Here is a 57,671-nt window from a genome sequence, read left to right on the forward strand (position 1 = left end):
CTCAAGTTGGTGAGACTTACGCTATGATCAAAGCGCTGAACAAGCTTACAGGGCTAGGTATGCCTGAAACTCAGTATGTTGTTTAAGAACTGAACAACATGGGGCTACCATGTCTTCTCATCGAATTAAGCAACAAAGCCTGTTGTTTTGTTCGAGTCATAAGTAAGAGTCCTGTTTATAGTTATGTACACAAACTTTGTGTGGGCAAATCTGACACAGAAGAGCACTCTCGAAAATCGAACAAGGAAATTTATGAGCGTTCGAGCACAAGTTTGTTAATGTCAAACTCGTTTTTTGTTAATTGGCGCATCATTTTGATCATTTCATCAGTAGGGTTAGTTTTTATCGCGCCATTTTCTAATCAAGAAAACCCTAATAAACTGAGCAATTGCTTATTAAACAAGGCATCATACGTTTTCATTTACCAACAACGTTCTTGACTCCGCTTGCACATCAGACCAGCTCGTTAGCGAATTTATTCCTGTTTTCATCGATTTACATGTAACAAATATGTGCCTAACCCTGTTAAATACCAGCAACATTGTTGGTTAATTTCTCCACACCCACACGAAACAATCACCAAAACTATCAATTTAACGCTCGTTCGCGCTTTTGTGAGCAATATATCGAACGTAAATGATAAAAAAAAACATACTAGTTGTAAGTTTATTAAAGTTGCATAAGGTAAAGGTCATGACGGCTTATCAACGAATGGAAACCGACGTTGTCATCATTGGCGGCGGCGCGACCGGCACAGGCATCATGCGAGACTGCGCATTGCGAGGCATCGCGTGCATTCTGTTAGAGAAAGATGACATCGCCTCCGGCACCACGGGTCGTAACCACGGCTTGCTGCACTCTGGTGCGCGCTATGCCGTCACTGATGCAGAATCGGCCAAAGAATGCATTCAAGAAAACCAAACGCTCAAACGCATCGCTCGCCATTGTGTGGAAGCGACTGACGGCCTATTCATTACCCTGCCTGAAGACGAACTCAGCTTTCAAGACACCTTTATTCAGGCTTGCGGCAATGCCGGTATCGAAGCGACCCGTTTAACGCCAAAAGAAGCACTCGCGCTCGAACCGAACGTGAACCCGGCGCTGATCGGTGCGGTGAAAGTGCCCGACGGCACGCTGGATCCGTTCCGTTTATGTGCCTCGAACGTCCTTGATGCCAAAGAGCACGGCGCGCGCATGTTCAACCGCACCATCGTCACCAGTTTGATTCGCCAAGGCGATACCATACTCGGTGTACGCTGTTTGCAATTGGGCACCAACCAACAGTTTGAAATCTTTGCCAAAGAAGTGATCAACGCCGCGGGCATTTGGGGACAACATATCTGCGAATATGCCGACCTCAACATCAAGATGTTCCCTGCCAAAGGCTCGCTGTTGATCCTCGATTACCGCATCAATAACTTGGTGATCAACCGTTGCCGTAAACCTTCCGATGCCGACATTCTGGTGCCCGGCGACACCATTTCACTTATCGGCACCACGTCCGAACACATTGATTACGACCAGATCGACAACTTGCACGTCACCGAACGTGACGTGGATGTGCTGTTGGCAGAAGGCGCGAAACTTGCGCCGATCATGGCCAATACGCGCGTACTGCGTGCCTACGCGGGGGTACGTCCTTTGGTTTCGGTAGATGACGATGGCAGTGGCCGGAATATCAGCCGCGGCATCGTTTTGCTCGATCACCAAGAGCGCGACGGCCTCAAAGGCCTCACCACCATTACCGGCGGCAAACTGATGACCTACCGCTTAATGGCGGAATGGGCGACCGACTTAGTGGCGAAGAAACTGGGCAACACTCAGGCGTGCGAAACCCACACGCGCCCACTGCCGGGGTCAAACGAAACGCCAAAAGCCATCAAGAAAACCGCCAGCATCGCCAAACCGGTGTATGAATCCGCCATTTATCGCCATGGTGAACGCGCCACGCAATTCTTGTCTGACGATGCCAAGAGCCAAGCGATTATTTGTGAATGTGAAATGGTCACTGCGGGCGAAATTGAATACGCGATTAAACAGCTCGACGTCAACAACTTGGTCGATCTGCGCCGCCGCACTCGCTTAGGCATGGGCCCTTGTCAGGGCGAACTGTGCATCTACCGTGCGGCCAGCCTGTTTTCCGAATATGGTCAGGTCGATGGCTGTCAATCGAGTGAATTGTTGGTCGATTTTCTAGAAGAGCGCTGGAAAGGCATCAAACCCATTTTCTGGGGTGATGCGCTGCGCGAAGCGGAATTCAGCTATTGGATTTACGAAGGATTACTCGGTGCCAGCGACCTGCCCCAGCCCGCTCAATCAGAACACCCTCAAGCAGAACAACAAAAACAGGAGGCGGAATTATGATGCATTATGATGTGGCCGTGATCGGCGGGGGCATTGCGGGTTATACCGCTGCAATTCGCAGCCTGCAAGCTGGCAAAAAAACCGTGCTCATCAATCAGGGTCAAAGCGCGTTACATTTCTCTTCCGGCTCCATTGATGTGCTGGCGAAATTACCAGATGGCAGCGCGGTCACCCACCCGTTTGATGCCCTCGACGCATTACAGCAACAAGCGCCGTCCCATCCGTACAACACGGTGGGTCGTAGCACGCTGCAAAAAGGGCTGGAATGGTTTCGTCAAACGCTCGCCACCGCGAACGTGCCGCTATCGCATCAAGATGATTTGGCCAATCACGGGCGCATCACGCCGCTTGGCACACTCAAAGCGACTTGGCTATCGCAGCCATTTGTTTACCAACACCGCCAAGAAGTTTCGTTTGAGCGTATTGTGGTGGTTTCGATCGATGGCTATCGCGATTTTCAGCCACAAATGCTGAAAGATAACCTTCACCAGCATCCCGATTTTCAAGGTGTGCCGATTCACACGGTCACCCTGTCGATTCCGGGGTTTGACGGATACCGCCGCAACCCAAATGAGCTGCGCTCAATCGACATTGCACGTTTGCTAAAACACGATGCCGCGTGGACCGCGCTATGCGATGGTTTGATGCGTGCAGCCAATCGCAACGACTTGGTGATCATGCCCGCGATCATGGGCAACGGCGATGGCCTAACGCTGCTAACGAAGCTACGCGACACCACGCAACTGCAATTTCACGAAGTGCCGACCATGCCACCATCGCTGCTGGGTATTCGCATTGAAGAGGCGCTCAGTCGCACCTTCCTGCTGCTGGGTGGCATTCACCTCAAAGGCGACAAAGTGGTCAACGGCACGTTTGACGGCGAGCGTCTGGTTAGCCTGCAAACGCAAAACCTGCGCGACATGGCCATCAGCGCCGACAACTACATCATGGCAACCGGCAGCTATTTCAGCCAAGGGTTGCATGCCGAGCAACACGCCATCCAAGAACCGATCTTTGGCTTGCAAGTGACGCATAAACCAGCACGCGTTGATTGGCGCAATCCGGCCTTCTTTGCCGACCGTTCACACCCTTTTATGGCATTCGGTGTCGAAACCAACGCGCAATTGAACCCACAGCGCAGCGGCGTCACCATTAAAAACTTGTACTGCTGCGGCTCCATGTTGTCGGGATACGATCCCGTGTTTGAAGGGTGCGGTGGCGGCGTCGCGATTGGCACCGCCTACCACGCCATCATGCAATGCCTAGAACCTCAATTGTCAGCGTCTCACCCTAACCCATTCGATCAGGAGGTGCTCGCATGAACGCGCCATTTTCAAAAGCTGCTCCTCTGAATACCAGCTTTGACCAATGTATTAAATGCACCGTCTGCACGGTGTACTGCCCCGTGGCAAAAGCCAACCCAGATTACCCAGGCCCGAAACAGTGCGGGCCGGATGGCGAGCGCCTGCGCATTAAAAACCCGGAATATTACGACGAAGCGCTTAAATACTGCACCAACTGCAAACGCTGCGAAACCGCGTGTCCTTCTGGGGTGAAAATCGGCGACATCATCGCCGTCGCGCGGGGTAAACATGGCAAGAAACCGCTCAATCCGAAACTGATGCGTGACTACGTGCTGAGCCACACCGACCTGTTCGGCTCACTGGCCACGCCATTTGCACCAGTGGTGAACTTCGCCACATCGATGCCATTGGTGAAAAAAATCATGCACAAAACCATCGGCGTGCATGACCACAAAGCGTTGCCGAAATACTCGCACGGCACGTTCCGTCGCTGGTTTAAACAAAATTGCACCAGCCAGCCGCTGTATCAGCGCCAAGTCACCTACTTTCATGGCTGCTACGTCAACTACAACCACCCACAATTGGGCAAAGATCTGGTGAAGGTGTTGAATGCGATGAATATTGGCGTGCGCTTGCTGAACAACGAGAAATGCTGCGGCGTGCCTTTGATTGCCAACGGTTTTCATGACAAAGCGCGTAAAAACGCATTGCTGAACGTGAAGAACATGGAAACTGCGGTCAATGAATATCACACCAAAGTGATTTCAACCTCCTCAACTTGCTCGTTCACGCTGCAACAGGAATACCCGCATGTGCTCGGCGTCGACAACAGCCAAGTGTCCAACGACATTGAATACGTCACGCGCTTCCTGCTGAAAGAGTTTATGAATGGCAATGCGCCGAAAATGAAACCGGTCAACCTCAAAGTGGTTTATCACACGCCTTGTCACTTGGAACGCAGTGGCAACGTGATGTTTACCATTGAGTTACTGCGCATGATTCCGGGCCTAGAACTGATTGTCCTCGATAGCGAATGCTGCGGTTTGGCGGGCACCTATGGCTTTAAAGAAGAGAACTATGACGTGTCGATGAAAATCGGCTCGCACCTGTTTGACTCGATCAAAGCCTCCGATGCAGATTTTGCGATCACCGACTGCGAAACCTGTAAATGGCAAATCGAAGAGAACACCGCGCTGGAAACCATTCACCCGGTCAGCTTGCTGGCGCAAGCACTGGCTTAGTCTTCCAACCCCAAAAAGGCGTCTTCAAAGAAAGTCGTTTCAACGCTCAACGTACAAAAAAGCGGGCATTGCCCGCTTTTCTTCTGTCACTTTCGCTTTTCGTTTGCTGCTGTCTATCGCACCACAGCATGGCGAAGGCTGTCGACCTAACGAATGGTCACGTCAGATAAGCGATACCAGCCCGACGCCTGCAACCCTTCATTGGCCAGATTCACTTCTGCCTCAGCATGGCGATCGACCAAAGCCAACTCAAGGTAGTAATGGCCGGTGGGGATCGTTTCAGGCAAAGTGAAACTGCTGGAGGTCGCGTGTTCACCCGGCAGCCAACGCATGACATCTGCGGTTGAGACGTTGAAAAACGCGGTTTCTTCGTCCTCATTCACCAATCGATACGCCAGATAATGGTGCTGATACGGTGGCGCGTTCCCTTCGTTCACAAGCAAGGCCTGAACCGTCATGGTCGCGCCCGGCGTCAATTCAGCAGGGTGCACCAGTGTGTCTACACGCAGACGATAGCCAATTTGAGCCAACGCATCGTCCAACAAATCACGATACTGAGTCGGCACCACGTGCGATTTCAGGTTCAATGTCGAAGCGTGCTGCGCAATCGCCCAATCCAAGCTTTCTGGTATGGCTACCAATCTGCAAAATCAGCTTGGAAAGGTTCAAGTCACCTAGAGTTGGAAAATTCGGACATTGCCCAGAGTTGGTTAAAAGTCGTTTTAATGGCGATGGCTATCACTTTTTTAAATCCACATGTATATCTGGATACGGTGGTGATACTCGGGGGCGTGACTGCTCAAATGGAACCTGATGAAAAACTATTGTTTGTTATAGGGGCACTGATCGCATCAGGGGGCTGGTTTTATGGATTAGTGTATTTGGCTAACAAGTTGATCCCACTTTTTAGTAAGCCAAGAACATGGCGAATTTTAGATTCTGCGATTTCATGCATCATGTGTGGTATTGCATTGAAGCTGGCAGCACCTTTGTTTAGCCAATACATATAGAGCGTCGCGATGAAGCTGCATTTCTATTAACTAAATTGCTCCTGTTAGATTGGACACTGAGTTTCCATACCAGAAGTTATTCGTCCTTTGCTAATTTAAGTAAATACTCTAAACCATTTCTGTCCAAAAGTTTGCTACAGCGCATGTGATTGTAGTTAAATGCGCTGGCTATGGAGTTCTGAGTAGGGTGATTTATTGCTTTTCAACGTAAATCGCTTGACCACTAACAGTTTGTTCAGATATTGGGATCAAGTACTGATAGTCGGTACCTTGTCCACCTAACATTACAGAGTTATTGCTACCTGTTGCTCCTAGTAAAACCCCATTTGCTCCAAGTTTTGCGGCCTGTTTTTTCAACTCCTCAATTGCATAGTCAATTGACCCTTGATTTGTTAAACCTGCATCACTTGAAGCATTAACTAAAGCAATTGTGTCATATGACTCTGGCGGTTCGATATAGAGGCGTACGTTTTCTGGGGCGATGGGTTCTCTCGCCTCTCCAACTAAAATTGAAGACCCTGAAGCACATCCTGTGAGTGCGAGGATGAACGCAAGTAAAAGTGATTTATAGATTCTCATTTTTAACTATTGATAAACGACTATTGAAGCGAACCATTATACAGTTTATGGTACAGTTTATGGTCAGAATCATGAGAAAAAGTAGCGATGGCCTCTTGCGTTGATAAGGATCACCTAATCGACTTAAACACGGAAAGGGGCATAAATTTGTTAGCTCGAATCGCACAGAGACACAACTGCGTCGTTCTTCGCATTACCTCTGACATGCAAAGTGGCATAGAGAAAGTGGCAAATTTTATTGTCTTCCGGCAATAAGAAACTAGTTCGTGATCTGTTTCGAGTGTACCGAATCGGTACAGTTGAATTAAATCAATAAGTTAAAGATAAATTTGAAGCTCATATTTACGGTTTAGTGATGAAAAAATTACACACTCAAAGCGGCCTTAGTTCAGAATTGGTGGGCAAGACACTTTCACCAGCAGCATAGGATTAAAGACCTAGATGAGTGTGTCCGATTTGGTACAGTTGAATTAAATCAAAAGCTTAATAGGAAAATTGCAGAGCTTGCCGAGGGACCACCGAAAAGAAAGGAAAGTGAACACTGCGAGAACGATCAGAAAAGTGAACACTGAGAGAATGTTCAGAAAGTACGGCCAAACCTAAAGACACCAAGGGATTAACACCGCTCAATAGCCAGCGAAAGAAGCCAAAAAGCGCGAAACAATCAAACTATTCGCGTTCTACGAGTTTAAGTGCCGTTATGCATGATGTTCAATCAAATAGAGGGCGCATTTAGCCGACACATCCACCAGCGGTTCGGGGAGCGCTTGCATTAGCAATTACATATATGCGCGCAACGGGGCGCAAGAGATCGCTAAAGATATTTTCAATAAATACTCTTAGGGCATATGGAGTAAAAGTTAAACTTGAAACTCCATAATACGTTATCGTTGACTTTCATTCCTCGGCTACAGGTAGGTTAATAAAATGGGGATGCGCCTTATATGGGATATGGTCTTATTGATGTTGGTCGTACAACGGCAAACACGGCAGTACTAGGTCTTTCAGACCTGAACAAGCAGGAACAGCAGCGTAAATCAACAAATAAACAACTAAAAGCGCAGTACAAAAACGGCATTGTTTCCGGCGCTGGTGCTGGTGCCGCTGTAGGGGCTTTGGCTTCTGGTCCTGCTGCACCAATTGGAGCAGCCGTTGGTGCCGTTATTGGCGGCCTAGCTGCTTCATTGTTTTAAGGGTTTAAATTGATGATGGATGTAATCGGTAGCTTTAACTGGCTTGGAAGTCAGGATGACTTTTCATTTTAGTATTACCCTAAGTATTACCACCATAAAACCCAAAAACTTAAACCAATAAATAACAACAAGTTAAGGGCACAACTCAGATGCCGCCAGCCCACCAAACGTTTGGAAAAGGCCACCTTCGGGTGGCCTTTTTTGTATCAACTAAAATAGTCTCTTTTTTCAAACATTCATGCTTTCTGAAATCTTACTACATAGATTACCGCATACCTTTGGCCCATGTAGGTTTACAAACTCGTTGAGTATTAATCAGTAAACAAGAAGTTCATAAGTACTAATCAAAAAGGCAGAGAGCATGGTACTAAAAGCCCTGCAACTTAAAAGTTTTCTGCTTACCTATCCTTTCTAAGAGATAACTAGATCTAAGTCTAAAGCCTATACTCATCTCCCTCGATGAATTGATTGATGCATTCATTGTTAGTCCCTACTCGCTTGTTTCATTACAGCTCTATCGATGTAATGACTACAAATAGTAGTTACAAAAAATAATGTAACTCTAATTACAAAATTAACCTTAGATATTGAATAGAAACACAACATATATAGATTTTTAAATTTCAAAATGAAAGTATTGTTGTGAAAAATTAAGTTGCTGGAATTATTACCGTCATATTAGTGAGCATTGTAATGAATTTTGAAGAAAGTAAATTGAATGACGAACACGTTAATCAATACACACCGAAAATCAATGGTGTGTTAACAAAGAAAGGAAAACCACTTAGTAGCCTGAAGGTTAGCCTTAGTATTGGTTTAAGCACCTCAGGGAAATCAATAGACTTATCAACATTCACAGACAGTACTGGTCGCTTTGAATTTTCTCCAGTCTATGAAAATAAAAACATCATAAGCACTCCTCTTATTGAGCACTATGTAACTATTGTTTTAGTCGCAGAACTCAGTAATGATGAAAGTACTATTATTTGGGAAGGAAGCTTTGATGGTTATAAAATAGAGGATTACGTAAAAAATAACATGGCTAACCTTTCTTGTGACACTGAGAACCCTCTTAAGTACTTTGCTTTTTCAATTGATGATGAAGAAAACGATGACTACTACGTGAACAGTCAATGTAACTTATTTGGTTATATAGACTCTGACTTGTATGGAAATTAAATAATGCACTCATGATGCAACTCCAGTTCCTATGTCTCCTCTTTGGCCATTTACTCACGGTGGTATTGAGTATCGGCTAGATGGAAGTTCTGGCATCTACTTCTGCGCTCATGGACTAGGAAAAAAATCTGTTCCGGGTTATGTCAATACCGCTACAAGTAATGAGTGGTCGGCACTACAACCCAAATCTCAAGCTTACCTAGAACGCAACGTATTTCTTGACTTCAACAATAGATATAATGCTCGGATGACTGATGGTTGGGTAAGTAAAATAGTCTCTTCAACTTTGACTTTACTAAGAATTTCAGGTCTGGGTCATATAATACAACAGATGCGACCGTAGGCCTTACTGCTTGGGATCAACTAGCTAAAGCTATGGCGTACATTTCAAAACTAAAAAACGAGTATACAGAACACGTCCGCGGTATTTTAGGTCACATGAATGTAATGTCAGGTAGCGCAGCGATCGACCTATCGAGTATTACTTATAGAGTGATAAAACTTTGTTTTTCGAGACTAGTAAGAAGGTTAGACAGTCATGTTAGAAATGCTCTAAATATAGTAGCGTGACAGTAAAAGACACTAACAATTATTCTAAAAACCGCTCTATTATCCTCAACTAGATTGAGTTCAGAAAAAGCGAAGCTATTTAGGCTTCGCTTTTTATTAGGGCTTAGAGTTGTTAACAATATTAAAATCTATATTCCACACCTAGTGATGCTTGGTTAAAGTCTGTTTCCGTGTTTGCACCGTTCGCGACATTCTCCGCATTGAGTTCTACGTCGTACCACATATATTCTGCGTTAACTAAGAAGTTATCAGTAACTTTAAAACCAACACCGGCACCAGCGAATACACCTTCATCATCTTTGTTGCCTTGGAAGCCCGCAACGTCGTAATCCGTCGAGTACCACATTTGACCGCCTTTTGCGTAAAGGTCGACACGATCAGCAATAGGGGCTGTAACTTTTAGTGCTGCGGTGTAACCGTCCGTTTCGGCATTTGCTAGGTTATTACCATAGCTACCGAAATCAATGTAACCACCTTCCAACGCTAAGTAAGGATTAAAACGGTAACCAACTAAACCTTGAATAACATCGCTGTCATCATCAAAGTCATCTTGTCCATCAACTTTTAAGTAACCGTAGTTGGCGCCAACATATACACCATGATCGTTGGAGTCCGCAGCATGTGATAAAGTACTAAACGTTGCTAAAGAAAAAAGGCTAATCAAAGTAACAACATTGCTTTTCATTTCGTTCTCCTAATATAAGTTCCATTGAAGGTTCGAATAGTAAAGAGCAAATGCAATGCCAACTTTAAATTAATGAAAAATATATTTAATTTTATAGAATACTGACAATCCTCTAAAGAACGCCGAACAAAAACAGAAAAAACGATCTGTCTGTTTACTTTATATAAACAATACTAAATTGAGGTTAATCGATGATGTGAAAAAGATTCTTGTTAATTTGTAGATTTTTCAAAGAAATTAAATAAACATCTAAAATACTCTTGTAGATTAATCAGTCAAAAAACGCTTAGCTAGTTTTTATAAGAAAGGAAGCTAATCACACATACGTTGCATCTTACTTTGCTTCAAGCCGTGAATACTCTACTCTTTGCCTAAGCAGAGTTTAATGGAACTGAAGTATGTTAAAAGGCAGTGAATACCCTTCTATTCGAGCATTAAGGACGTTTGTCGCGGTCTCTAATTACCTCAGTTTCTCTAAAGCAGCGGATGCCCTATGTATTACGCAAAGCGCAGTAAGCAAACAAATCGCATCGCTGGAGCAATTGGTGGGTTTACCTTTAATACAAAGAAGGGCGAGTGGTATTGAGTTAACCGAAGAAGGCAAGCGTTATCTGCCGCAAGTCACAGAAGCTTTGGAGCTTATTCAGCATGCAACTGCCAACTTAATCCAGTCAGATTCAAAGCAAGAATTACTCACCGTGGACGTAACCCCTTCTTTTGCCAGCCTTTGGTTGATACCTAATATTGATGACTTCCACCAGCAACATCCTAACATCCGAGTAAGAGTCTGTACCGGGGATGGGAACGTCAAAGATTCGAGCAACGAAAGTGACTTACATATTCGCTGCCTTCCATTATCCACACATTATGAATACAGCCACTTACTGTGCGAAGAAACATTGTTATTAGTCGGTTGCACAAATGCTCCTGCAATTGAGAGTGTGCACGCTGTTAGTAATTATCCGTTTATACCTCAAATCACTCGCCCTCAGCTATGGGAGCAATTTAAAACTGTCTACACTGTAGAATCTCCCGTTACCTATCAACCTGTAGGCGTCGAACATTTTTACCTAGCTTGCGAAGCTGTCAGAATGGGAAAAGGGCTCGCCTTGCTTCCTGATTTTATGGCGCAGTATTCGATTTTAAGAGGGGACATTCAGCATGTTCTCAACCTCTCTTTACAGAGCGGTTATGGTTATTACGTGATGATTCCAAATTATCGACTTTCAGCTAAAAAAGTAGTGGCATTTCACGAATGGCTGAAGAGCAAGCTAAGTTAATGTTGTTTCTTTAAACTCGTTTAGGTAAACCAAAACAACTCAAAGACTTCGGTATCTGTCTGCTCAAATTTATGGCATTCTCATCCATACTATTTAAAAAGGATAAATGGATAGTAGGATATGGACAGCAACACGCCAAGACTCTCTTTACGCACCATTGAGCCGACCGATTACCCAGAGCTCGCGGAATTAATGGACCTTGTTTTTCCTGATGTTGGTGGCTCATGGCCACGCCTGACCATCATGGATCTCATTCATCAGTTTCCTGATGGCCAAATCTGTATTGAAGATAACGGCAAAATAGTCGGTGCAGCATTAACCATTAAAGTGGACTACAACCGCTTTTCTCTTCCTCATCTATATACCGACATCATTACCGAAAACAACGTCATACAGAATCAAGTAACCGGTGATGCAATGTATGGTCTCGATGTATTTGTCCACCCGGACTATCGAGGGCTACGTTTAGGTCGACGTTTGTATGATGCGCGTAAAGAGCTTTGCCGTAGTAAGAACTTCAAAGCAATTTTAGCCGGTGGTCGCATTCCTAATTACCACCAATACGCAGATGAACTGAGCGTTGCAGAGTACATCGACAAAGTAAAACGCCGTGAGCTTCATGACCCTATTTTGTCTTTTCAGCTTGCTAACGACTTCGATGTAAAACGAATCATGCGCGGCTACTTACCAGAGGATAGCGCTTCTAAAGGTTACGCGACACTGCTGGAGTGGGATAACTTTTTCTACGAAGAGGATATTCAATCCGTACACGATGTAGAAAAAACACTGATTCGGATTGGTGTCGTCCAGTGGCAAATGCGCGCGATGAATGACCTGGAGGATTTGCTCGATCAGGCTGAGTTCTTCATCTCTTCTCTTGCGAACTATAAAGCCGATTTCGCCCTATTCCCTGAATTCTTTAACGCGCCGCTGATGGGATTGCAAAACGACCAAAATTCCGTCGAAGCAATTCGCTTTTTGGCTAGCTTTACAGAAGAGATCAAAAACCGCTTCTCGCAGATGGCCGTCACCTACAACATCAACATTATTGCAGGCAGTATGCCCGTCATCGAGGATGGCAAGTTGTATAATGTGGCCTACTTGCTGCAACGAGATGGTGAAATAAACGCTCAATATAAGATCCACATCACGCCCCATGAGCAAAAAGACTGGGTGATCGACGGTGGTGACAATGTTCAAGTGTTCGAAACCGATGCGGGCAAAGTCGGCATACTGATTTGTTATGACAGCGAATTCCCTGAATTGGGAAGAATGCTCGCCGAGCAAGGCGCACAAATTGTGTTCGTTCCTTTCTGGACAGACACAAAAAATGGCTACCAACGAGTACGAATCTGTTCCCAATCACGAGCCATCGAAAACGAATGCTACGTTGCAATTGGGGGCAGTGTCGGCAACTTACCTCGTGTTGATAATGTCGATATCCAGTACGCACAATCTGCCGTATTCTCACCGTCGGATATCTATTTCCCACACGATGCGACCTTAACAGAAGCAAGCGCCAACACCGAAATGATAATCTTCGCTGATGTTGATTTGACTAAGTTGAAACAGCTTAATACCGAAGGCTCTGTCACCAACTTACGTCATCGCCGCCTTGATTTGTATGGCGCATTCACCAAAGCCAAAGAGTCATAAGGATCTCCCTAGTTCGCCGCTACCAAAGAGCGTGGCGGCGAGTAAAGCCAGCTGCAGGTTGATTCTGCGCAATTATCAGAGGCATGTCAGTTTTTCTCAACGGTGAGAAACAAGAATTGACCCAATAGGACATTCGGAGTATCACTCCAACTTCGTTCCGCTTTTATTAGGGGAAAGCTTTTGGAACATATTAACGAACTTCTCGTGTCAATGAAGCCTTTGCTTGAGCAATACGGCTACGTTGCGCTGATTGTCAGTATATTTCTAGAAGGGATAGGTATCCCGATGCCTGGTCAATCACTGATGATCGCGGCATCTTTGCTCTCGTCAGAACAAGTCATGAACCTAAGTATGGTAATGATGGTATCGTGGCTGAGCTGCTTTTTGGGTAATACCTGTGGTTACCTAATCGGCTATTACTTTGAAGGCTGGTTGGATAAAAAAGGCTACATTTCCGGCCCGAAGATGCAAACGCTTCAATTGACTATCCAGAAATACGGCCCTACGTGCTTGGTCGTCAGCCGCTTTATTGAAGGAATGAAGCAATTTATGCCTCTTGCATGCGGTATCGCGAAAATGCCACGTAGAGAGTTTTTGCTCGGTAACGCCCTCGCGGCGACGGTTTGGGTATTGGTATTCAGCTTGTTAACTCACTTTGCATTTGAGCATTTAAGCGTGTTGAGCAACCTGTACACCGAATACAAATATCTGGTATGGGCATTTGCTGCTGTCTTATTTACGTGGATGGTTTTAGGTATTGTTAAACGCAAAAAAGCCAAATCAATGCAATAACGACAGTCTCTTCATTAGCGCATAACTAAAGCTCGTGGTATCAGTGAGATACGCAACACGAGCTTTTATCTTTTTCTTTACGTGTAAAATTTAAACAGCCATTTAGACGTCTAGACGTTGACAATGTATAAATGTGATATTAGTCTGCTCTTCTCTCTTATCATTAACATTGTCGTTTACATGTCCGGTTCCCAACAAACTACTAAAACAGTTGCACCGTCTGCGGTCGCACTGATCCCATTAATTGTATTTCTTGCGCTATTTATTGGCGTAGGCACTTACTTATCTTTGCAAGGCGTGGAATTTGCCTTCTACCAGCTGCCTGCACCCATCGCGGTATTACCAGCCATCATCATTGCGTTTCTTTTAAGTAAAGAGAAACTTAACCGCTCAATCGAACACTTCATGCGTGGTGTTGGCCACCCAGACATCATCGCAATGTGTATGATCTATCTGCTTGCAGGTGCCTTTGCTGCGGTAGCAAAAGCCTCTGGCGGTGTTGATGCAACAGTAAACCTTGGTTTATCCGCTATTCCAACCACCATGATTTTACCGGGCATTTTTCTGATTTCTGCTTTTATCGCAACAGCAATGGGCACTTCGATGGGTACCATCGCAGCCGTTGCCCCCGTAGCGTTGGGTATTGCTGAATCAGCAGGAATGAGCTTACCGTTAACCGCAGGCGTTGTGCTGAGCGGCGCTATGTTTGGTGATAACCTTTCTATCATCTCTGACACCACCATCGCGGCGACACGCTCTCAAGGTTGTGAGATGAAAGACAAGTTTAAAGAGAACATTCGTATTGCTTTACCTGCGGCGTTGATCGCGATTGCAGTGTTCGCTTTCAACAGTACAGCGACTCAAGTGCCTGCAACTGGCGATATTGAGTGGCTAAAAGTCTTGCCGTACATCACTATTTTGATCCTAGCGGTATCTGGTGTGAATGTGTTTGTGGTTCTGTCGATTGGCATTCTTTTGGCTGGCGGCGTGAGCTTGGCATCGATTGACAATTACGGACTGACTAATCTAGCCCAAGACGTTTACAAAGGCTTTGGTAACATGCAGGAGATCTTCTTGTTATCCATGCTGATTGGTGGTTTGAGTGAACTGATGCGTCGCCAAGGTGGTCTTGCTTTTCTAACAAATTTCGTTAGTAGCCTTATCCACGCGTTTGGCTCTAGTCACTCTAAGCATGCGAACAGTCGTGCAAGCGAGCTAGGTATTGCAGGTTTGGTTTCAATGGTCAATGGCTGTACGGCAAACAACACCGTAGCCATCATTGTATCGGGCAGCGTTGCTCGCCAACTGGCGGAAGAGAATAATGTCTCTCCTCGCCGCTCAGCAAGCTTATTAGACATTTTCTCATGCGTGGTACAAGGCGTGTTGCCTTACGGTGCTCAAGTACTGCTGCTAGGTTCCGTGTTCAACCTCTCGCCACTTGAAGTAGTTGCCAATTCTTACTACTGTTTTGCATTAGCGATAGCGGCTGTTGTCGCGGTGTTTATCAAACATCCCGCTCGTCAACCTGTAGCGCAAACTGAGAACTAACGACAAATACCGAAAAGGCTCCGATGGAGCCTTTTTACTTTCCTTTCTTCTTTTTTTCTTTTTTTCTTTTCCGCGAGCAGATTTACTTCAAAGCTGAACGCAAACTTTGCGCACTGTGTAAAGGAATAGCAAAGCGATGCGCCACATCGCGTAGAGCTTCCACCTGAGCCGCGTTACTGATTGCTAATTCGCCTGCCACATCGACGTGGTTATTCTCAAACCCCACTCTCACATCGAATCCAAGTAACATCGCACTCGCTAAACAGTCTTGCTCTCGCGCGCCAAAAGCACAAATGGCACATCGAATTTCTTCCTCGACAAAACGCGCCAAATTCAAACCTCGTAAATCCCATGGCGAAGACTGTTGAGTTTGGTGATAACGCCCTAACACCACTAATGCATGCTGATACGTTTTAGGTAACACGCCCGCATCGCGTAGTTGGAAATAACGTTCAATGTCGGTTGTATCGTAGAGAATAATTTGGCTCACGATGCTGTTCTCTGCCAACCAATGGAAAAAGACATGCCCTTCTTTCTCACTTGCGCGATCGGGGATTAACTCCCTCAATGCGAAAGAAGCCGCTTCAGGTTTCACAGCTTTGACTAACGCCCTCTGTTGTGGCGGAGAATATAAACCCACAGCTTCTGTGGTGAGCTGAACCATCATGGTTTCTCCCACCGCTTCTTTCACGGCATGGTAAATTGCCATGTTGTCGTCGATGTCTAATGAATGACATCCGTTGGCGTCTCTAGCATGCAAATGGATCATGGCAGCCCCTGCCGTTTGACAAGCGATAGCCTCTGCAACCAGTTCGTCTTTTGTCATAGGTAAGTTGGCGTGATCGTGCTTAGTTTTTCTAGCACCGTTTGGGGCCACGATAATGGCGATAGGTTCTCGCAAATATTGGTTTGCTACTTCCATGTCTCCGCCACCTCTTTTAACGTTAATGAGAGTTTACCGACTAGTTCATCAATATGATGAGACTGAATAATGAATGGCGGTGCGAGCAAAATATGGTGCCCATTAACGCCATCAATCGTTCCGCCCATTGGGTAGCACATTAAGCCATTTTCCATTGCTCGCTGTTTGATGCGTTTGTCTGCCAATGTGGCTTTACTCAGAGGCGCCTTGCTTTCTTTATCCGCCACCAGCTCAATGCCAAAAAACAAGCCTTTACCACGAATGTCGCCAATGTACGGTAAATGGGCCAATGCAGAAGTAAGCTCATTACGCAGCAAAGCACTTTGCTGATTCACCGCCGTTAATAAATCATCTTGGAAGATGGTTTCAATTGTTGCCACGGCAGCAGCGCACGCCACAGGGTGCGCCATAAAGGTATGACCGTGTTGGAAAAAACCGCTTCCATCAGCAATAGCTTGATAGACTCGATCATTCGCAACCACCGCGCCAATAGGTTGATAACCCGCACCAAGCCCTTTAGCCATACACACCAGATCGGGTTCTGCCTCTTCTTGCTCAAACGCAAAAAAACTGCCACTGCGTCCAACGCCACACATGACTTCATCCAAGATCAATAACACATCGTATTGGTCGCATATTTCGCGAATACGCTTGAAGTAACCTTGTGTGGCAGGCACAGCTCCAGCGGTGGCTCCCACAATGGGCTCAGCGACAAAAGCCATGACATTATCAGCCCCCAACTCAAGAATTTTTGCCTCTAGCTCATTCGCCGCTCGCAATGAGTAATCCAATTCCGACTCATGACTCTGCTGATAATGATAAGCATAGCAAGGGGCGATATGATGGCTCGGGTGTAAGATGGGTTTGAACGGTTCACGTCGCCATTCATTACCTCCGACAGCCAGAGCCCCCAAGGTATTACCGTGATAACTTTGCTGACGCGCGATGAATTGCTTTTTCTCTGGCTTACCTGATTCCACGAAATACTGCCGCGCCATTTTTAGTGCCGACTCCACCGCTTCTGATCCGCCACTGACTAAATACACATGGTTGAACTGCTCAGGCATATGCTGACAAATCAATTCCGCTAGTCGCTCACTGCTGTCACTAGTAAAAAATCCAGTATGAGCAAACGGCACTCGCTCGAGCTGTTCCAACATAGCTTTTTTAACGGCTTGATGACTGTGGCCAAGGTTTGATACCGCAGCGCCGCCACAAGCATCGAGATACTGTTTCCCTTGTTTATCGAATAGATAAACACCTTCACCTTTATCGATGATTGGCAACGTGGCATGGCAATGACGGTGAAATACGTAAGACATTTGAGTCCCTTCCAATGTGTAAGATTTGCACACATCATCAGGAACAACCCCAAATGCGACAAGGGAATAAATTTCACCCACCATGAGCTTTTGGAATACCACAACCCAAAAACACTAAAACCCTTGATATTTAAACAATAAAATAAAAATAGGCCAGCTTTTTTAAAGGCTGGCCTATGGGTAACCCAAAGCTAAAAACAGAATCGTTTTACGCGTTTAGTGCCTGTTCTAAATCGGCTAGAATATCGTCAATATGTTCAATACCCACCGATAAACGAATCATCTCTGGAGACACACCAGCTTGTTTTTGTTCTGCTTCGCTCAATTGACGATGAGTCGTCGATGCAGGATGGCAAGCCAATGATTTTGCATCGCCAATGTTCACCAAACGCTTAAAGATTTTCAAAGCATCATAAAAACGCACACCAGCGTCATAACCATCTTTTAAACCAAACGACAAAATCGCAGAAGGCTTACCTTTCATGTATTTTTCGGCGAGATGGAAGTGTTCAGAACTTGGCAATCCGGCATAACTTACCCAACTGACTTTGTCATTCTGTTCCAAGAATTCAGCCACTTTGAGTGTGTTCTCGGTATGGCGCTCCATACGCAGCGGTAACGTTTCTAACCCTTGCATAAGCATAAATGCATTCATCGGTGATAATGCTGCTCCGGTATTACGCAGTGGTACGGTACGCGCACGCCCGATAAATGCCGCCTCACCAAACGCTTCGGTATACACCACGCCGTGGTAAGAAGGTTCTGGTTGGTTGAAAACAGGAAAGCGGTCTTTGTGCTGTGCCCAAGGGAATTTACCGGAATCCACAATCACGCCACCTAATGTGGTGCCATGCCCACCAACGTATTTAGTGAGAGAGTGAACTACGATATCCGCACCAAATTCGATGGGTTTGCAAAGCACTGGCGTCGCAACGGTGTTATCCACAATCACAGGTACGCCTTGTGCATGAGCAAGCTCCGCCACACGTTCTAAATCGATGATATTACCCGCAGGGTTACCAATGCTCTCGCAGTACACCGCTTTGGTATTTTCATCAATTAATTCGGCCAAACTTTCTGGCTTGTCATCTTTAGCAAACTTCACCTGAATACCTTGATTTGGGAGCATGTGCGCAAACAAGGTATAAGTACCGCCATAAAGTTGCGGCGTAGAAACGATGTTATCGCCCGCTTGCGCTAACGTCAGAATCGCATAGTTAATCGCTGCACTCCCCGCACTCACGACCAATCCAGCAATGCCGCCTTCTAACGCTGCCATGCGTTTTTCCAGCACGTCATTAGTCGGATTCATGATGCGAGTGTAGATATTCCCCGGCACTTCCAAGTTAAACAGATCAGCACCATGCTGCGCGTTATCAAACTCGTACGCGACCGTTTGATAAATCGGTGTCGCGACAGATTTGGTGGTCGGGTCAGTTTCGTAACCAAAATGGATAGATAGCGTTTCGTCTTTCATGTTCTTCCCTGTCTTTCATCACTCAAATAGCGGCAAGAAAAGCACTTACCTTGCTTAAAACTTATATTGCCCAATTTTTCAACAAATAACGTAGGGATGAATCACAGAGATAAAACGCTAATTCAACTGTCCAAGTAACCAGTGACGAAACGTTTCTGTCGCATTCGTACGTGTGTTCATGATCAAGTAATACCCTGCATTGGCAGGAATCGGTTTGAATGGAGAAACCAAACGCTCTGTCGTCAATTCATCCTCAATCAGTGCCATTCGTGCCATCGCAATCCCAACGCCTGCTTCGGCTGCAGACATCGCCATATCCGTTCGATTAAAAAAGTGTCCGATATCGGTTTTAAAATCCAACCCCATCGCTGACGCCCAATATAGCCACTCATAGTCACGCGTCGCTTTTTCCCATGGCATCGCATCGTGTAGTAGCGTCGCCTCTTGCCATTGCTTCACTGGCATTGAGTTTTTTTGCTCACCAAACAACGTTTTTAGCCAGCCATGATCCTCAAGGTATTTTGGACTCATCACCGGTAGCAGATGCTCATCCAAAATCAGCTCCGCGTTAGCATTTCTATAAGGATGAAGACCATAGTCAATTGCGACGTCATAGTCTTTTATCTCACTATTTACCAGCGCACCTTCCGCAAAGATTTGTACTTGGATATCCGGATTATCGTGATGGAAGCTTTCGAGCTTTGGGACTAACCATTTGAAAGCAAAAGAAGGCGTCAACTTCAAACGAATTTCATTGGTTTGCTTTTCTACTTTGAGCTCATCAAGCAATTTGCTCAGTTCCGAAAAGTGAAACTGCGTCGCTTGGTGTAACTGAGTGCCTTTTACGGTTAAACGAATACCGCGAGAGTGGCGTTCAAATAAAGTAAAACCTAATAACGCTTCCAAATGAATAATTTGTTGGCTTATGGCACCAGTGGTGAGGTGTAAATGTCTTGCGGCACCAGTAAAGCTGCTGTACTCCGCGACTTGGCTAAATAGGCACAAACCACTTATCAGATTACTTTTCATCCTTGAGCCTATAGTTTTTCTAAACACAGTGTGTAATTTATATCGATTGTTAACAAAAGGTAAAGAAAAGAAACTGAGCACTCTGATAAATGTGTGGAGTGCATCAATGGAAGTCATCGTATTAGGCAGCGGCGTTATCGGCTTAACCTCTGCTTGGTATTTATCTCAAGCAGGCTATCAAGTTACCGTCATTGACCGCCAAGCAAGCAGTGCCATGGAAACGAGCTTCGCCAATGCCGGGCAGATCTCATATGGCTATTCTTCGCCTTGGGCTGCGCCTGGTGTTCCTGTTAAAGCCATTAAGTGGTTAATGGAGGAGCATGCTCCACTTAAAATCAAACCCACTCTGAATGCCGACATGATCCGCTGGGCGAGTAAAATGGTCGCGAACTGCACCCTACCTCGCTATCAAGTTAACAAGGCTCGCATGCTTTCGATCGCTAACCACAGCCGTATTTGCTTAGAACAGTTACGCCAAGAACACGCCATTGAGTATCAAGGACGTCAGTTTGGGACCTTGCAAGTATTCCGAACACATCAACAGCTGCAAGCCATTGAAAAGGACATGCAGCTCCTTGAACAAAGCGGAACCCGATTTAAGCTAATGGACGTCGAACAATGTATTGAACAAGAGCCAGGGCTTGCACTTGTGAAAGACAAACTGGTTGGTGGCTTGCATCTACCTGATGACGAAACGGGCGATTGCCATCAATTTTGCCAACAACTAACGGAGCTTGCTAAGGCACACGATGTCCGATTTGAGTTCGATACTGAAGTAAGCAATTGGGTTACAGTAGGCAAAAAGATCATAGGTGTCCAAACGAACCGAGGACAATTTAAAGCAGACCAATATGTAGTGGCCTCTGGCAGCTACTCTACAGCGCTACTCAAGCAACTCGATATTGATATTCCGGTCTACCCTGTCAAAGGCTATTCACTCACCATCCCGATGGAAGATGAACACTTCTCTCCTCGATCTACTGTGATGGATGAAACCTATAAAGTCGCTATGACTCGATTTGATGACAGAATTCGCGTAGCTGGCACCGCAGAATTAGCAGGGTTTGATGCTTCCCTTCCACAAAAGCGCAAAAACACCATCGAAATGGTCATCCGTGATCTTTTTCCTCGTTGTGGTGACTTCAGCCAAGCTGAGTTTTGGAGCGGCTTTAGGCCAATGACGCCTGATGGCACACCAATTATCGGCGCGACTAAATACGATAACCTTTTTACTAACACCGGACACGGAACTCTGGGCTGGACGATGGCTTGTGGTTCAGGTCAATTGCTAGCAAGCGTAATGAAAGGCGAAAAAGCAAAAGTGATGGATAATGCGGAGCTTAACCTTTGTCGTTACGCCTGAGGACATGACTGAACAAAAAAACAGGCAGACACTTACTCCACAAAATGCATAACCACTGGCATTTTTAACTCATCAAAATCGCAGCACATTTAAATGACAATGTGCTGCATAATTAATCATCAGGCAAATCTTCTACCTAAAAGGAGCAAATAAGCAACAAGAACCAAATTTTAACAACTACTCTCCATTCTGTGTTCATCATCACGCTACAAAGGATTTGTAGCTAAAAAAGTTAACAATTGCATTACATAAAGGGTAATGTATTGTGTGAAAAACAACCACAAACACAACTAACAGGGAAAATACTCATGCAGTCATTAGTTGATTTTCTGAATGGAATTATTTGGAGCCCGGTACTGATCTATTTGTGCCTTGGCGCAGGTTTGTTCTATTCAATCATGACGCGTTTTGTACAAATTCGTCACTTCTTTGAGATGTGGCGCTTATTACTTTCAGGGAAGAGTTCAACAAAAGGGATATCATCATTTCAGGCACTTGCTGTTTCACTATCTGGCCGTGTAGGTACAGGTAACATTGCTGGTGTTGCCGCTGCTATCGGTTTCGGTGGCCCAGGCGCCGTATTCTGGATGTGGGTCGTAGCCTTCTTTGGCGCTGCAACCGCATACGCAGAATCAACACTTGCACAAATTTATAAAGAAGAAGACGAAGGCGAGTTCCGTGGTGGCCCTGCTTACTATATTGAGAAAGCAATGGGACAAAAATGGTACGCTTGGATCTTTGCTATCGCGACCATCTTTGCTTGTGGTGTTCTACTTCCTGGCGTTCAATCGAACAGTATCGGTAACGCAGTAGAAGCCGCATTTGGCTCAGGTGACATGATTGAAACCGCTATTGGTACCTTCAGTTTTGCTAAAATTTTCACTGGTACGGTTGTTTGTGTCATTTTGGCTTTCATCATTTTTGGTGGCGTAAAGCGTATCGCGAACTTTACCCAAGTCGTTGTGCCATTTATGGCGTTAGCTTACATCATTACTGCGTTTGTCATCATCCTTCTAAACATTGGTGAGGTTCCACGCATTTTCGGCATGATCATTGGTGACGCGTTCACACCAATGGCAGGCGTTGGTGCAGCAATCGGCTGGGGTGTAAAACGTGGTGTCTACTCCAACGAAGCAGGTCAAGGTACTGGTCCTCACGCAGCAGCAGCAGCGAGTGTTGATCACCCAGCTCAGCAAGGTCTTGTTCAATCTTTCTCTATTTACATCGATACACTACTTGTGTGTTCAGCAACCGCGTTCATGATTCTTATCACTGGCGCGTACAACGTAAATGGTGCGATTGAAGGTACATTCCTGGTTCAAAACCTACCAGCGGATATTGGTGCAAATGGTCCTGTGTTTACACAGATGGCGATCGAAAGCGCACTACCTGGCGTGGGTAAACCATTCATCGCAATCGCTCTATTCTTCTTCGCGTTTACGACCATTCTGGCTTACTACTACATTGCAGAAACGAACATTGCTTACATTCGTCGTACGTTCAAAGTAAATGGACTGATGTTTATTCTGAAAGTCATCATTATTTCATCCGTGTTCTACGGAACCGTGAAAACCGCCAACTTAGCATGGGCGATGGGTGATGTAGGCGTAGGACTGATGGCGTGGCTAAACATCATCGGTATTTTGATCATCTTCTTTATGTCGAAGCCTGCACTCAAAGCACTGAACGACTACGAAGAGCAACAAAAACGTGGTGTGACCGATTTTACATTTAACCCTGTTGCACTGGGCATTAAAGGCGCAGATTACTGGGAAGATAAGTACCGACGTAAAACGGGTAAAGCACCAACGGCAGACAGCAATAGCGCAGAAACTGTTGAGCAACCATCAACATAGCGTTATCACATAAATAAGAAAAAGCAGTGGTCCGATTGAGGACATAAAAAAGGGGGATTAACCAATGGTTAATCCCCCTTTCTTCATTATGAGTAGCAGCTTAGGCGATAACCGCTTCAACTTTACGAGCGATTTTTGCTTTACCTACAGGTAACACTTCACGACCAAATTCGTTGTTCAGTACTTGTGCCATTGCGAAGTAAATTGCACTTGCGCCACAGAAGATACCCTCGAAGCCAGCGATAGCACCGATCACTTCGCTACCAGTGAAATCACGAGCAGCAAGCAAGAAGAACAGGATAGTTAGAGAGCCAAATACCACTTGCTTCGCTGTTGGGTAACATAGAGAACCAATGAACATGAAACCAGTGAAGATGCCCCAAAGCGCTAGGTACCAACCCATAAAGCTTGCAGGGCTTGCAGGAAGACCCATGTGAGGCATTACGATTAGACCAACCAATGTTAGCCAAAATAGACCGTAAGAAGTAAACGCAGTTGTGCCGAATGTATCACCGCGTTTAAAGCACATGATGCCAACGATTACTTGGCTAAGGCCACCGTAAAAGATGCCCATCGCTAGAATCATAGAGTCAATTGGGAAAAATCCTGCATTATGAATATTGAGCAGAATAGTGGTCATACCGAAACCCATAAGACCTAGCGGTGCTGGGTTAGCCAGTTTTGTCGACATGTACAAATACCTTTTTTCAAAAATGTTGATAAAAAATGCGCGCGAATTTTAATGGGCTCCAGAACAAAAGAGAAAAGCTGTTATTGAAAACTTAGATTCCATAAATAAACCGCTACATATATAAAAAAAGACCCTGCAAAAAAGCAGAGTCTTTATAGATGGTTAGGTTGTTTTTTACTCGATCACTGACAAGAAATCTCGTCCCAGAACCAGTTGCTTTGCGTTGGGCTTTCCCACACTCCTGGGCCATTTTTCGCAACAAAACATTTGTTTTGGTACGTCACTTTATCGCCGTTAGCGACTTGCGTTACACCTGGCTCCCACTGAATAAAATTGCCTGTCACTGGTGGTTCTGGCTCGGTTACTGGCGGCTCAGGTTCTGTGACGGGCGGCTCTGGTTCTGTGACGGGCGGCTCTGGCTCAGTCACCGGTGGTTCAGGTTCCGTTGTAGGCGGCTCCGTAGGAGTGCCTGAAACCAGCTTCCACGGGTCTCCTTTCGTTGGCTCATTACCTTGTGACCACCATTTCGCTTCGTAAACAGCACCTTGGTAAGAGACTTGTTCCCCCGTGTTATATACTTTGCCAGAATCCCAAGCTGCCACACCACCTACAGGCGGATCGACCGGATCCACTGGATCTAACTTGTCAACTACACGAACTTCTGGCCAACCCGCATGAGATTGGTAGAAGTTAGTTACACATTTCTCATAATCACCCGCAACTAGCGCAGAGTAAGCCGTTTGGAAACCAACAAGTTCACATTCAAAAGAGTGGCCTCCCGGACGATCTGAGTAGTATTTCCAGTTTCCATCCCAGTTGGTGTACAACACGTCTGTCGCACCATTCAGATTTAAGCTACCGTAAGGCGTCTGCTGCCAACAGGTATTGGTCTCATCGGCTTCAATTGGAATTTGATAATGGGCGGCAAGACCTTCCCAATAACGAATACGGTTAACAGGTTGACCTTTATCTTTGTTTTGCTCTCCACACTCAATACCACCATTGATCACGTTGATGGTGGTACCAAAGCCGTAACCAATGCCAGCATCAAGCTCACGCTGTGAAGGCACCCAAGTACGGTCAATCACATGTAGCATTGCAGGTTTCGGTGCTTGTGGGGTTAGGAAGAACCAGATAGCCGATGCTAAGTTCAGCCACGAATCCGCAACCAAGCCTGGATTTTTCAGCAATACAGATGCATCGCCATCAAACATCACTTCAGAGAACGCGCCATAGTTAAAATGGTAAGAAAGCTGCTTTGCACCACGTCCAAAGTAACCTTGTCCAGACTCACATGGCCAGCGTTTGTTTTGCCAGTCATTTTGACCACAACCTGTTGTGTAACCTTCTTGCCCTTCAGACCATCCCATTTCTCGCACATGAACCAAAGCTTGCTGCCACTCTTCCAACCCTAGCGGATTATCCGATACGTTATCAATCGAAATATGGCCACCGGTTTCTTGTGCAAAGTGAGCAAACGCTGTCACGATCGATTTTTTACAAATTGCATCCGAATCACGACCGTCTGTGTACTCACCACAGAATGCAGGGAACTTACCAATTGCACGTAGGAAACGCGTGTAAGTGTATTCAGGTGCCGCCATTTGAGTCAGGAAGTCCCACTCACTTTCGGGGAATACACGCTCTACACGCTTCACGTTTTCTGGGTTGGTTGTCGCCCCTGGAACAATCGCTTCAACCACTGAGTTCGGGCGTGTCTCTAATGCTTGTGACCAAATGGCATACATAGGATCAGAAGTTTTGCTTTGCTCTACGGCTTGAACGTCACCACGAGCAATAACATAACCATTCGGATTTTGCGGATCGGGCTGAATATTCATACTCGCATTCACTTGTGCTGCTAAGACACAACTCAATGCAAGAGGAAGATGTTTGAGTGCAAACATGTCTAGTCTCCGGATTTCAACAATACAATATACGAGGAATAACTAGACATATAGTGGATCATATATACGAAACACCGAGCCAAGTACGTTGATTCTGCGAGACAAAATGAATAAATAGGTCCTCACACACATTTTGTCACAAGAAAAATGTTACCTTGACTCAAAAGAAAAGCGGAGACCCTGTGAGCCTCCGCTTTGTGATGTTTCTCTCTTTATTGTTCTGCCGAAACCACCTCTAGCTTCGCGGTTGACTTTTGTTTAGACAGCACAAAATAAACCACACACTGAGAAATAATTGCGGCAAGCACAATCACTGGTGAGGCGTTGATTCCAGCTAAAAGAAAACACCCTAATGCGATCATTCCATTGAGTAATGCGTAAGGCAATTGTGTACGGAAGTGCTCATACTGTTCACACCCCGCTCCTGTCGACGACAAAATCGTAGTTTCAGAGATGGGAGAACAGTGATCGCCAAACAAGCCACCAGATAATACCGCACCAATACAAACCAACAGTGGTGCATCAATCGCAACGGCAGTTGGGATCACTAATGGCATCATGATGGCAAACGTCCCCCAAGATGATCCCGTAGCGAACGAGATAATACCGGCCAGTAAAAACGCAACCGCTGGCAATAACCAGTAAGGGAAACCGGCTTGAGCTTGTTCAGCAATGTATGCAGCTGCACCTAATTCTTTCCCAACCGAGCTAAGCGCCCAAGCCAATACCAGAATCACCGCCACTGACATCATGTTTGACATCCCTTTCAGATAAACCTGAATACCATCCGAAAGCTTTCTTACGCCATAAAACGCCATCAGCGCAATTAAAGTGAAGGCCGCGAAGAAATATGCAGAAGAAAGTGCAGCCCTAAACGTTGATCCTGCCACTTTTTGAAATGGAAAACCGTGTGGCACGAGGATGGTACATAGAACCACCAGCATAACGAGCAAAGGTGCCCATACAAAACTAGATTTTGCATTTTTATGCGTAAACACATTCATGGACTCCTGCACTTTCCCAAAGTCGGAGCCCTGCTCTGCTAGTTGTTCAGCCTTCGCCATCGGTCCGAAATCTAATTTGAAGAAAGAGACAATCGGCACAATCGCGATCGCAAGAAAGGCGTAAAACTGATACGGGATCGCACCAATGAAAGCATCCCAATCACTCATACTGACATTCAGGGCAGTAAACTCTTTTTGAATCAATCCCATGATGTAAACGCCCCATCCGATAAAAGGGATCAAGATTGCGACGGGAGAGGAAGTAGAGTCGATAATAAAAGCTAATTTTTGGCGTGATACTTTTAACTTATCAAATAAAGGGCGAAAAACAGGGCCAACAATCAGTGGTGTACCAAGGTCTGAGAAGAAAATAACCACACCACCGAACCATGCGGACAGTTGAGCTTGGCATTTACTCGCAACCCATTGAGTAACCTTTTTAGCAAACGCCACACCACCGCCAGATTTCTCCATCAAGGCAACAAAGCCACCAATAAAGACCAAGAGCAAAATGACGCCCGCATTGTAGCTGTCAGTTAATTGCGGCAGTAGATAGCTTTTCATCAGTGCACTAAACGAGTCTAGTGGCCCTTTTTCGACAAATGTCCCTTCGAGCATAGCGACACCACTCACCACACCCGCGAATAAACCAACAACGACATTTCTTGTGGTCAGCGCGAGGAAAAGAGTAATAAGGATGGGAATGAGAGAGGTAACGTCAGCCTGTTCCATAGCAATACCATTTATGATAATTAAACAATTAAAATGAATATATATTCAATTTAACCGCATGTATATATCTCTCACAAAAAAGTTGAGCCACCTCTTCACAAACTTGAAGTACAAAAAAACCAGCCCGAAGGCTGGTTCTTATAAACTCAACTGTCTAGAGGAAAATTATTCCCACTCGATAGTCGCTGGTGGCTTACCTGAAATGTCGTAAACAACACGAGAAATGCCATCAACTTCGTTGATAATACGGTTAGATACCTTACCTAGGAAGTCGTATGGTAGGTGTGCCCAATGAGCAGTCATGAAGTCGATAGTTTCTACCGCACGTAGAGACACAACCCAATCGTACTTACGGCCATCGCCCATTACACCAACAGAACGTACTGGTAGGAATACCGTGAACGCTTGAGATACTTTGTTGTATAGATCAGCTGCGTGAAGCTCTTCAATAAAGATAGCATCAGCACGGCGTAGCAAGTCACAGTACTCTTTCTTGATTTCACCAAGAACACGAACACCTAGACCTGGACCCGGGAATGGGTGGCGGTAAAGCATGTTGTAAGGCAGGCCTAATTCTAGACCAATCTTACGAACTTCATCTTTGAACAACTCACGTAGTGGCTCAACAAGACCCATTTCCATGTCATCTGGAAGACCGCCCACGTTGTGGTGCGATTTGATCACGTGCGCTTTACCAGTCTTAGATGCAGCTGACTCGATTACATCAGGATAAATCGTACCTTGAGCTAGCCATTTCGCGTTTTTCAGCTTCTTAGACTCTTCATCGAATACATCTACGAATACGTGACCGATAGTCTTACGCTTCTCTTCTGGGTCAGACTTGCCTTCAAGTGCTTTTAGGAAGCGTTCTTCAGCGTCAACTTTGATGATGTTCAAACCAAATTGGTCGCCGAACATATCCATTACTTGTTGACCTTCGTTTAGACGAAGTAGACCGTTATCAACAAATACACACGTTAGCTTGTCGCCGATTGCGCGATGAACCAGCATCGCAACTACCGATGAATCAACACCACCAGATAGACCTAGGATAACTTCGTCGTCACCCACTTGCTCTTTAATGCGAGCAACCGCGTCTTCGATGATAGATTCCGAAGTCCATAGACGCTCACAGCCACATACGCCAAGAACAAAGTTCTCAAGCATTTGTAGGCCACCTTTTGTGTGTGTCACTTCTGGGTGGAACTGAACACCGTAGTATTTCTTCTCTTCGTTCGCCATCGCAGCGTAAGGACAAGTGTCTGTCTCACCAACTTTTACGAAATCGGCTGGGATCTCTACTACTTTGTCGCCATGGCTCATCCAAACGTCTTGAGTTGCTTCAAGGTCTTTAAATAGAGCACATTCACCAGAAACTTTAACCTGAGCGTAGCCAAACTCACGTTCGTTAGAGCCCGCTACTTTGCCTCCTAGTTGTTCCGCCATAGTTTGCATGCCGTAACATACGCCAAGTAGAGGAACGCCAGAGTCAAACACATATTGAGGCGCGCGTGGAGAGTTCTCTTCCGTTACGCTTTCTGGACCGCCAGATAGGATAATGCCATCTGGGTTGAATTCGCGAATATCCGCTTCTTCTACATCCCAGCTCCATAGTTCACAGTAAACGCCGATTTCACGTACGCGGCGTGCTACTAATTGAGTGTACTGAGAACCGAAGTCCAAGATCAGAATACGTTGGTCATGGATATTTTTAGTCATTTTGAGCAGTCTTTTTAAGGCTAAGTGATTAAAACCGAGGCGAGTGTACTCGCCTCTTCTTAATGCTTCAAGGAAAAAGCAAACGTTTCCGTTGGGTAATTAGTTCCCTAGACGGTAGTTCGGCGCTTCCTTAGTAATTTGAACATCGTGTACATGAGACTCTTGCATACCTGCACCAGAGATACGTACAAATTCAGCTTTCGTACGCATATCTTCGATAGTTGCAGAACCAGTTAGACCCATGCTTGAACGTAGACCACCCATTTGTTGGTGTACGATCTCTTTTAGACGGCCTTTGTATGCGATACGACCTTCGATACCTTCTGGTACTAGCTTGTCCGCTGCGTTGTCAGACTGGAAGTAACGGTCAGAAGAACCTTGAGACATAGCACCAAGAGAACCCATGCCGCGGTAAGATTTGTAAGAACGGCCATTGTATAGAATCACTTCACCCGGCGCTTCTTCAGTACCAGCAAACATAGAACCAACCATCACACATGATGCGCCTGCTACGATTGCTTTACAGATATCACCTGAGAAACGGATACCACCGTCAGCAATAACCGGAATACCATAATCATTAGCCACTTCTGCCGCATCTGCGATTGCAGTGATTTGTGGAACTCCCACACCCGTTACAATACGAGTTGTACAGATAGAACCAGGTCCGATACCCACTTTCACTGCGCTTACGCCAGCTTCGATTAGTGCTTTAGCACCAGCACCAGTTGCTACGTTACCACCGATGATGTCTAGATCTGGGTAAGCAGCGCGAGTTTCGCGGATGCGGTTTAGTACACCTTCAGAATGTCCGTGTGAAGAGTCGATAAGTAGAATGTCAACGCCTGCTTCAACTAGAGCAGCAACACGCTCTTCGTTACCAGCGCCAGCACCAACGGCTGCGCCAACACGTAGGCGACCACGCTCATCTTTACATGCGTTTGGTTTACGTTCTGCTTTGTGGAAGTCTTTCGCAGTAATCATACCGGTTAGTTGGAACTCATCATTCACAACCAATACTTTCTCTACACGAGCTTCGTGCATTTTCTCTTGCACTTCTTCTCGTGTTGCACCTTCTTTAACTGCTGCCAACTTCTCTTTTGGCGTCATTACTGAAGATACTTTCTTAGAAAGGTCCGTCACAAAACGAACGTCACGACCAGTGATAATACCAACAAGCTCATTGCTCTCAGTGACAACAGGGAAACCTGCAAAACCATGCTTTTCAGTGAGTGCAACAACATCAGCGATGGTCGCGTCAGGGTTTACAGTAACCGCGTCAGTTACCATACCAGCTTCGAACTTCTTAACTTTACGAACTTCGGCTGCCTGCTGCTCAATAGACATGTTCTTGTGGATAAAGCCAATGCCACCCTCTTGCGCTAGCGCAATCGCTAGACGAGCTTCAGTAACAGTGTCCATAGACGCTGAAATCATTGGGATGTTTAGGGTGATGTTCTTAGTTAGCTGAGTGCGAAGATCAGCTGTGTTTGGGAGAACGGTGGAGTGTGCTGGCACAAGTAGTACGTCATCGAATGTCAGCGCTTCTTTGGCAATTCTTAGCATTTGCAATATCTCACAATTAGAGGAGTAAAAAGAACAATCCAATCTCATCGTTTCGCATAATGAGGGTAACCTGTGTTAGCAACAAGCTACATTTGGATTAGATATTGCGGAGGGATTATACGGTTAACGCAATCGCTTGACCACAAATTTTTTAATTTTTTTCTTGCAATTACCCCCTTGCTATGTATTATATTGCCGCTAATTTCCATACTCACGTCTAAGAGATTAGCTGTGCTCTCCAAGACCAATCAAAACATCTTTACTGTTTCTCGTCTCAACGCAGAAGTTCGTTTACTCCTTGAAAACGAAATGGGGATCGTTTGGCTCGTCGGAGAGATATCCAACTTTTCAGCTCCTGTCTCTGGTCACTGGTACCTCACTCTTAAAGACTCTCGCGCTCAAGTTAAATGTGCCATGTTTCGTGGTAACAATCGCCGCGTTACTTTCAAACCCGCTAACGGTAATCAAGTCCTAGTAAAAGCTCGTCTGTCTCTTTATGAGCCTCGCGGTGACTACCAATTGATCATCGAAAGCATGCAACCGGAAGGTGATGGCCGTCTTCAACAAGAGTTTGAAGAGCTGAAAATGAAGCTTGCAGCAGAAGGGTTGTTCGCGCAAATCAATAAGCAATCTTTGCCTGAGCACCCTAAACGTGTTGGCGTCATCACATCGAAAACTGGTGCCGCGCTTTACGATATCTTAGACGTATTGAAACGTCGTGATCCTTCCCTACCTGTTGTGATTTATCCGACAGTGGTACAAGGTGAGGACGCAGCCATTCAAATTGCACAAGCCATTGGTCGCGCTAACAGCCGTGATGAATGTGATGTACTAATTGTGGGCCGAGGTGGTGGTTCATTAGAAGACTTATGGTGCTTTAACAACGAGATATTAGCTCGCACGATTGCAGCAAGCCAAATTCCTATTATTAGCGCCGTTGGACATGAAGTTGACGTGACAATAGCTGATTTTGTCGCCGACGTACGCGCGCCTACTCCATCAGCAGCCGCTGAGCTAGTAAGCCGTGATAACAGCCACAAAGATCAAGCTTTAGTTACCCGCCAGCATAAGTTAGCGAGTGCGATGCGTTACTACCTAGCACAACAAAAGCAGCAATCTGCTCAATTAGTGCACCGTCTAGAGAGACAGCACCCAAGCTATCGCTTGCAACGTCAGACGCAACAGTTAGATGAGTTGGACATGCGCTTACAGCGAGCGATGAGTCGTTTTATTGCCTTGCGTCAACAGCGAATCGAGCGTCAACATTATCGGCTGCAATTAAATTCTCCTGTAACACGCCTTGCCGAGCAGAAGTCGAAGCTAGAACGTGTTGAGCAAAAGCTCATGGATGCAATGGATCGCAAATTACTGACTATGCGCCATCAACTCGCGATTGCTGCAGAGAAGTTAGACACCGTCAGCCCACTAGCGACATTGAAACGAGGTTACTCAATTACTCAAACTGAGCAAGGTAAAGTGATTACTCAATCTTCAGATGTAAAATCGGGAGATATATTGATTACTCGATTAGCCGAAGGCGACGTTCGCTCTACCGTTAACTGAATACAAACTCTGGTTAACTGATTTTCTGGAACTCAAATCGGACACGTGATTTTGATTTGAGTTCATTACACACATTACAAAAGTAACTCGCAGCACCGCATGCTTGCAGCTTCTCCAGCTCCGCCTCACAATCAGGGCAAAAACCTACTTTTTTAAAATCCGATTCACACTGTGCACAATGGTATTGTCCTGTCCATTCCAGTTCGACATTGCAAGTCGGGCAAATGTTCTGCTGCATATCCCGTTCCTCTCTCTAAACTAAGCAATTTCGAGTAACGCATGCTACTCAAAATAGCGAACAAGTATGTTGATCTTCATCACCGCCCCAACAAGTTTCACGAGGCGTTAACCATACTTGATACGTAGGATCTTATACTGATCGTCTGATATTTACTCCTTGATCAGCGATCACCCCTTAAAAGAATATTTATATAACCACACACCGAAAGCATAAGTTACATATTCTGCATTCCAATTTAAGGCAGAATAAAAAACCTTAAAAAGATTTAATTAAACGAAAAATCAGAATTTAATAAAAAGATCTTATTCAAAAAGCAGTGTTTACATTGGTGTGCATTTCGATAGTTTGAGCGTCGAGCTTAACGAGTTTAACTTGGATAAAAGCAAACTCATTTAAATGGCTCGCATGCGTTCCACCACAAGGGATTACCGCTAATTGACCTTCCCCTAAATCGCACTTCCAATAGCGAGAATCCGTTAATCTGTCACCGTGGCATTCCATGGTGATCATCGCATCTCGTCGAAGCCATTCCACAAGTTGGCTATTCACTTTTTTTGCAATCGCCTGGAGGTCATTCAGCATATCTGCACTGTTTAATCCTCTTTTACGGAGTGTTTTGCCTAAACGGTACGTATCGAGGCACTTGTCTGGAGTAACATAACTCGTAACTTGTGCATAGCTATTAAAGTCATAATAACCATGTGGGTCTTTGCGGTCTGCGTCTTTTCGCCAATAGTCTTCCGCTAGTACTTTATTCAACGCCAAATACGCTAAGTGTCCTGCAGTGTGGCCTCGACTCAAAGCGCGTTGGTAATCCTTATCTACCGCCAATGTCACCAAATCATCAGTAACAAGTGATTCCGTACGTGATAAAACATGCACAACGACAAACACCCAACCTTCAGCATCACGCTTTACAGGGATGTCACTACCCACATACAAAGCACCACTCTCCTGCTCCACTGCTCCAACTTGGCAATCTACTACGTCATGCTCAGACCCATTCACCTTCAACGTTCCTTTATCTGCAGGGTGATCCGGCCACATGTGACTAACGGGATGGAACGGCGTGACATCTGTAATAACGTAAGTCACTTCTTCCGTAGATTGAACGAGCTGTATTTGTGCTTCTAATTGCCATGTTTGATGACAAAAACGAGTCTTTGTTGCTGTGATAGTCATTTTTACGATTACTTTTGATAAAAAAATACCCAAGTAGAAACTTGGGTATTCGAATTTCATTATTTATTGCGGTTTTTCACCATCGACATCATACGTTTGCGTTTACGCTCTTGTGATAGCGTAAGCTTATTCGTACGGTTCTCGTATGGGTTATCACTGTTGTGGAAGTTAATGCGAATCGGTGTTCCCATAATTTCCAGAGACTTACGGAAGTAGTTCATCAGATAACGTTTATACGAATCTGGCAATTCACGAACCATGTTACCGTGGATAACAACGATCGGTGGGTTGTAACCACCTGCGTGTGCGTATTTGAGTTTGATACGACGACCACGAACCATTGGCGGTTGGTGATCATCCACAGCCATCTTCATGATACGCGTCAGTACTGACGTACCCACACGCGTTGTCGCCGAGTTATATGCTTCTTGAATAGATTCAAACAAGTGACCAACGCCAGTACCGTGCAGCGCAGAGATAAAGTGGATACGCGCGAAGTCGACGAATCCTAGACGGCGGTCCAGTTCTTTCTTCACGCTTTCTTTCACGTCACTGTCTAGACCATCCCACTTGTTAACGGCGATGACAATTGAGCGGCCAGCATTCAGTGCAAAACCAAGCAAGCTTAGGTCTTGGTCTGAAATATTTTCACGTGCATCAATCACCAGTAGAACGACGTTTGCATCTTCTACCGCTTTCAGCGTCTTAACAACAGAGAACTTTTCAACCGTTTCATTGATACGACCACGACGACGAACACCTGCGGTATCAATTAGTACGTATTCGCGTCCATCACGCTCCATCGGGATGTAGATAGAATCGCGCGTTGTACCAGGCATATCGTATACAACCACACGTTCTTCACCCAGAATACGGTTAGTCAGTGTCGATTTGCCTACGTTAGGACGACCGATGATCGCCAACTTAATCGGCTGCTCTTGAAGGCGTTTGAATTCAGCTTCTGCGTCTTCTTCAGTGTAATCTTCAACAAGAGGCTCTTCGTCTTCGAATCCAGTCAGGTCTTCAATCTCACCTTCTTCAGATTCACTTGTTAGTAGATCATCAAAGAATGGAGATAAAGCACGCTCAAGCAAAGCGGTCACACCACGGCCATGAGCAGCCGCAATCTGGTACATATCATCCACGCCGAGCTGCCAAAAATCAGCACACGCCGCATCGGCATCAATACCATCGATTTTGTTTACTACCAGCATCGCTGGCTTTTCAATTTTACGCAGATGCGCAGCAATTGCTTCATCTGAAGGTGTCAGACCAGCACGACCGTCAACAAGGAACAATACAACATCAGCCTCATCAATCGCGGCTAATGACTGTTCTGCCATCTTTGTTTCCACGCCTTCTTCTGTGCCATCGATACCACCAGTATCAATCACAATGAATTCGTGCTCTTCACCAAGTCTCGCCTGGCCATATTTACGGTCTCGCGTTAGGCCTGGAAAGTCCGCAACCAACGCGTCACGAGTGCGAGTCAATCGGTTAAATAGTGTAGATTTACCTACGTTCGGACGCCCTACTAGAGCTACAACAGGTACCATAACAACCTCTACAATAATCTTTCTTCTGTAGTTATAGGTAACGACTTGCTCGATGCCAAATCAAACCAGCTTTTTACCTATAACCACGTCAGGGTTAATAAATTCAAACAACAAAACGGCTCCTAGCTGTCACCAGCCAGGAGCCGAATGTGAATTATATCACGATATTATTCGTTAATGGTTAGTTTCTTTACATCGCCGTTGCGAGTTGTAATCACATAACCATCCGACAATAACGTCGGGCCAACTGCCAAGCCACTATCATCGACAAACTGCTGCGCAACAAATTCGCCCGTTGAACGATCCATCCAGTGAAGGTAACCAAGCGTGTCACCGACAACGAGATAATTGCCAACAATAACTGGCGCTGTAAGTTGTCGGTGCTCAAGCAAGCTGTTTTCCCACAACTCAGTCCCGCTTCGTGAATCAACGGCAACAACATGATCTTTTTCCGTTATCACAAAGATGCGACTACCATCTGTAGAAATGTCTGTCGCAGATGAGTAATTACGCTTCCAAATCGGGTTCGCTGAACGTAAGTCAATGGCGATAAGTTGACCATTGTATCCAATGGTGAAAAGAGTACCGCCTAGCACAATTGGCGATGAATCAACGTCAACCAAACGATCAATTTCTGTCGCGCCTTTTGGCGTACCAACAGGCTGTTGCCAAATCAACTGACCACGCTCAACGATAGCAGCTGCGAGTCGGCCATTTGCCGTTCCCCAAAATACACCGCCGCCAATTGCAGTCGGAGTACTGTCGCCACGTAAAGTTAAGTTCGGCACTTCTGTGCTCAATGCCCAGCGTTGCTCACCTGTACTCTCATTAAGGGCAATCAGCATGCCTCGGCTAGTATTGATGATAATAAGGCCTGAATCTGCAACTGGCTTCGCCAGTACCTCACCACCAACTTTTACACGCCAAACAATTTCACCTGTTTCTTGGTCAAGAGAGATGACTTCACCATTCTCAGAGCCAATGTAAAGGTTTCCGTATGCCGCTGTGATACCACCAGAGAGACGAGCAATGACATCTTCTTCTAGGTCCGTTTGCCAACGTTGTTTACCATTCTCAGGATCCAGCGCTTTTACTAAGCCATCACGACTTGCCACGAACAATGTATCATTCGCAAATACAGGGGATAGTTTTGAAAAGTAATGACCAACACCATCGCCAACCGATGTGCTCCACTCACTACTGGTTGTAAACTGACTGTCTACCTGAGGTAGTGGCGCCATTACAATGGTGTCTTTCTCACCTGCACAACCGGCAAGTACTCCCATTGTTAACGCCCCTAGCAAGGCTTTCTTAAAGACTCTTTTCATCCAATGCGGTCCTTATTTCGCCAGATCGTCCAATTTCATTTGTAGTGTCGGGCTTGCATCTGCCGCTTGCTGAGCTTCAGTATACGCAGCGTACGCAGCATCTTTGTCACCTTGGCGAATCGCAATATCGCCACGAAGTTCAGCAATACGACCTGTCCATGCTGTATCAGTGACGTTACTTAGCTCTGCCGTTGCAGCGTCGAAGTTACCCATTTCCGTCTCAATACGCGCAATGCGGTAACTAATCAATGGTAACAACGCAGCATCTTGAGTGTTGCTTTGCGCCCACTTCAGTTGCTCCAATGCAGCAGAAAGGTCTTGAGCTTCAACTTGTGCTTTAGCAAGTTGTAGTGCAGCCAATACTGAATATTCTTTTACTTCATTTGACTCAATGAAAGCTTTCACGTCAGCTTGAGCATCAGTGCCTTTGTCTTGCAAAGCATTCATTGCTGTCGTGTAGCTTTGAGAAGCTGCTTCACTCGCCTGAATCACAGAATCCTGGTAGTAACGCCAGCCAAATAGACCACCTAAACCAACAACCGCACCGATGATGACGGCTTTGCCGTTTTCCTTCCACCAGTCTTTAATGGCTTCAACTTGTTGTTCTTCAGTATCGTAAAGTTCCACTTCCTGTCCTCTTAAAACATGTAAATGGCAGCTTAGCTGCCATTGTTCCTATTTCGTTTAAAGGCTCCACATTTGGGAGCCTTAGCTTACGAACTAGGATGTAATTTTGTTAGATTACTAAAAGACTTAAATCAGTGCTGCGATCTTTTCTGCAACTTCTGCTTGGTTGTAAGTCTCTTGCTCACCACCAGCTAAGTCTTTCAGTACTACGGTATTATCCGCAACTTCGTTTTCGCCCAGAACCAATGCTACAACAGCACCAACTTTGTCTGCGCGTTTAAACTGTTTCTTGAAGTTACCGCCACCGAAGTGATTCATCACACGAACGCCTGGAACAGACTCGCGAAGCTGTTCTGCTAGCTTCATTCCTGCCATCATGGTGCCTTCACCCGCTGTGACTACGTACACGTCAACACTGCGACGAACGTCTGTCAGTTCCAACGTTTCTAGCATCAGTACTAGACGCTCTAGGCCCATTGCAAAGCCAACCGCTGGTGTTGGTTTACCACCTAATTGCTCTACAAGGCCATCGTAACGACCACCGCCACATACAGTGCCTTGAGCACCTAGGCTCTCAGTGATCCACTCAAATACCGTGCGATTGTAGTAATCCAGACCACGAACTAGACGTTCGTTAACTGTGTATTTGATACCTGCGGCGTCTAAAAGTTCACATAGACCTGCGAAGTGTGCTTTAGATTCTTCACCCAAGTAATCTGAAAGGCGAGGCGCATCACCTAAAATAGCTTGAACGTCTGGGTTCTTCGTATCCAGAACACGCAGTGGGTTCGTGTGCATGCGACGCTTACAATCTTCATCTAGCACATCAATATGTTGCTCAAGGAATGCAACCAGTGCAGTACGGTAGTCTGCGCGGTCTTCTTGAGAACCGATAGAGTTCAGCTCAAGACGAACATGTTCATTGATACCTAGCTCACGCCATAGACGCGCCGTCATCATGATAAGCTCTGCATCAACATCTGGACCATTTAGACCAAACACCTCAACACCACACTGGTGGAATTGACGGTAACGACCTTTCTGCGGACGTTCATGGCGGAACATAGGCCCCATGTACCACAGACGCTGTTCATCACGGTTGATCAGGCTGTTTTGGATACATGAACGTACACAGCCCGCCGTACCTTCAGGGCGAAGTGTTAGGCTGTCACCGTTACGGTCATCAAAGGTGTACATTTCTTTTGAAACGACGTCTGTCTCTTCACCAACAGCGCGGCTGAATAGGTTTGTTTCTTCAACGATTGGCATGCGCACTTCGTTATAACCGTATGCGCTAATTACATTTTTCACTGTGTTTTCTAATTTTTGCCACAGTGGCGACTGAGTTGGGAGGCAATCGTTCATGCCTCGAATTGCTTGAATTGTTTTTGCCACAATACTTACCGTAATTCTCGTTGAGATTAATCTTGTACTTTAACTTCGATGCGGTTTTCGCCATTCATCATAGCTGCTTTCGCACGGATCTTAGCTTCTAGCTTATTCACAAGGTCATCGTTATCAAAGCGCTCTTTCTGGCGTTTACCATCTTCGTAGAATGCGCTCTTCTTGTTACTACCTGCTAGACCTAAGTGAGAAACTTCTGCTTCACCAGGGCCGTTTACCACACAACCGATGATAGACACATCCATTGGCGTGATGATGTCTTCTAAACGTTGCTCCAGTGCATTCACCGTACCAATCACATCGAATTCTTGGCGTGAGCAGCTTGGGCACGCAATAAAGTTGATGCCTCGAGAGCGAATGCGCAGAGATTTAAGGATGTCGAAACCGACTTTGATTTCTTCAACTGGATCGGCAGCCAAAGAGATACGCAGCGTATCTCCTATCCCTTCAGATAACAGCATACCTAAGCCAACAGATGACTTAACAGCGCCAGCTCGAGCACCACCCGCCTCTGTGATACCTAAATGAAGAGGCTGATCGATTTTCTTCGCCAGCAGACGATATGAATCCACCGCAAGAAAAACGTCTGAAGCTTTCACGCTAACTTTAAATTGGTCAAAGTTAAGACGATCGAGATGATCTACGTGACGCATCGCCGATTCAACCAAGGCTTCTGGCGTAGGCTCACCGTATTTCATCTGTAGATCTTTTTCCAAAGATCCACCATTGACACCAATACGGATCGGGATATTTTTATCGCGAGCGCAATCAACAACAGCGCGAATGCGCTCTTCATTGCCGATGTTACCTGGGTTGATACGTAAACAGTCAACTCCGTACTCCGCAACTTTCAGCGCGATACGATAGTCGAAATGAATATCAGCCACTAATGGTACAGAAACTTGCTGTTTAATCAGTTTGAAAGCTTCTGCTGCGTCCATCGTAGGTACAGAAACTCGAACGATATCTGCGCCGACTTTTTCTAGTGCTCGGATTTGAGCGACTGTCGCTTCTACGTCAGTCGTGCGAGTGTTAGTCATTGACTGTACTGCAATTGGCGCACCATCACCAATTGGCACATCACCCACATAAATACGCGTCGATTTACGACGAATAATTGGAGATTCGTGTTGCATAATTTTTTATAACGGTAGAGTGAATCTAGCTACTTTGCCTGAAGTATACCCAGAAAGGTCGACAGGTTCACTTGCAAATGTCATTGTAACCCCTTCCGGTGCGCCTAATATCACTTTAAATGGCGCTTTTCCGGTAAGTTCTACATCTTGTCCTGGCTTATGAGTACCACTTACCAGCGTTTTACCATTGGTGTCTTTTACTTGAATCCAACAGTCCGCTTTAAACTTCATAGTAAGAAGTGTCATGCCTTCAGGTACTACTGGCGCAGGCTGTTCCTCTTCCGCCGCTTCAATCACGGCAACAGGTTCTTCAGAATCTACGCTTGTTGTATTTTCAGTTTCAGTCAGCAAAGGATCCGCCCCTTGCTCAACGGGTGCTTCAGTCAATTCAGCAACACCTTCATTAGTTGAAGCAACTTCTTCAGGAGTGCTTGCGATTAACTCTTCAGCCGTCATCAAATCGATATCAGCTAATTCTTGAGCAGTGGGCTGCGGCGCTTCAACACTTGAATCCGTTACTTCCTTAGTTAGGCTATTCTCTTGTTGGTTTTGCCACCACCATGCAGCTGAAATGCCAATAATGACTAGCCCGATAACCCAAGTAAGGAGCATAATACGGCTATTGTGCTTCTCGTCTTTTGTTTTACGAGAGAAGCTTTGCATTTCAATTTCTTGCTCTTGAGGCTGAGCATCGGCAGTCTGCTCTAACGCCGTCAAAACCACCTTCTCATCAAGACCTACGAATTTAGCGTAAGAGCGTAAGTAACCACGCGTAAATGTCGCGACTTGTTGAGATTCAAATCGGTTATTTTCAATATCTTCAATCACAGAAATGCGAAGCCTCAGGCGGTCGGCAACTTGCTTTTGGCTCATTCCCAAGGATTCACGTTTGTTTTTCAGTAATGTGCCAGCTTCAATAGAGAGTGGCACTTCATTCGTATTTTCGTGTTCTGTCATAATGGCGGTATTTAATCTGTTTTAGTGGCTAACGTGGTCATGTATTTTCGTTATTGTTCTTAAGCCTCTTTAAAGATAGCTAGCCTAAACGCGTTAACCAAAAATAATAATTTTAAGAAACTCTCAGCGATCTGAGTGCGAATACCCGTTTTGCAAAAATCAGCAAAACGTATGTGAGAAAGTGCTGAGAATTATCGGTGTCATCGTTAGTGTTACATATCATGATAAGCGAATGCGCAACGAAGACAAAAACTCTTTACACTCAAACTAACAGATAGCTCAAGCTTTTGTCCAAACTTTGACAAAGGAATTCGAAATTATACCCAAATAACCTTAGGTTGAAGAGTGATAGTCCCAAATCTTGGCGAAAATGTCCTAAACAATAAACAAAATAGCCAGAGCGAATGGCTCTGGCTATTTTTGAATTCCGGTCGTTTATACAGCTTTCACTTCAATGGTATCGGCACCGCGTGACGCTTTCAGCATTGCCGTACGTTTAGTTCGGTCAATTACATCACCGACCAACTGACCACATGCGGCATCAATGTCATCACCACGTGTTTTACGAACCGTAACTGTGTGCTCGTATTGCATCAATGTTTTTTGGAAGCGATCAATACGTGAGTTACTTGGTTTCTTGTAAGGTGAACCTGGGTACGGGTTAAACGGAATCAAGTTAATCTTACATGGTGTGTCTTTCATCAATTCAGCCAGTTCACGAGCATGGTCCATGTCATCGTTCACATGATCAAGCAACACGTACTCGACTGTTACCTTGCCACGGTTTGCATTCGATGAAGCAATGTAACGACGAACGGATGCTAGGAAATCTTGAATATCCCAACGATCGTTAATTGGCATGATTTCACTACGCAGCTTATCGTTTGGCGCATGAAGAGAGATCGCTAACGCAACGTCGATTTTGCCCGTCATCTGATCAAGACCAGAAACGACACCTGATGTTGATACGGTTACGCGACGCTTCGACAAACCAAAGCCAAGGTCATCCAGCATTAACTCCAATGCAGGAATCAAGTTCTTCATATTAAGAAGCGGCTCACCCATGCCCATCATCACGACGTTCGTAATTGGGCGACGGCCTGTTTCTTTCTCAAGACCAATTTCACGTGCAGCACGCCACACCTGACCGATGATCTCTGAAACTTTCAAGTTACGGTTAAAGCCCTGCTGTGCTGTTGAGCAGAACTTACATTCCAATGCACAACCTACTTGAGAAGATACACAAAGCGTTGCGCGATCATCTTCTGGAATGTAAACCGTTTCTACATCCTGATCACCAACCTTCATTGCCCACTTGATCGTGCCGTCTGAAGAATGCTGAGCTTCTGCTACAGTTGGTGCTTTAATTTCACACTTGTGTAAAAGCTTTTCGCGCAGCTTCTTGTTGATGTTTGTCATTTTTTCGAAGTCATCTACACCGAAATGGTAGATCCACTTCATAACCTGATCGGCACGAAACGCTTTCTCGCCAAGTTCTTCCGCGAAAAACTGACGCATGCCTTTGCGATCAAAGTCGAGTAGATTGATTTTTTCAGTGGTCATGTTGCCTCTCAATGACTGAAACAAGAATAAGGGCGCGAATTGTACAGCCTTTATGCAGCTACAACAAGGGGTGTAAGACCCTGAGTTTGCTAAGGCATTAAAATAAAAACGATTAAATTTTAATCAGACTTTACGGTGAGAATAATGATTAGACAACCGACAACAAAAGCGTAGAAGTGGTACAGAGAAAACAGTGAGAACAAACACACGTAACTAAGCTTTCACCCCTGTAAGATGCTCAGATTAGCCAACATCTTCGCGAATAATTACGAATGAACTCGCAGGTGAAATGGAGAACGCGGAATAAAAAACCTCGGACAATTCCGAGGTTATTACGAACTAGATCATCACGCAAAAGTGATGCATGAACGAGTTAGCGAGAGAAAACTTCTGATTCAGGGAAGAAAAACTCAATTTCACGAGCGGCAGACTCAGGGCTATCTGAACCATGAACTGAATTGTGACGCATGCTGAGTGCGTAATCAGCACGCAAAGTGCCACATGCCGCGTCCTCTGGGTTGGTTTTACCCATTAGCTCGCGGTAACGTGCAATCGCATTTTCGCCTTCCAATACCTGAACCATAATAGGACCAGATGTCATGAACTCTTTTAGAGGAGGGAAAAACTCTTTACCTTCATGCTCTGCATAAAAGCCGCTTGCCTGATCTTCTGTCAGGTGAACCATTTTGGCAGCGATGATACGTAGGCCAGCCTTTTCAATACGATTGTAGATTTCACCAATTAGGTTTCGCTCTACAGCATCAGGCTTAATGATTGAAAATGTTCTTTCTAGAGCCATAAAATTTCCTTTCTGTACTTGTAATAATAGTTGTGCTTTTAAAGTGACTTACTGGGTAAGAGCAGCACTCAAACAAGAGAGTGCTGCAATCAATCTTATTTTCCAGCTTGCTCATTGAGGAAACGAGCAAGTGTACGAACACCCATACCCGTTGCTCCCGCAGCCCATTTATCAGAAGCGGCTTTACGATACGTACCCGCACAGTCGAAATGTAACCAGCCTTTTTTGTAGTCCTCAACGAAGTAAGACAAGAATGCAGCTGCAGTACTTGCACCCGGAGAATAATCACCAGAGCTGATATTCGATAAATCGGCAAAATTAGATGGCAGCATTTCTCGATGGAAATCAGCAAGTGGTAGCGGCCACAAGCCTTCTTTTTCCTGGTTTGCCGCCGTAAGCGCTTGATGCGATAGCTCATCATCAAAGCTCATTAGCGCATGGTAATCGTTACCTAACGCATTCTTCGCTGCGCCTGTTAGCGTCGCGCAGTCAATGATTAACTCAGGCTTTTGCTCACTGGCGTAGATAAGACCGTCTGCAAGCACCAAGCGACCTTCCGCGTCGGTATTCATAATCTCAACGGTTTTGCCGTTTTTGTAAGTGATGATGTCGCCAAGCTTAAGGGCACGGCCAGAAACCATGTTCTCAGCACAACACAAGATCAGCTTTACGCGCTTGTTTAAACCGCGCAAGATAGCTAATCCTAGGCCACCAGTTATAGTACCCGAGCCACCCATATCTGCTTTCATTGCACTCATGAAGGTAGAAGGCTTCAAGCTGTAACCACCGGAATCAAAGGTGATGCCTTTACCCACAAGACATGCGAATACAGGTGCGTTTTCGTCACCAGTTGGGTTGTAGTCTAACTGAAGCATCGCAGAAGTACGCTCAGAACCACGGCCTACTGCGTAAATACCTTCCCAACCTTCTGCCAACAAGTCTTTGTCTTTGACGATACGAGCTGTCACCGTGCCTTTCGGCGCAACAGATTTGATGAATTCAGCAGCCATTGTCGCTAGCTGACGAGGAGCAACTTCTTCTGCCGTTTTGTTGATAATATCGCGGGTAAAATCAGTCGAAGTAATACGAGCTTGAAGCTCTGCTTGCTCTTCATCAGACAATGCTGCCCACTCAACTGAGCCATGTTTTTTAGGGTTACGGAACCCTTGGTGGAAAGCCCATACGCTCTCTAGATCCCAGTTATCACCAGAAAGAAAAATAGAACGAATTCCTTGGCCATCTAGCTGACGAGCTGCACGTTGAATTGCGCCGAGATCATGACCTTCACCTAAGTGAATAGTTGCGCCGTTTTCAGCGAATGAAAGCAGTGCTTTTTCACCCCAATGTGGTGCTGCCGACTCTTGACTTAAAAATACAGACATCTGTGTAGACATGGTTTCTCCTTGTCTTATAGCAGCGTTGCCTACGCTGCTTCTTTTTAATAACTCACGGATGTTAGCATTATGTAGGGCAAAAATGTCAATTGGATAAAAAAACGGACCTAAAGGTCCGCTTTTTTTAGTAAGAATTGTTAACTAGGCTGTGTTTTACAGACTTAGTCTGCTTCGTCCATCCAGCACATGATAACGGCTTCTAGAATCTTTTCATTAGAACGGTTTGGCTCATCGTTAAACTCATCTAACTCCATGATCCATTGATGAAGATCGGTAAAACGCACTGTTTTTGGATCGACATCTGGAAACTTGTCACAAAGTTCAATCGCGATATCGCGAGAATCTGTCCATTTCATTGCTCATCTTCCTTTTGCTTCTTCCCTATATTGGGAAGATAGTTTTAGTGATCTTCTGAAGCGTGGTTGAGTGTGTATTTAGGAATTTCTACTACCAAGTCTTCATCAGCAATTCTCGCCTGACACCCTAGGCGTGACTCAGGCTCTAGACCCCACGCTTTATCTAGCATGTCGTCTTCTAGTTCTTCACTTTCTTCTAGTGAATCAAAACCTTCACGGATGATTACGTGGCAGGTAGTACACGCACATGACTTCTCACACGCATGTTCAATACCGATACCGTTTTTTAGCGCTACGTCTAGAACGGTGTCACCAGAGTTTGCTTCCAACACTGCACCTTCTGGGCACAAATCGTCGTGTGGTAATACAATAATCTTAGGCATAACTACTTATCTCTTATATATCGTCTACTGATTGACCTGACAACGCAGCTCGAATCGATTTATCCATACGGCGTGATGCGAAATCTTGGCTCGCTTTATCGGTATCTTTAATGCCCTGCTCTATCGCATCTGCATCATCACCATTACGCAGCTCAATCAAGGCTTCGATGGCTTTAATCAAGTTTTGTTTCTCTTGTTCTGATAGTAAGTCATCACCATCAGCTTGCATCGCTGCAATCAAACCTTCTATCACTCGGTCGGCTTCAACACGCTGTTCAGCTAAGGCACGAGCTTGCATGTCTTCTTTTGCGTGCGTCATTGAATCACGCAACATATCCGCCACTTCATTGTCACTTAAGCCGTAAGAAGGTTTTACTTGAATCTCTGATTGAACACCAGTGCTCTTCTCCATTGCCGTAACAGAAAGAAGGCCATCAGCGTCAACTTGGTAAGTCACGCGAATATGTGCCGCACCCGCTGCCATCGGAGGAATACCTTTTAACGAGAAGCGAGCAAGTGAACGACAGTCATCAACCATTTCACGTTCACCTTGTACCACATGAACACTCATCGCCGTTTGGCCATCTTTGAATGTGGTAAATTCTTGCGCACGCGCAACGGGAATCGTAGTGTTGCGGGGGATGATCTTCTCGACCAAACCACCCATGGTTTCAATACCGAGCGACAGTGGAATCACATCAAGAAGCAACATTTCAGAGTCAGGTTTGTTACCCGCGAGAATATCAGCTTGAATACCCGCACCGATTGCGACGACTTCATCTGGGTTAATGCTTGTCAGTGGTGTACGGCCAAAGAATTCGCCAACCATTTCTCGTACAAGCAATGTGCGTGTTGAGCCACCGACCATGACTACTTCAAGTACATCTTCCGCATCTACATCCGCATCTTTCAGCGCACGGCGGCAAGACATCAGGGTTTTCTTCACTAGCGGACGAATCAGATCTTCGAACTGCTCGCGAGTCACGGTGCCTTTCCAACCAAAAACGTCAACGTCAACACTGTCTTGCTCAGAGAAAGCAATCTTAGCTTCAGTAGCAATGTTCAACAGTGTACGGTTCTTTTCTGCAGAAAGCGGCGCTTCTAGACCCGCTTGCTCCATTAAATAATCGGCAAATAGATGGTCGAAGTCGTCACCGCCTAATGCAGAATCGCCACCTGTTGCTAATACTTCAAATACGCCTTTCGATAAACGTAGGATAGAGATATCAAAAGTACCGCCACCTAGATCGTAAACCGCAATCACACCTTCTTGACCAGAGTCTAGGCCATAAGCAATTGCCGCAGCGGTTGGTTCGTTAAGTAGACGGAGAACATGAAGACCAGCTAATTTCGCCGCATCTTTTGTACCTGCACGTTGCGCGTCATCAAAGTAAGCAGGAACGGTAATAACTACACCAGCTAACTCACCACCTAACGTATCTTCAGCTCGCTTACCCAATACTTTTAGGATGTCCGCAGATACTTCAATCGGGTTTTTGTCACCTTGAGGTGTTTGCAGAATTGGCAGGCCGTTTTCACTCTCTTTAAAACGATAAGGAAGTGAAGAGTAACGGGACTGAATGTCCTTTAATGAACGACCGATCAAACGTTTTACAGAGATAATCGTGTTCTCTGGTTCAAACTCTGCTTTGGCTTTGGCTTCGTGGCCGACCGTTAACGTTTCCTCAGCGTAATTAACGACTGAAGGTAAAATAGTACGGCCCTGCTCGTCCGCAAGTGGAGTTGCATCGCCGCTACGTACAGAAGCAACCAAAGAGTTGGTAGTACCTAAGTCGATACCCGCTGCTAACTTATGCTCATGAGGTGCCGAGCTTTGGCCCGGTTCTGCGATTTGAAGTAGTGCCATGATAGGTCCTTGTCACGCTTACTAGCCGAGGAGTTTGTCTTCGACTAGCTCAATTTCGTTCTTTAGTTTGGCAATGAATTTTAGCTTACGAACTCGGTCTGCGGCTTCAGCCCATAGACCATCATCAAGCTCTTGCTCGACGCTTGCCAGATGCTGTTTGTACATTTTGCTGACCTTAGAGTCGAAGTCAAAAAGCGCCGATTCAGGATCGGACTTGTCAGCAATCTCTTCCAGTTCTTCGCGCAGTTCCATTTGCTCCATTAAGAACATCGGATCTTGCATTGTTTGCTGTTCACCTCGGATCTCAACACCTTGCTCTGCGAGGATATACTCGGCGCGAGAAATAGGATTTTTCAGAACTTGATAGGCATCGTTGATTTGCGCCGCCTTTTGCACCGCCATCAAACGGTCACGTTCTGAGCCCGCTGCAAAGTTATCCGGGTGGAAGCGTTTTTGTAGTTCTCGGAACTGAGAAGAAAGAAGGCTACCATCCAGCTTAAACTGACTTGGTAGCCCAAATAATTCAAAGTGATTCATTAAGTTCGGGTCCTAGTAAAGCCTTCCGGACTCGTTTGCCCAGAAGGACAATCAATTAGACGTTGAAGCTTTCACCACAACCACATTCACTTTTCGCGTTAGGGTTGTTGAATTCAAAACCTTCATTCAACCCTTCTTTCACGTAATCCAATTCAGTACCATCTAGGTACACTAAGCTCTTTTGATCGATGATAATTTTCACTCCAGAGAGTTCAAATACTTCGTCTTCTTCATTGAGCTCATCAACAAACTCAAGTACGTATGCCATGCCGGAACAGCCAGTCGTCTTCACTCCAAGACGTAAACCGATACCTTTGCCTCGGTTATCTAGGAATGCTCTTACGCGACTTGCCGCTGATTCTGTCATTGTGATGGCCATACTGCACCTTAGTCTGTCTAAATTTCGATTGGAATGGGAGCGTCAAAGCTCCCATTATATTACGGAATAATTATTCTTGGTGTTTTTTCTTGTAGTCAGCAACCGCTGCTTTGATTGCATCTTCAGCAAGAATAGAACAGTGAACTTTCACTGGTGGAAGCTCTAGCTCTTCAGCAATCTCAGAGTTTTTAATTGCTGCCGCTTCATCAACTGACTTACCTTTTACCCACTCAGTTACTAGTGAGCTTGATGCGATTGCACTACCACAACCGTATGTTTTGAACTTCGCATCTTCGATGATACCTTCAGGTGTCACTTTGATTTGAAGCTTCATTACGTCACCACACGCAGGAGCGCCAACCATGCCGCTACCTACTGATGGATCTTCTTTATCGAATGAACCAACGTTACGTGGGTTCTCGTAGTGATCAATTACTTTTTCGCTGTATGCCATGATAAATTACCTCGAATCCTCTATTTCAATCCCTGAGATTAATGGTGAGCCCATTCAACAGTGCTCAAATCAATCCCTTCTTTGTACATATCCCATAGAGGAGACATGTCGCGTAGCTTAGTCACTGCAACGCGGATTTGTTCAATTGCGTAATCAATTTCTTCTTCAGTCGTGAAACGACCAAACGAGAAACGAACCGAGCTGTGAGCCAATTCGTCATCCATGCCTAGGGCACGAAGAACGTAAGAAGGCTCAAGGCTTGCAGACGTACAAGCACTACCAGAAGATACCGCTAGATCTTTAAGCGACATTAGTAGTGATTCACCTTCTACGAATGCGAAACTGATGTTTAGGTTGTGTGGTACACGCTGCTCAAAGTCACCGTTTACCGTCACTGCTTCTAAGTCTTTCACGCCATCAAAAAGACGGTTACGAAGCGCTAAAGCATGATCGTAATCTTTTTGCATGTCTTCTTTTGCAATGCGGAATGCTTCACCCATGCCTACGATTTGGTGAGTAGGTAGTGTACCAGAGCGGAAACCACGCTCATGACCGCCACCGTGCATTTGCGCTTCAAGACGAATACGAGGCTTACGACGTACGTAAAGTGCACCGATACCTTTAGGACCGTAAACTTTGTGAGCAGAAAGTGAAATTAGATCAACTTTCATCTCTTGAACGTCGATTGGTAATTTACCTGCAGATTGCGCAGCGTCCACGTGGAAAACAATTTTACGCTCACGGCACAGTTCGCCGATCGCTGTAATGTCTTGAACCACACCAATCTCGTTGTTTACATGCATAATAGACACAAGCACGGTGTCATCACGCATGGCTGCTCTAAGCTTCTCTAGATCGATCAAGCCATTTGATTCTGGCTCAAGGTAAGTCACTTCAAAGCCTTCACGCTCAAGTTGACGACATGGGTCAAGAACGGCTTTGTGCTCTGTTTTACAAGTGATTACGTGCTTGCCTTTCTTCGAGTAAAAGTGCGCTGCACCTTTAATCGCAAGGTTGTCTGATTCTGTCGCACCAGATGTAAATACGATTTCGCGAGGATCTGCATTTAGAAGGTCAGCAATTTGCTCACGAGCAGTATCGACCGCTTCTTCTGCCTGCCAGCCGTAACGGTGCGAACGTGACGCTGGGTTGCCAAATGTGCCATCCATTGTCATGTACTGAACCATTTTTTCAGCAACACGTGGATCAACTGGACATGTAGCGGAATAATCAAGATAAATCGGCAGTTTCATTCTCTACTCCAATGTAAAAAGCTGACCGCTAAGAGCGGACGTTTACACCGATGGGCGCGGCGGTTGTATTTTTGTTTGATAGCCCATGGGTTACCGCCAGATCAATGTCCTGACGATCAGAAATTTCGAGTACTTCATTGTCTGTCATCAACTCACCAAGAGTGATGTTATTCAAAAAGTCACTAATGCGAGAGCTTAGGTCACGCCACAGCGTGTGAGTAAGGCAACGTGTTCCACCTTGGCAATCTCCTTTACCTTGGCATTTGGTTGCATCTACTGACTCATCAACGGCAGCAATCACGGTACCAATAGCGATACTGTGAGCGTCGGCACCAAGTCGGTAACCACCACCAGGACCACGAACGCTGGCAACGAGACCTGCTTTACGCAATTTTGAAAATAGCTGCTCTAAGTAAGAGAGCGAGATCCCTTGACGCTCTGAAATATCAGCCAGAGGTACAGGGTTTTGTTGCGAATGCAGTGCCACATCCAGCATGGCTGTCACCGCATATCTTCCTTTAGATGTAAGTTTCATACCACACCGTATCCACATGGTTTGTAATGGTTAAGATTTTTCCATACCTGAGTAATTTGGTCAAGTATTTATTTGACCATTTTACTCAGGTATTCATCCTCACATCTAAAGTGGTTATTATTCACTCAGAACTTCTTTTCTATCGAAGTCAAAACGCCTCGTAGAATATTAAGTTCTTGGGTTTCTGGTCGAGCACGAGAGAACAAACGGCGCAACTTATTCATCACCTGTCCAGGTTGCTCTTTGTTAATAAACTGGGTCTCAACCATCACCTTTTCAAGATGCTCGAAGAACATTTCGAGTTCTCGATGACGCGGGTATTCTTCCGATTCATTTGGGGAAAACTGGCTTTGCTCTAAGTTCAAGTGTGCAACTCGCACTTCGTAACTGAGAGTTTGTACAGCCATCGCTAGGTTAAGCGAGCTGTACTCAGGATTAGCGGGAATACAAACATGGTAGTGGCACTTTTGTAGCTCTTCGTTTGTCAAACCAGTTCTTTCTCGGCCAAACACGAGCGCAACCGGATGCTTTCGGCCTTCAACTGCAAATTTCTCACCGCATTCACGTGGCTCGAGCATTGGCCATTCTAATGTACGAGAGCGGGCGCTAGAACCCACAACAAGGCCACAATCTTCAACCGCTTCTTCTAATGTGCCGACAATCTTTGCATTTTGAGCAATATCACCAGCACCCGCAGCTAAAGCAAGAGTTTGTTCATCCACTTCACATTGTGGATCGACTAATACTAGTTGGTTTAAACCCATCACTTTCATTGCTCGAGCTGCTGAGCCAATATTGCCTGAATGAGAGGTACCTACGAGTACAATTTTTACTTGATCCAACATCTGTGTTTGCTACCTAAATTAAAACCGCAGAATGTTATCATAGTTTTTTAAGACACCCTAGAGGCAAGCAGACCTCTCTTCTCATTCTTGGTTATTGTTCTCGTCCGCAGTATGATCTGTACACTCAGTCGGCCGCAATTAGAGTAAAAAATAACCACTTCCCTTTTTGATTATCTCTGGTATACTCGCCGCCGCTTTCATTTGTTCTTTAACATCCGTTGGGAAATTCGTATGCATCCAATGCTAAACATTGCTATTCGCGCTGCGCGAAAGGCAGGCAATCATATTGCTAAATCATTAGAAAACACTGATAAAGTAGAATCTACTCTTAAAGGCACTAATGACTTTGTCACTAACGTAGACAAAGAAGCAGAATACATCATCATCGATACTATCAAGCAGTCTTACCCTGAGCACTGTATCGTTGCTGAAGAACAAGGTCTTATCGAAGGTAAAGATAAAGACGTACAATGGATCATCGACCCACTGGATGGCACCACTAACTTTGTAAAAGGTTACCCAACTTTCGCGGTTTCTATCGCTGTTCGTATTAAGGGCAAAACTGAAGTTGCTTGTGTTTACGATCCAATGCAAAACGAGCTATTCACTGCACAACGCGGTGCCGGCGCTCAACTAAACAGTGCACGTATTCGTGTTGCTCAACTAAAAGACCTTCAAGGTACTGTTCTAGCAACAGGCTTCCCATTCAAGCAGAAACAACACGCTGAGTCTTACATCAAGATCGTTGGTGCGCTATTCACTGAATGTGCTGATTTCCGTCGTAGCGGCTCTGCTGCTCTTGACCTTTGTTACGTGGCTGCTGGTCGTGTTGATGGTTACTTCGAGCTAGGCCTAAAACCTTGGGATATGGCAGCAGGTGAGCTTATTGCTCGTGAAGCTGGCGCAATCCTAACAGACTTTGCTGGCGGCACTGACTACATGAAGTCTGGTAACATCGTTGCTTCAAGCGCTCGTGGCGTAAAATCTATCCTTAAGCACATCCGCGAAAACGGTAACAGCGCGATCCTTAAGTAAGATTTGAAAGTCATATATAGCCCGTCACGCTGATGACTTTAGAAAGCCCCGCTCATTGAGCGGGGCTTTTTTATTTCGAACAATCAGCCTGTTTGTAGAAACGGTCGTAGTCAGATAAGTGGTCTATTTTTACGTGCTTAACCTTCCATATTTGTTCCTTCATTAAAAACTGCAGCGAAACCGTGACTGGCTGGTATACATCACCAAAGCCGTTTACAGAAAGACATCCAACTCCTCCATCCTCACTGTACTCTTCAAAGTAAGACAGCTCTGTAACCAAACTTGATGGGATAGATGATAAAAATGGAAATTGATGACCAAATTTTATTGGGTGAGACTTAATACTGTTCAGCTCTTCAATCGATAGATTTGGTCCTGCCATAGCTTCTACCACCTCTATATACTGCATCTTGTATAAATTATTACGTATATCAAGGTAAGTATCGTGGAGTGGACTTGCGATGCAGGGCGTTGAAACACTTAGTAAAACCGGAATAGGTAGAATTCTATTTAGCATAACCAACTAAACCCCAGCTTCACGGAGCGCTTGATCAATTTTACTCGGCTTAAATCTGTACTTACAAAGCCCCCACTCGCACTGCTCTAAAAGCTCACGGACATTTACCTGCCCAGTAACTCCAAAGGAAACAACACCAAAAAGAGAAACACTCCCACTGTATGTCAAAACACCATCACGAGTAGTTTTAAAAGTAACAGAAACGGCTTTTAATTTTATGCCCAGCTCTTCAACCATTTCTTTTGAAACTTCAAACTTAGTAAATCCAAGCTCACCAGATAAAGTTACTTTACCTGACTCATCAACTGCTAACTTGAACCTTTTCCCTCCAGTAACTAGCTTGGTGGTAACACCTTTATTGTGCTTGTAAGAAATCTCTACAAACTTCAGTAACTGTACTTTTATTTCAGCTTGCCTTGACATTATTTCCTCCCGAAATTGTTGAACATACTTCCGATATTCAACTCAATCAAAAAACTACAATTCAAGCTGGAAGTACCTCAAAAAAAAATGAAAATTTCAAATCTATCAGGCATAAAAAAACCGCTGATTGCTCAGCGGTTTTTGTTTTCGGTTCTCAATCTGCCTTATGGCATTTCGTCGAACTCTGCACCTTCTTTTTCTACTTGAGGTGGCATCAAGTGCTCTTTCTGGATGCCCAGTTTCAGCGCTAGTGCTGATGCTACGTAGATAGAAGAGTAAGTACCAACAGTGATACCGAGTAAAAGTGCAGTTGCGAAGCCGTGAATCATAGCACCACCCTGCATGAACAGTGCAATTACTACGAACAAGGTTGTACCCGACGTAATCAATGTACGGCTCAATGTTTGAGTGATTGAAGCGTCCATGATATCCGAAGGTTCACCCTTACGCATCTTACGGAAGTTTTCACGAATCCGGTCAAATACAACGATGGTATCGTTGAGTGAGTAGCCCACAACCGTCAGTAGCGCAGCTACGATGGTCAGGTCAACTTCAATTTGTAGAAACGAGAAGACACCTAGCGTGATAATTATATCGTGAGCCAATGCCATTACCGCACCAGCCGCTAGACGCCATTCAAATCGCATCGATACATAAAGCAGGATACAGATCAGCGATACCAAGATCGCTAGACCACCAGCTTCTGTTAGCTCATCACCAACGTTGGGACCTACGAACTCAATACGACGCATTTCTACGCTTTCGCCAGTACCATCTTTGATAGCACCAATGATTTGGTTACCTAGCGTTTCACCAGAAACGTCATCACGTGGACGAAGACGGACCATGACTTCACGAGCACTACCGAAGTTTTGTACTGTCGCATCACCAAAGCCTTTGGAATCTAGTGCTGCACGAATCTCTTCAAGGTTTGCTGGCTGTTCAAAACCTACCTCGATAAGCGTACCGCCAGTGAAATCTAGACCCCAATTAAGCCACTTGGTTGACAAAGTGAAGATAGAAGCAGCAATCATTATAATTGAAAAAACGAATGCTACTTTCGACCAACGCATAAAGCCGATCGTCTTCTCTGCTTTTAGAATTTGAAACATATTAATTCCCAGCCTTAGATCGACAATTTATCAACGCGTTTGCCACCGTAGATCAGGTTCACGATACAACGTGTACCAATAATGGCGGTGAACATTGAAGTTAAGATACCGATAGATAGAGTAACTGCGAAACCTTTCACCGCACCTGTACCGACCGCAAATAGAATGATTGCAGTAATTAGTGTTGTGATGTTCGCATCAGCAATCGTGCTGAATGCATTCGCGTAACCTTGGTGAATTGCTTGTTGTGGACTGCGTCCATCACGAATTTCTTCACGGATACGCTCGAAGATCAGTACGTTCGCATCAACCGCCATACCGACTGTTAACACGATACCGGCTATCCCTGGAAGCGTCATGGTAGCGCCTGGAATCATCGACATAACACCAATGATAAGCACCAAGTTTGCCATTAGAGCGATGTTTGCAATCAAACCAAAGCCGCGGTAGTAAAGCAGCGTAAATAGCATTACGGCAACCATACCCCAGATACATGCTTGGATACCCATATCGATGTTTTGCTGGCCCATTGATGGACCAATGGTACGTTCTTCAACGATAGAGATAGGTGCAATCAGTGCACCAGCACGTAGTAGAAGTGCTAGGTTGTGTGCTTCTGCAGCAGAGTCGATACCTGTGATACGGAAGTTACGACCAAGAGCCGATTGAATCGTTGCTTGGTTGATGACTTCTTCATGCTTATCCAGAATAACTTTGCCTTCAGGCGTACGACGGCCACTGTCTTTGTATTCTGCAAACACGGTAGCCATTAGCTTACCAATGTTCTTCTTAGAGAACGCAGACATCTTATTACCACCTTCGCTGTCTAGCGAGATGTTAACTTGTGGACGACCATATTCATCAACACTTGAGCTTGCATCTGTGATGCTTTGACCGCCAAGAATAACGCGCTTCTTAAGCACTACTGGGCGACCATCACGGTCCATCTTGATTTCACTACCTGCTGGCGCACGACCATTTGCCGCTGCCGATAGGTCAGCTTTATCATCAACTTCACGGAATTCAAGCGTTGCCGTAGCTCCGAGAATTTCTTTTGCACGAGCAGTGTCTTGAACACCAGGCAGTTCAACCACAATGCGACTAGCACCTTGACGTTGAACCAATGGTTCCGCAACACCTAGTTCGTTGACACGATTACGTAAAATCGTAATGTTTTGCTCAACAGCATAGTTACGGATCTCTTGTAAACGTTGCTCAGTAAAGGTGGCAGTAAGAGCGTAACGGCCATTTGAATCAGAATCGACAAAAATCATGTCCGGGTGATTCTTTTCTAGCGTTGCTTTCGCTTCTGCTAATTGCTCTTCGTTACGCAACAACACTTCTACCGCTTCTTTTCCAGAAGGGCGGATTGCACGGTAACGAATCTTGGCGTCACGAAGTTCGCTACGGAAAGCTTCTTCTTGTTGACCAACAAGCTTTTCCATCGCTGCATCCATATCCACTTCCATTAAGAAGTGAACACCACCGCGAAGGTCAAGACCTAGCTTCAATGGTGACGCGCCAATCGCTTCTAGCCAATCGGGTGTAGAAGGTGCAAGGTTAAGTGCAACAATTGTGTCTTTGCCTAGCGCTTCGCTGATGACATCACGAGCACTGATTTGTGTGTCAGTGTCGTTAAAACGAACAAGAATTGATCCATCTTCGAGAGCAATGGATTTATGAGAAAGTTGCTCTTTGTTAAGAGCAGTAGTGACAGCATCCAGCGTTGACATATCTACAGAGGCGCCACGCGCCCCTGTAACTTGAATAGCCGGATCTTCACCGTAGATATTTGGAAGTGCGTATAACGCAGCGGTGATGATGGCAAAAAGCACCATCAAGTACTTCCATAATGGATAACGGTTTAGCACAGCGAGGATCCTTTAGCTGTTTTATAGAGACTTAAGCGTACCTTTTGGTAGCACTGCAGTGATGAAGTCTTTCTTGATTACTACTTCATTGTTCGCGTTAAGCTCAATTGAAATGTAGTCATTGTCTTCAGCAATCTTAGTGATTTTACCCACTAGGCCACCGCTAGTTAAAACTTCGTCGCCTTTGCCCATAGAAGCCATTAGGTTTTTGTGTTCTTTTACGCGTTTCGCTTGTGGGCGATAAATCATGAAGTAAAAGATCACTGCGAACATGCCAAGCATGATTAGCATTTCAAAACCACCGCCTGCTGGCGCGCCTTCTGCTGCTGCGTGAGCCTGAGAAATAAACATTAAAACATCCTCATTATATTTTATTGATAATCAAACAAATTGGGCTTTCGCATTTTAGATTCAAGTCTGAGAGTAACTAATAGAGATCGCTCTCTCAAAAATAACGTGCGTTAGCCTACTTTATTAGCAAAAGCCTCTGGCGACATGCCAAAGGCTTTAATTCTTTTAGTTTTTCAATTACTGCTCTTTTGCTAGTGGTGGCACTTCACGGCCACGACGCTCATAGAACTCAGTAACAAATTCATCGAAGCGATCTTCATCAATTGCTTTACGAATGCTTTCCATCAGACGTTGGTAGTAACGCAGGTTATGGATTGTATTCAAGCGAGCGCCTAAGATTTCATTACAACGCTCTAAATGGTGAAGGTACGACTTGCTGTAGTTTTGACAAGTGTAACAGTCACAATGCGGATCCAATGGTGTTGTATCCGTTTTATGTTTCGCATTACGGATCTTGATCACACCACCAGTCACAAATAAGTGACCATTACGTGCGTTACGCGTTGGCATTACACAGTCAAACATGTCGATACCACGACGAACACCTTCAACCAAGTCTTCTGGCTTACCTACGCCCATCAAGTAGCGAGGTTTGTCTTCAGGAAGTTGAGGACAAGTATGCTCAAGAATACGGTGCATGTCTTCTTTAGGCTCACCTACTGCCAAACCACCAACCGCGTAACCGTCAAAACCGATTTCCGTTAGACCTTTTACCGACACATCACGTAAATCTTCGTAAACACCACCTTGGACAATACCAAATAGGTTGTTCGGGTTTTCTAGCTTCTCGAAGTGGTCACGTGAACGCTGTGCCCAGCGTAATGACATTTCCATCGATTTCTTCGCTTCATCGTGTGTCGCTGGGTAAGGCGTACACTCGTCAAAAATCATAACGATGTCAGAGCCCAGGTCTTTTTGAATTTCCATCGACTTTTCTGCGTCCATGAAAATCTTGTCACCGTTTACTGGGTTACGAAAGTGAACACCTTCTTCAGTGATCGTACGCATCTTACC

General features: G+C 45.3%; 52 protein-coding genes (1 of these 52 running past the window's edge). 14 read left to right on the forward strand and 38 right to left on the reverse strand.

The window, feature by feature from the left end; translation table 11 throughout:
- Positions 1-693: 693 nt before the first annotated feature.
- Genes glpA through glpC form a run of 3 tightly spaced genes read left to right on the forward strand, consistent with a single transcriptional unit; the run spans position 694 to position 4,909 of the window.
- Positions 694-2,364 carry an anaerobic glycerol-3-phosphate dehydrogenase subunit A gene (glpA, locus tag R7Z41_RS17635; protein WP_025594253.1) on the forward strand — a complete coding sequence of 557 codons (1,671 nt, stop codon included), beginning with the start codon at positions 694-696 and terminating at the stop codon, positions 2,362-2,364.
- Complete coding sequence (gene glpB / locus R7Z41_RS17640) at positions 2,361-3,686, forward strand: glycerol-3-phosphate dehydrogenase subunit GlpB (RefSeq protein WP_014257458.1); 1,326 nt, start codon at positions 2,361-2,363, stop codon at positions 3,684-3,686. The genes glpA and glpB overlap by 4 nt, the downstream gene beginning before the upstream one ends.
- On the forward strand, positions 3,683-4,909 hold the full coding sequence (gene glpC / locus R7Z41_RS17645; protein ID WP_004726856.1) for an anaerobic glycerol-3-phosphate dehydrogenase subunit GlpC: 1,227 nt from the start codon (positions 3,683-3,685) through the stop codon (positions 4,907-4,909). The genes glpB and glpC overlap by 4 nt, the downstream gene beginning before the upstream one ends.
- A gap of 146 nt (positions 4,910-5,055) precedes the next feature.
- Here the strand turns inward: glpC and R7Z41_RS17650 are convergent, their stop codons facing one another.
- Positions 5,056-5,529 carry a DUF4832 domain-containing protein gene (locus R7Z41_RS17650; protein WP_025594143.1) on the reverse strand — a complete coding sequence of 158 codons (474 nt, stop codon included), beginning with the start codon at positions 5,527-5,529 and terminating at the stop codon, positions 5,056-5,058.
- On the opposite strand from R7Z41_RS17650, the gene R7Z41_RS17655 reads away from it, so the two are divergent.
- A complete protein-coding gene (locus R7Z41_RS17655) occupies positions 5,506-5,919 on the forward strand; it encodes a LysE/ArgO family amino acid transporter (protein ID WP_025594145.1) in 414 nt (137 codons plus the stop codon). The genes R7Z41_RS17650 and R7Z41_RS17655 overlap by 24 nt on opposite strands.
- A gap of 192 nt (positions 5,920-6,111) precedes the next feature.
- Here the strand turns inward: R7Z41_RS17655 and R7Z41_RS17660 are convergent, their stop codons facing one another.
- Entirely contained in the window at positions 6,112-6,498 is a 387-nt protein-coding gene (locus R7Z41_RS17660) for a hypothetical protein (RefSeq protein WP_065274216.1), read from the reverse strand.
- Positions 6,499-7,442: 944 nt separating this feature from the next.
- On the opposite strand from R7Z41_RS17660, the gene R7Z41_RS17665 reads away from it, so the two are divergent.
- Both R7Z41_RS17665 and R7Z41_RS17670 read left to right on the forward strand, forming a co-directional pair.
- A complete protein-coding gene (locus tag R7Z41_RS17665) occupies positions 7,443-7,691 on the forward strand; it encodes a hypothetical protein (protein WP_065274215.1) in 249 nt (82 codons plus the stop codon).
- A 693-nt stretch (positions 7,692-8,384) separates the two neighbouring features.
- A complete protein-coding gene (locus R7Z41_RS17670; protein WP_047102125.1) occupies positions 8,385-8,870 on the forward strand; it encodes a DUF6795 domain-containing protein in 486 nt (161 codons plus the stop codon).
- Between the two features lie 691 nt (positions 8,871-9,561).
- Here R7Z41_RS17670 and R7Z41_RS17675 read toward each other — a convergent pair.
- The gene (locus R7Z41_RS17675; RefSeq protein ID WP_005383742.1) at positions 9,562-10,125 is read right to left on the reverse strand and encodes a porin family protein; all 564 of its coding nucleotides are present in this window, start codon (positions 10,123-10,125) and stop codon (positions 9,562-9,564) included.
- A 398-nt stretch (positions 10,126-10,523) separates the two neighbouring features.
- Between R7Z41_RS17675 and R7Z41_RS17680 the strand changes: the two genes are divergently transcribed.
- From R7Z41_RS17680 to R7Z41_RS17695, 4 genes are all read left to right on the forward strand, one after another.
- Complete coding sequence (locus R7Z41_RS17680) at positions 10,524-11,405, forward strand: LysR family transcriptional regulator (protein WP_005381669.1); 882 nt, start codon at positions 10,524-10,526, stop codon at positions 11,403-11,405.
- Between the two features lie 120 nt (positions 11,406-11,525).
- Entirely contained in the window at positions 11,526-13,061 is a 1,536-nt protein-coding gene (locus R7Z41_RS17685; protein ID WP_053350254.1) for a bifunctional GNAT family N-acetyltransferase/carbon-nitrogen hydrolase family protein, read from the forward strand.
- Between the two features lie 204 nt (positions 13,062-13,265).
- Positions 13,266-13,853 carry a DedA family protein gene (locus R7Z41_RS17690; protein ID WP_005381671.1) on the forward strand — a complete coding sequence of 196 codons (588 nt, stop codon included), beginning with the start codon at positions 13,266-13,268 and terminating at the stop codon, positions 13,851-13,853.
- Between the two features lie 180 nt (positions 13,854-14,033).
- Positions 14,034-15,401 (forward strand): Na+/H+ antiporter NhaC family protein, encoded by a 1,368-nt coding sequence (locus R7Z41_RS17695; protein ID WP_167415042.1) that lies wholly within the window; start codon positions 14,034-14,036, stop codon positions 15,399-15,401.
- Positions 15,402-15,483: 82 nt separating this feature from the next.
- On the opposite strand, the gene R7Z41_RS17700 is transcribed toward R7Z41_RS17695, so the two are convergent.
- The 4 genes from R7Z41_RS17700 to R7Z41_RS17715 all read right to left on the reverse strand — a co-directional run bounded on the left by R7Z41_RS17700 (position 15,484) and on the right by R7Z41_RS17715 (position 20,151).
- Positions 15,484-16,323 (reverse strand): 3-keto-5-aminohexanoate cleavage protein, encoded by an 840-nt coding sequence (locus R7Z41_RS17700; protein WP_206970863.1) that lies wholly within the window; start codon positions 16,321-16,323, stop codon positions 15,484-15,486.
- The gene (locus R7Z41_RS17705; protein ID WP_206970864.1) at positions 16,314-17,645 is read right to left on the reverse strand and encodes an aspartate aminotransferase family protein; all 1,332 of its coding nucleotides are present in this window, start codon (positions 17,643-17,645) and stop codon (positions 16,314-16,316) included. The genes R7Z41_RS17700 and R7Z41_RS17705 overlap by 10 nt, the downstream gene beginning before the upstream one ends.
- A 208-nt stretch (positions 17,646-17,853) precedes the next feature.
- Positions 17,854-19,122, reverse strand: a complete 1,269-nt coding sequence (locus R7Z41_RS17710; RefSeq protein ID WP_005381677.1) for an O-acetylhomoserine aminocarboxypropyltransferase/cysteine synthase family protein — start codon at positions 19,120-19,122, stop codon at positions 17,854-17,856.
- A 117-nt stretch (positions 19,123-19,239) separates the two neighbouring features.
- Complete coding sequence (locus tag R7Z41_RS17715; protein WP_137281744.1) at positions 19,240-20,151, reverse strand: LysR substrate-binding domain-containing protein; 912 nt, start codon at positions 20,149-20,151, stop codon at positions 19,240-19,242.
- A 106-nt stretch (positions 20,152-20,257) separates the two neighbouring features.
- Here R7Z41_RS17715 and R7Z41_RS17720 point away from each other — a divergent pair, with 106 nt between their 5' ends.
- A complete protein-coding gene (locus R7Z41_RS17720; protein WP_171344843.1) occupies positions 20,258-21,514 on the forward strand; it encodes a D-amino acid dehydrogenase in 1,257 nt (418 codons plus the stop codon).
- A gap of 308 nt (positions 21,515-21,822) precedes the next feature.
- Positions 21,823-23,370, forward strand: coding sequence for an alanine/glycine:cation symporter family protein (locus R7Z41_RS17725; RefSeq protein ID WP_005381681.1), 1,548 nt, complete (start codon positions 21,823-21,825; stop codon positions 23,368-23,370).
- Between the two features lie 100 nt (positions 23,371-23,470).
- On the opposite strand, the gene R7Z41_RS17730 is transcribed toward R7Z41_RS17725, so the two are convergent.
- The 5 genes from R7Z41_RS17730 to guaB all read right to left on the reverse strand — a co-directional run bounded on the left by R7Z41_RS17730 (position 23,471) and on the right by guaB (position 30,989).
- On the reverse strand, positions 23,471-24,061 hold the full coding sequence (locus R7Z41_RS17730) for an acetate uptake transporter (RefSeq protein WP_005381682.1): 591 nt from the start codon (positions 24,059-24,061) through the stop codon (positions 23,471-23,473).
- Between the two features lie 182 nt (positions 24,062-24,243).
- On the reverse strand, positions 24,244-25,968 hold the full coding sequence (locus R7Z41_RS17735) for a chitinase (RefSeq protein WP_225478085.1): 1,725 nt from the start codon (positions 25,966-25,968) through the stop codon (positions 24,244-24,246).
- A gap of 212 nt (positions 25,969-26,180) precedes the next feature.
- Positions 26,181-27,704, reverse strand: a complete 1,524-nt coding sequence (locus R7Z41_RS17740; protein WP_005381684.1) for a Na+/H+ antiporter NhaC family protein — start codon at positions 27,702-27,704, stop codon at positions 26,181-26,183.
- Between the two features lie 165 nt (positions 27,705-27,869).
- A complete protein-coding gene (guaA, locus tag R7Z41_RS17745; protein ID WP_005381685.1) occupies positions 27,870-29,423 on the reverse strand; it encodes a glutamine-hydrolyzing GMP synthase in 1,554 nt (517 codons plus the stop codon).
- 99 nt (positions 29,424-29,522) lie between these two features.
- On the reverse strand, positions 29,523-30,989 hold the full coding sequence (guaB, locus tag R7Z41_RS17750; protein WP_017633908.1) for an IMP dehydrogenase: 1,467 nt from the start codon (positions 30,987-30,989) through the stop codon (positions 29,523-29,525).
- Between the two features lie 231 nt (positions 30,990-31,220).
- Between guaB and xseA the strand changes: the two genes are divergently transcribed.
- Positions 31,221-32,552, forward strand: coding sequence for an exodeoxyribonuclease VII large subunit (gene xseA, locus R7Z41_RS17755; protein WP_042521180.1), 1,332 nt, complete (start codon positions 31,221-31,223; stop codon positions 32,550-32,552).
- Between the two features lie 13 nt (positions 32,553-32,565).
- Here the strand turns inward: xseA and R7Z41_RS17760 are convergent, their stop codons facing one another.
- The 20 genes from R7Z41_RS17760 to trmJ all read right to left on the reverse strand — a co-directional run bounded on the left by R7Z41_RS17760 (position 32,566) and on the right by trmJ (position 51,348).
- Entirely contained in the window at positions 32,566-32,790 is a 225-nt protein-coding gene (locus R7Z41_RS17760; protein ID WP_012842112.1) for a zinc ribbon domain-containing protein, read from the reverse strand.
- A gap of 309 nt (positions 32,791-33,099) precedes the next feature.
- Entirely contained in the window at positions 33,100-33,975 is an 876-nt protein-coding gene (locus tag R7Z41_RS17765) for a metal-dependent hydrolase (RefSeq protein ID WP_065275049.1), read from the reverse strand.
- Positions 33,976-34,034: 59 nt separating this feature from the next.
- Positions 34,035-35,531, reverse strand: coding sequence for a ribosome biogenesis GTPase Der (der, locus tag R7Z41_RS17770; RefSeq protein WP_017820569.1), 1,497 nt, complete (start codon positions 35,529-35,531; stop codon positions 34,035-34,037).
- 167 nt (positions 35,532-35,698) lie between these two features.
- Positions 35,699-36,859, reverse strand: coding sequence for an outer membrane protein assembly factor BamB (gene bamB / locus R7Z41_RS17775; protein WP_005381696.1), 1,161 nt, complete (start codon positions 36,857-36,859; stop codon positions 35,699-35,701).
- Between the two features lie 12 nt (positions 36,860-36,871).
- Complete coding sequence (locus tag R7Z41_RS17780; RefSeq protein ID WP_005381697.1) at positions 36,872-37,486, reverse strand: YfgM family protein; 615 nt, start codon at positions 37,484-37,486, stop codon at positions 36,872-36,874.
- Between the two features lie 126 nt (positions 37,487-37,612).
- Entirely contained in the window at positions 37,613-38,881 is a 1,269-nt protein-coding gene (hisS, locus tag R7Z41_RS17785) for a histidine--tRNA ligase (RefSeq protein WP_005381698.1), read from the reverse strand.
- A 26-nt stretch (positions 38,882-38,907) separates the two neighbouring features.
- On the reverse strand, positions 38,908-40,026 hold the full coding sequence (gene ispG / locus R7Z41_RS17790; protein WP_005381699.1) for a flavodoxin-dependent (E)-4-hydroxy-3-methylbut-2-enyl-diphosphate synthase: 1,119 nt from the start codon (positions 40,024-40,026) through the stop codon (positions 38,908-38,910).
- A 6-nt stretch (positions 40,027-40,032) separates the two neighbouring features.
- The gene (rodZ, locus tag R7Z41_RS17795) at positions 40,033-40,983 is read right to left on the reverse strand and encodes a cytoskeleton protein RodZ (protein WP_005383707.1); all 951 of its coding nucleotides are present in this window, start codon (positions 40,981-40,983) and stop codon (positions 40,033-40,035) included.
- Between the two features lie 435 nt (positions 40,984-41,418).
- Positions 41,419-42,546, reverse strand: a complete 1,128-nt coding sequence (locus tag R7Z41_RS17800; RefSeq protein WP_017633913.1) for a bifunctional tRNA (adenosine(37)-C2)-methyltransferase TrmG/ribosomal RNA large subunit methyltransferase RlmN — start codon at positions 42,544-42,546, stop codon at positions 41,419-41,421.
- A gap of 373 nt (positions 42,547-42,919) precedes the next feature.
- Complete coding sequence (gene ndk, locus R7Z41_RS17805) at positions 42,920-43,345, reverse strand: nucleoside-diphosphate kinase (RefSeq protein WP_005381702.1); 426 nt, start codon at positions 43,343-43,345, stop codon at positions 42,920-42,922.
- 95 nt (positions 43,346-43,440) lie between these two features.
- The gene (gene pepB, locus R7Z41_RS17810) at positions 43,441-44,739 is read right to left on the reverse strand and encodes an aminopeptidase PepB (protein ID WP_017633915.1); all 1,299 of its coding nucleotides are present in this window, start codon (positions 44,737-44,739) and stop codon (positions 43,441-43,443) included.
- Positions 44,740-44,900: 161 nt separating this feature from the next.
- A complete protein-coding gene (gene iscX / locus R7Z41_RS17815) occupies positions 44,901-45,095 on the reverse strand; it encodes a Fe-S cluster assembly protein IscX (protein WP_206970866.1) in 195 nt (64 codons plus the stop codon).
- A gap of 44 nt (positions 45,096-45,139) precedes the next feature.
- Positions 45,140-45,478, reverse strand: coding sequence for an ISC system 2Fe-2S type ferredoxin (gene fdx, locus R7Z41_RS17820; RefSeq protein WP_005381713.1), 339 nt, complete (start codon positions 45,476-45,478; stop codon positions 45,140-45,142).
- A gap of 13 nt (positions 45,479-45,491) precedes the next feature.
- Positions 45,492-47,345: a Fe-S protein assembly chaperone HscA gene (gene hscA / locus R7Z41_RS17825; RefSeq protein WP_053302969.1), complete on the reverse strand. Its 1,854-nt coding sequence runs from the start codon at positions 47,343-47,345 to the stop codon at positions 45,492-45,494.
- A 21-nt stretch (positions 47,346-47,366) separates the two neighbouring features.
- Entirely contained in the window at positions 47,367-47,882 is a 516-nt protein-coding gene (gene hscB, locus R7Z41_RS17830; protein ID WP_206970867.1) for a co-chaperone HscB, read from the reverse strand.
- 55 nt (positions 47,883-47,937) lie between these two features.
- Complete coding sequence (iscA, locus tag R7Z41_RS17835) at positions 47,938-48,261, reverse strand: iron-sulfur cluster assembly protein IscA (protein ID WP_005381717.1); 324 nt, start codon at positions 48,259-48,261, stop codon at positions 47,938-47,940.
- A 70-nt stretch (positions 48,262-48,331) separates the two neighbouring features.
- Positions 48,332-48,715, reverse strand: a complete 384-nt coding sequence (gene iscU / locus R7Z41_RS17840) for a Fe-S cluster assembly scaffold IscU (RefSeq protein WP_005381718.1) — start codon at positions 48,713-48,715, stop codon at positions 48,332-48,334.
- 38 nt (positions 48,716-48,753) lie between these two features.
- Positions 48,754-49,968: an IscS subfamily cysteine desulfurase gene (locus R7Z41_RS17845; RefSeq protein ID WP_005381719.1), complete on the reverse strand. Its 1,215-nt coding sequence runs from the start codon at positions 49,966-49,968 to the stop codon at positions 48,754-48,756.
- A 28-nt stretch (positions 49,969-49,996) separates the two neighbouring features.
- Entirely contained in the window at positions 49,997-50,503 is a 507-nt protein-coding gene (iscR, locus tag R7Z41_RS17850; RefSeq protein WP_005381720.1) for a Fe-S cluster assembly transcriptional regulator IscR, read from the reverse strand.
- Between the two features lie 125 nt (positions 50,504-50,628).
- Positions 50,629-51,348 carry a tRNA (cytosine(32)/uridine(32)-2'-O)-methyltransferase TrmJ gene (trmJ, locus tag R7Z41_RS17855; RefSeq protein ID WP_005383693.1) on the reverse strand — a complete coding sequence of 240 codons (720 nt, stop codon included), beginning with the start codon at positions 51,346-51,348 and terminating at the stop codon, positions 50,629-50,631.
- Positions 51,349-51,579: 231 nt separating this feature from the next.
- Here trmJ and suhB point away from each other — a divergent pair, with 231 nt between their 5' ends.
- On the forward strand, positions 51,580-52,383 hold the full coding sequence (gene suhB / locus R7Z41_RS17860) for an inositol-1-monophosphatase (RefSeq protein ID WP_005381722.1): 804 nt from the start codon (positions 51,580-51,582) through the stop codon (positions 52,381-52,383).
- 70 nt (positions 52,384-52,453) lie between these two features.
- Here the strand turns inward: suhB and R7Z41_RS17865 are convergent, their stop codons facing one another.
- The 6 genes from R7Z41_RS17865 to tgt form a co-directional block, all read right to left on the reverse strand.
- A complete protein-coding gene (locus R7Z41_RS17865) occupies positions 52,454-52,765 on the reverse strand; it encodes a hypothetical protein (RefSeq protein WP_017633920.1) in 312 nt (103 codons plus the stop codon).
- Between the two features lie 141 nt (positions 52,766-52,906).
- Positions 52,907-53,323 carry a hypothetical protein gene (locus tag R7Z41_RS17870; protein WP_017633921.1) on the reverse strand — a complete coding sequence of 139 codons (417 nt, stop codon included), beginning with the start codon at positions 53,321-53,323 and terminating at the stop codon, positions 52,907-52,909.
- Positions 53,324-53,487: 164 nt separating this feature from the next.
- Positions 53,488-54,435: a protein translocase subunit SecF gene (gene secF, locus R7Z41_RS17875; RefSeq protein WP_005383689.1), complete on the reverse strand. Its 948-nt coding sequence runs from the start codon at positions 54,433-54,435 to the stop codon at positions 53,488-53,490.
- Positions 54,436-54,449: 14 nt separating this feature from the next.
- Complete coding sequence (gene secD / locus R7Z41_RS17880; RefSeq protein ID WP_005381724.1) at positions 54,450-56,306, reverse strand: protein translocase subunit SecD; 1,857 nt, start codon at positions 56,304-56,306, stop codon at positions 54,450-54,452.
- A gap of 21 nt (positions 56,307-56,327) precedes the next feature.
- Positions 56,328-56,657 (reverse strand): preprotein translocase subunit YajC, encoded by a 330-nt coding sequence (gene yajC / locus R7Z41_RS17885; RefSeq protein ID WP_005381725.1) that lies wholly within the window; start codon positions 56,655-56,657, stop codon positions 56,328-56,330.
- Positions 56,658-56,834: 177 nt separating this feature from the next.
- On the reverse strand, positions 56,835-57,671 hold the 3' portion of the coding sequence (gene tgt, locus R7Z41_RS17890) for a tRNA guanosine(34) transglycosylase Tgt (RefSeq protein WP_005381727.1). Its footprint extends 300 nt past the window's final position; only the last 837 of its 1,137 coding nucleotides appear in the window; its start codon lies beyond the right edge, outside the window; its stop codon occupies positions 56,835-56,837.

The organism is Vibrio sp. 1457 (genome assembly GCF_033340195.1).
In the GTDB taxonomy this organism is placed as follows: Bacteria; Pseudomonadota; Gammaproteobacteria; order Enterobacterales; family Vibrionaceae; genus Vibrio; species Vibrio alginolyticus.

Bases quoted from the DNA above. Each gene is read 5' to 3' on its own strand.
- glpA (WP_025594253.1), top strand. From the start codon at position 694: ATGACGGCTTATCAACGAATGGAAACCGACGTTGTCATCATTGGCGGC.
- glpB (WP_014257458.1), top strand. From the start codon at position 2,361: ATGATGCATTATGATGTGGCCGTGATCGGCGGGGGCATTGCGGGTTAT.
- glpC (WP_004726856.1), top strand. From the start codon at position 3,683: ATGAACGCGCCATTTTCAAAAGCTGCTCCTCTGAATACCAGCTTTGAC.
- R7Z41_RS17660 (WP_065274216.1), bottom strand. From the start codon at position 6,498: ATGAGAATCTATAAATCACTTTTACTTGCGTTCATCCTCGCACTCACA.
- R7Z41_RS17665 (WP_065274215.1), top strand. From the start codon at position 7,443: ATGGGATATGGTCTTATTGATGTTGGTCGTACAACGGCAAACACGGCA.
- R7Z41_RS17670 (WP_047102125.1), top strand. From the start codon at position 8,385: ATGAATTTTGAAGAAAGTAAATTGAATGACGAACACGTTAATCAATAC.
- R7Z41_RS17675 (WP_005383742.1), bottom strand. From the start codon at position 10,125: ATGAAAAGCAATGTTGTTACTTTGATTAGCCTTTTTTCTTTAGCAACG.
- R7Z41_RS17680 (WP_005381669.1), top strand. From the start codon at position 10,524: ATGTTAAAAGGCAGTGAATACCCTTCTATTCGAGCATTAAGGACGTTT.
- R7Z41_RS17685 (WP_053350254.1), top strand. From the start codon at position 11,526: ATGGACAGCAACACGCCAAGACTCTCTTTACGCACCATTGAGCCGACC.
- R7Z41_RS17695 (WP_167415042.1), top strand. From the start codon at position 14,034: ATGTCCGGTTCCCAACAAACTACTAAAACAGTTGCACCGTCTGCGGTC.
- R7Z41_RS17700 (WP_206970863.1), bottom strand. From the start codon at position 16,323: ATGGAAGTAGCAAACCAATATTTGCGAGAACCTATCGCCATTATCGTG.
- R7Z41_RS17705 (WP_206970864.1), bottom strand. From the start codon at position 17,645: ATGTCTTACGTATTTCACCGTCATTGCCATGCCACGTTGCCAATCATC.
- R7Z41_RS17710 (WP_005381677.1), bottom strand. From the start codon at position 19,122: ATGAAAGACGAAACGCTATCTATCCATTTTGGTTACGAAACTGACCCG.
- R7Z41_RS17715 (WP_137281744.1), bottom strand. From the start codon at position 20,151: ATGAAAAGTAATCTGATAAGTGGTTTGTGCCTATTTAGCCAAGTCGCG.
- R7Z41_RS17720 (WP_171344843.1), top strand. From the start codon at position 20,258: ATGGAAGTCATCGTATTAGGCAGCGGCGTTATCGGCTTAACCTCTGCT.
- R7Z41_RS17725 (WP_005381681.1), top strand. From the start codon at position 21,823: ATGCAGTCATTAGTTGATTTTCTGAATGGAATTATTTGGAGCCCGGTA.
- R7Z41_RS17730 (WP_005381682.1), bottom strand. From the start codon at position 24,061: ATGTCGACAAAACTGGCTAACCCAGCACCGCTAGGTCTTATGGGTTTC.
- R7Z41_RS17735 (WP_225478085.1), bottom strand. From the start codon at position 25,968: ATGTTTGCACTCAAACATCTTCCTCTTGCATTGAGTTGTGTCTTAGCA.
- R7Z41_RS17740 (WP_005381684.1), bottom strand. From the start codon at position 27,704: ATGGAACAGGCTGACGTTACCTCTCTCATTCCCATCCTTATTACTCTT.
- guaA (WP_005381685.1), bottom strand. From the start codon at position 29,423: ATGACTAAAAATATCCATGACCAACGTATTCTGATCTTGGACTTCGGT.
- guaB (WP_017633908.1), bottom strand. From the start codon at position 30,989: ATGCTAAGAATTGCCAAAGAAGCGCTGACATTCGATGACGTACTACTT.
- R7Z41_RS17760 (WP_012842112.1), bottom strand. From the start codon at position 32,790: ATGCAGCAGAACATTTGCCCGACTTGCAATGTCGAACTGGAATGGACA.
- R7Z41_RS17765 (WP_065275049.1), bottom strand. From the start codon at position 33,975: ATGACTATCACAGCAACAAAGACTCGTTTTTGTCATCAAACATGGCAA.
- der (WP_017820569.1), bottom strand. From the start codon at position 35,531: ATGGTACCTGTTGTAGCTCTAGTAGGGCGTCCGAACGTAGGTAAATCT.
- bamB (WP_005381696.1), bottom strand. From the start codon at position 36,859: ATGAAAAGAGTCTTTAAGAAAGCCTTGCTAGGGGCGTTAACAATGGGA.
- ispG (WP_005381699.1), bottom strand. From the start codon at position 40,026: ATGCAACACGAATCTCCAATTATTCGTCGTAAATCGACGCGTATTTAT.
- rodZ (WP_005383707.1), bottom strand. From the start codon at position 40,983: ATGACAGAACACGAAAATACGAATGAAGTGCCACTCTCTATTGAAGCT.
- R7Z41_RS17800 (WP_017633913.1), bottom strand. From the start codon at position 42,546: ATGACCACTGAAAAAATCAATCTACTCGACTTTGATCGCAAAGGCATG.
- ndk (WP_005381702.1), bottom strand. From the start codon at position 43,345: ATGGCTCTAGAAAGAACATTTTCAATCATTAAGCCTGATGCTGTAGAG.
- pepB (WP_017633915.1), bottom strand. From the start codon at position 44,739: ATGTCTACACAGATGTCTGTATTTTTAAGTCAAGAGTCGGCAGCACCA.
- iscX (WP_206970866.1), bottom strand. From the start codon at position 45,095: ATGAAATGGACAGATTCTCGCGATATCGCGATTGAACTTTGTGACAAG.
- fdx (WP_005381713.1), bottom strand. From the start codon at position 45,478: ATGCCTAAGATTATTGTATTACCACACGACGATTTGTGCCCAGAAGGT.
- hscA (WP_053302969.1), bottom strand. From the start codon at position 47,345: ATGGCACTACTTCAAATCGCAGAACCGGGCCAAAGCTCGGCACCTCAT.
- hscB (WP_206970867.1), bottom strand. From the start codon at position 47,882: ATGAATCACTTTGAATTATTTGGGCTACCAAGTCAGTTTAAGCTGGAT.
- iscA (WP_005381717.1), bottom strand. From the start codon at position 48,261: ATGGCCATCACAATGACAGAATCAGCGGCAAGTCGCGTAAGAGCATTC.
- iscU (WP_005381718.1), bottom strand. From the start codon at position 48,715: ATGGCATACAGCGAAAAAGTAATTGATCACTACGAGAACCCACGTAAC.
- R7Z41_RS17845 (WP_005381719.1), bottom strand. From the start codon at position 49,968: ATGAAACTGCCGATTTATCTTGATTATTCCGCTACATGTCCAGTTGAT.
- iscR (WP_005381720.1), bottom strand. From the start codon at position 50,503: ATGAAACTTACATCTAAAGGAAGATATGCGGTGACAGCCATGCTGGAT.
- trmJ (WP_005383693.1), bottom strand. From the start codon at position 51,348: ATGTTGGATCAAGTAAAAATTGTACTCGTAGGTACCTCTCATTCAGGC.
- suhB (WP_005381722.1), top strand. From the start codon at position 51,580: ATGCATCCAATGCTAAACATTGCTATTCGCGCTGCGCGAAAGGCAGGC.
- R7Z41_RS17865 (WP_017633920.1), bottom strand. From the start codon at position 52,765: ATGGCAGGACCAAATCTATCGATTGAAGAGCTGAACAGTATTAAGTCT.
- R7Z41_RS17870 (WP_017633921.1), bottom strand. From the start codon at position 53,323: ATGTCAAGGCAAGCTGAAATAAAAGTACAGTTACTGAAGTTTGTAGAG.
- secF (WP_005383689.1), bottom strand. From the start codon at position 54,435: ATGTTTCAAATTCTAAAAGCAGAGAAGACGATCGGCTTTATGCGTTGG.
- yajC (WP_005381725.1), bottom strand. From the start codon at position 56,657: ATGTTTATTTCTCAGGCTCACGCAGCAGCAGAAGGCGCGCCAGCAGGC.